The organism is Flavobacterium esculini (genome assembly GCF_048284325.1).
Classification (GTDB): domain Bacteria; phylum Bacteroidota; class Bacteroidia; order Flavobacteriales; family Flavobacteriaceae; genus Flavobacterium.
Genome location: NZ_JBLVPI010000009.1, coordinates 115,344 through 173,014, shown reverse-complemented (window position 1 = coordinate 173,014; position 57,671 = coordinate 115,344). Strand labels below are relative to the sequence as shown.

The window sequence follows — 57,671 nt, the reverse complement described above, 5'->3', positions numbered from 1 at the left end:
TAACCGAACCGAAGAAAATCTGGGTTACGATACTGCTCCACAATTTTCTCCTACAGGAAATCTGGCTTGGCTACAGATGAAACGTGATGGTTACGAGGCCGATAAAAATGATATAATTGTTAGTTTTGAAGGAATGAACAGGAACCTGACAGCTAATTGGGATGGCACCGTAAATCATTTTATTTGGAGTAATGATGGACAAAAAATCTATTTTATTGCACCAATTGATGGGACAAAACAGTTATTTGAAGTTAATTTTCCCGGACTGACAAATCCCGAAGCTTCGGGAGCAATCAAGGTTAGCCAAATCACTACTGGCGATTTTGACGTCAATGATTTAATTGGTTTTTCAGGCAACGAGATCATCATTACCAGAACCGACATGAATCATGCATCAGAAATTTTTTCTTTTGATTTAAATGAAAACATCTGGAAACAACTATCAAACGTAAATACTGCTGTCTATAATTCCTTGTCGTTAAGCAAAACCGAGAGAAGATACATTACCACCACCGATGACAAAAAAATGTTGGTTTGGCTAATACTCCCTCCTAATTTTGATGCATCAAAAAAATATCCAACTCTTTTATTTTGTCAAGGAGGACCACAAGCTCCATTGACACAAGGCTATTCCTTCCGTTGGAATTTCCAGTTAATGGCTGCTAACGGTTATATTGTAGTGGCGCCAAACCGTCGTGGAATGCAGGGTCATGGAGTGGAATGGAATGAGCAGATCAGTAAAGACTGGGGAGGACAAGTAATGGACGATTATCTTTCGGCTATTGACGATATAACGAAAGAAGAATATGTTGACGCAGCACGTTTGGGATGCGTGGGTGCCAGTTATGGTGGTTATTCTGTATTTTATTTAGCAGGAATTCACCACAACCGATTTAAAACATTTATTGCTCATGACGGTGTTTTTAATACCCAGAGTATGTTCGGAACTACTGAGGAAGTTTTCTTTTGTAATTGGGACTTTGATGGTCCTTATTGGGAAAAAGAAAATACAATAGCACAAAAAGCCTATACTACATTCAACCCAATAAATAGGGTCGAGAAGTGGAATAAACCTATTTTAATTATTCAAGGTGGTAAAGATTTTCGTGTACCAATTGGTCAAGGACAGGAAGCTTTTCAAGCAGCTCAATTGCGAGGTATAAAAAGTAGATTCTTATATTTTCCGGAAGAAAATCATTGGGTTTTAAAACCGCAGAACGCTCAGGTTTGGCAAGGGGAGTTTTTCAAATGGCTGAAAGAAACTCTTTAATTTGAATTACGTTTATAAAACAAAAACCTCACTTTCGTGAGGTTTTATATTTTGAATTGAATATTCTAAATTATTCTGGATCGTTCATTTTGAAAGTATCCATGAAAGCAGTTGTATAATCTCCTGCAATGTATCTTGGATCATCCATTAATTGTCTGTGAAATGGAATGGTAGTTTTTATACCTTCAATCACAAATTCATCTAATGCTCTTCTCATTTTGCTAATCGCTTCTTCGCGTGACTGTGCAGTTGTAATCAACTTTGCAATCATGGAATCATAATTTGGCGGAATAGTATAACCCGAATAAACATGCGTGTCTAAACGAACACCGTGTCCTCCTGGCATGTGAAGTGTTGTGATTTTTCCTGGAGACGGACGGAAATCATTATAAGGATCTTCCGCATTTATTCTACATTCGATGGCATGCAATTGTGGCAAATAGTTTTTTCCTGAAATAGGTATTCCAGCAGCAACCATAATTTGCTCACGGATCAAGTCATAATCAATAACTTGTTCTGTAATAGGATGCTCTACCTGAATACGGGTATTCATTTCCATAAAGTAGAAATTACGGTGTTTGTCAACCAAAAATTCTACTGTACCGGCACCTTCGTATTTAATGTATTCTGCTGCTTTTACAGCTGCTTCACCCATTTTAGCACGAAGTTCATCTGTCATAAATGGAGATGGAGTTTCTTCAGTCAATTTTTGATGACGTCTTTGAACGGAACAATCTCTTTCAGAAAGATGACAAGCTTTTCCGTAAGCATCACCTACTACTTGGATCTCAATATGACGAGGTTCTTCGATTAATTTTTCCAGATACATTCCATCATTCCCAAAAGCGGCTGCAGATTCCTGACGGGCACCTTCCCAAGCTTTAAGCAATTCCTCTTCTTTCCAAACAGCTCGCATTCCTTTTCCACCACCGCCAGCAGTTGCTTTAAGCATTACTGGATAACCAAAATCTCTCGATAATTGCAAGGCTTGTTCATATGATTCTAAAATTCCTACTGAACCTGGAACACATGGAACACCAGCTTCAATCATAGTTGCTTTTGCAGAAGCTTTGTCACCCATTCTATCAATCATTTCAGGAGATGCTCCAATGAATTTGATACCATGCTCTTGACAAATTTTAGAAAATTTTGAATTTTCAGAAAGGAATCCATAACCTGGATGTATTGCATCTGCGTTCGTAATTTCGGCAGCGGCAATAATATTTGACATTTTCAAATAGGATAAGTTACTTGGAGGTGGCCCTATACAAACCGCTTCGTCAGCAAACTTTACATGCAAACTTTCAGCATCAGCAGTAGAATAAACAGCTACTGTTTTTATACCCATTTCCTTACATGTTCTAATTACGCGAAGCGCAATTTCTCCCCTATTTGCAATTAGTATTTTTTTAAACATCTTCTTGAAATTTTAAATTATAAATTATAAATTTTAAATTATTTGAATGATCGAAAAACAATTTCTCATTCAAAATTCATCATTCAAAATTTCTTATGATGGATCTACTAAGAATAATGGCTGGTCAAATTCTACCGGAGACATATCGTCAACCAATATTTTTACAATTTTACCAGAAACTTCAGATTCAATTTCATTAAATAATTTCATTGCTTCAATAACACAAAGCACATCTCCTTTAGAAATAGTCTTCCCTACTTCAACAAACATAGGTTTATCCGGTGATGGTTTTCTATAGAAAGTTCCAATAATTGGAGATTTTATAGTAATATAATGAGAATTTTCTACTACTGGAGCTTCAGCAACAGCTACGACAGGAGCAATTTGTTGTGGAGCTGCTTGTGGAAGTGTGTTTTGAGCCGGCATCTGCTGAACATATGTGGTCTCCGTTACATTCCCTTCTAAAGTTGTTCTAATGGTGATTTTAACATCATCCATCTCTAATTTAACCTCTGCAACACCTGAATTTGCTACAAACTTGATTAGATTTTGAATTTCTTTTAAATCCATAATTATTTATTTTAGTTTAAATTTATTTTTTATCGTATGCCCATTTTAAGTAAATAGAGCCCCAAGTAAATCCTCCTCCGAAAGCTGCAAAAATAATAGTATCCCCTTTTTTAAATAAAGATTCAAAATCGTAAAGTACTAAAGGCAATGTTGCTGAAGTGGTATTCCCGTATTTTTCTATGTTCATTAAAACTTTTGAATCTTCTAAATTCATTCGGCTCGCAGTAGCGTCAATGATTCGTTTATTTGCTTGATGCGGAACTAACCAATCTACATCATCATTGGTCAAGTTATTTCTTTTCAAAATGTGTTCACTGGCATCAGCCATATTGGTTACAGCATATTTAAAAACAGTTTTACCATCTTGGATGATATTGTGTCTGTTGTCTTTTACAGTTTCGAAAGTTGTAGGAACTAGAGAACCTCCAGCGGGAATTTTTAAAAAATCACGACCAACACCATCACTACGCAAATATTCATCTTGTAATCCCAAACCTTCATAATTAGGTTCGAATAAAACTGCTCCGGCGCCATCACCAAAAATAATACAGGTTGATCTATCGGTATAATCAACGATAGAGGACATTTTATCTGCCCCAATCAAAAGTACTTTTTTATATCTACCCGATTGAATATAAGCTGCCGCTGTTGACATTCCATATAAAAAACTGGAACATGCGGCTTGCAAATCGTAAGAGAAAGCATTTATAGCTCCTATTTCGGTAGCCACATACACACCTGTAGATGCTACTGGCATGTCCGGGGTAGCGGTTGCCATTATTAATAAATCTATTTCTAAAGGGTCAATGTTTGCCTTAGCCAATAAATCTTTTGCTGCCATAATGGCTAAGTAGGAAGTTCCTTTATCTTCATCTTTAAGGATTCTTCTTTCTTTTATTCCTGTACGAGAGGTAATCCACTCGTCATTTGTGTCAACCATTGTTTCCAACACTTTGTTTGAAAGCACAAAGTCTGGCACATAGCCTCCAACAGCGGTAATTGCGGCTGTAATTGTATTCATTTTATTCGATTATTTCTTATCAAATGCTGCCATTTGAAAAATTCTTAAAAGACTTGAAAATTACAAAAAAAATACCAAAACGTATTGATTTAGAACTTCTTATTTAATGAAAATTATAAACAACAAAAAAACTCTCACGATGTGAGAGTTCGAATATCATTTACAAAAACGTATTAAGCAACAGCTACAGATTTATCTATAACAACTTGCCCTCTGTAATACATTTTTCCTTCATGCCAGTAGGCTCTGTGGTATAAATGTGCTTCCCCAGTGATTGGGCAAGTAGCGATTTGTGCTACAGTAGCTTTGTAATGTGTTCTTCTTTTATCTCTTCTTGTTTTGGAGATTTTTCTCTTAGGATGCGCCATTTTACTATATTATTTATCCGTTAATAGTTGCTTTAATTTGTCCCAACGCGGGTCAATATTTTCTTCTTTTTGTTCTTGTTTATGCTCTTTTTTTTGTTCTTTTATTGTTAGTTCTTTCAGTTTTGTCAAGGCTTCGGTATTTAAACTTCCGTCTTTTATTCCTGGATGAACTCGTCTTAGAGGTACGGACAATACTATCATTTCATAGATATATTGTGCAATATCTACTTCAAACTCTCCGTGTGGCAAAATCAACAATTCTTCATTGTCACTATTATACATTTCTCCAAAACGAACAATCAATTTCATTTTACCTTTAACAGGCAAATCAAAATCTTCACTGGTAAGATCGCAAGGAACATTTACAGTTCCTTTATGCTTTAAACTTAACTCCAGCATTGTACTTTTTTTCTCTAAAACTACATTTACTTTGATGTCTGAATTTTGAAATTCATTATAATCAAAGATTTCAAAGAACGCATTACTTATTTGATATTCAAATTGATGTTTCCCTAGCTTTAATCCTACGAAAGGAATTAAATATTCTTTTGTCTTGTTCATTTCAACAACAATTTACCCTAAACTTCGGGAGTGCAAAGATATAAAATTATTACAAATCTAATAATGTTATTCACCTTTTTTTGTTCACAACTGTTTTTCTTTTGTTTTCAAAGGTTTTTGACTAATTTCTTTGTATTGATTTCTCGAATGAAACATATCGATCGCAAGATAAACCGCTTCCTTAAATGAGTTGTAATCTGCAACCCCTTTTCCAGCAATATCATAGGCAGTACCATGATCTGGTGAGGTTCTGATTTTATTTAAACCTGCCGTATAATTCACTCCTTTTCCAAAAGATAATGTTTTGAAAGGGATTAATCCCTGATCGTGATAGGTCGCAACTACAGCATCATATTTCTCATACTGATTGCTTCCAAAAAAACCATCCGCCGCAAAAGGACCAAAAACCAATGTTCCTTTATCAAAAATCTTTTTTAGCGTTGGCTTTATTATCAAATCGTCTTCTGTACCGATTACTCCACCATCGCCACAATGCGGATTCAATCCTAAAACAGCTATTTTAGGCTTATTGATACTAAAATCCTGAATTAGCGATTGCTTTATAGTTTCTATTTTTTGCTTAATCAACTCTTCTGTCAAATGTGACGCGACTTCATTCAAAGGAATATGATCCGTCAACAAACCAACCCTTAAATTATCTTGAACCATCAACATTAACGCATTTCCTTCTAACTCTTGATTTAGATAATCAGTATGACCGGGAAATTTAAACGTTTCTGACTGTATATTGTATTTATTAATTGGAGCCGTTACTAACACATCAATCAATCCTTCTTTCAAAGCTTTGGTTGCGGCAACAAAAGATTTTATAGCATATTCACCTACCTTCTCATCATTTGTGCCTGGATTTAAATCAACACCCTCTTTCCAAAGATTCAAAACATTAATCTTTCCCAGAACAACTTGATCCAACCTATCAATCCCATGAAGCATTGACGTAGATTCAAAACTCTTTTTTACAAATGACATTATTTTAACATTGGCAAAAATAACTGGCGTACAAAGTTCCAGCATCCGAGAATCCTCAAATGTTTTCAGTACCACTTCGCTTCCAATACCGTTCAAATCCCCTATAGAAATCCCTACGATTATATTTTCTGCTTTTTTCATCATGACCTCACGTTATTTATTGCTAATTTTGAAGTGCAAATTTAGTAAAATAAAATAAGAAATGTTTACAGGAATCATAGAAACCCTTGGTGTAATCCAAGAAATAAAAAAAGAGAAAGACAACATTCATATCACAATGAATTCATCAATCACCAGCGAATTACAAATAGACCAAAGCGTAGCTCACAATGGAATCTGTTTGACGGTAGTTGCTTTAAATGACACTTTATATACCGTAACTGCCATTGATGAAACCATAAAAAAAACAAATTTAGGGTATTGGAAAGAAGGCGACAGCGTAAATCTTGAAAGAGCAATGAAACTAGGAGACAGACTCGATGGCCACATCGTACAGGGGCATATCGATCAAATAGGAACTTGCATCGTCGCCGAAGAAACTAACGGAAGTTGGCTTTATACATTTGAATATGACGAAGCTCTAAATAACATTACCATTGAAAAAGGTTCAATTACAGTAAACGGAGTAAGCTTAACAGTGGTAAACTCAAAGAAAAATGAGTTTAGTGTAGCTATTATCCCTTACACACACGAACACACTAATTTCAATTCTTTTAAAGTAGGCACAAAAATCAATCTTGAGTTTGACGTGATAGGCAAATACGTTTCTAAATTATACTCCAACAAATAGAAACCCACAAAAACCCTATAAAAACAAAAACTCCAATTTAAATTGGAGTTTTTGTTTTTAGTTTAAAGCTACAAATGATATAAATACCAAATAGAACTGCAATTATCATTAAAATAAAAATATTTTCATCAATAGGTAAACCCGGAGGCGGAGGCGGTTTTCTCCCCGTTGGAGATGGCGCAGGAGGACCGTCAGCCAAAACATTAAAAATGCCAAGGATAAATAAGGTTATAGTAAAAAAAACTTTTTCAATAAGTCTCATAAATTAGAAAAATAAAAGATAAACTATTCTTACAAGAGTTTTTCCATCATATTAATTCTTTGTGTAAAAGAAACCCATCGTTATAACAAAAACAATAGTATCCGTGACAAAAGTATGATTTTTTTGCGTCAAATTCGGCTTTATATTGTTATAAAAAAAGCCCTTCAATTACTTGAAAGGCTTTTCGAAGTGGTCCCACCTGGGCTCGAACCAGGGACCACCTGATTATGAGTCAGGTGCTCTAACCAACTGAGCTATAGGACCGGTTAAGAGTTTGCAATATTACTACTATTTTTCATTTGCTCCAAATATTTTTGACTTAGATTTTAAGATAGTTTCACTATTAAGAACTTTCAAATCGAAACCATCTGAATATTAGAATTCTACCTTTGCATCTAATCAAAAAATTATTTGGTTATCTGATTTCCTGGCATAGCTCAATCAAAACACCATTAGTGCTTTTTGGATGTAAAAAAGCAACTAGCTTATTATCTGCGCCTTTCTTCGGGATTTCATTCAGCACAACAAACCCTTCTTCCTTTAAACGTGCTATTTCCAGAACAATATCATCTACATCAAAAGCAATATGATGTATTCCTTCTCCTTTCTTGGCAATAAATTTCGCGATAGGGCTATCCGGGTTAGTAGCTGCTAATAGTTCAATTTTATTAGGACCAACATTAAAAAAAGAAGTCGTTACTCCTTCACTTTTCACTTCTTCAAATTTATATGCTGGAACACCAAATAACTTTTCAAAAACTAGATTCGAAGTTTCTAAATCAGTAACTGCAATCCCAATATGTTCTATTTTTCTCATTATTTAACTATTCGAATAAAATTAATTTATAAAATTTAAAGGCAGAAAAATTTTATCTTTTCAAAATTAACCAACCTTAAAATCCACGTAAATTTAAACATTAAAATCATAAAAAAACAAGAAGAATTACAAAAGCATGTCTAGTTAAATCCCTCATAATAATTCGATAAAAAGTTTCAATTACATTAATTATAATTGTTATTTTGTAAATTCTAATTTTGATTTGATATGTTGAAAAACAATTTAAAATATATTTCTATATTTCTGCTTTTACTAATGATTGGTTGTGCAAAAAGAGGTAGCATTACCGGAGGTCTGAAAGACACTATTGCACCTGTTTTAAAAATGAGTTTCCCTAAAAATTTTAATACTAATTTCACAGGAAATGAAATCAAATTAGTTTTTGACGAAAATATCAAATTAAAGGATCTAACCAAACAGTTGATTATTTCTCCACCTATGAAACAGGAGCCACTAATCCTTCCAACAACTGTAAGTAAATTTATTACAATCAAAATAAATGATACGTTACAACCCAACACAACTTATAATTTCAACTTTGGTCAGAGTATAGAAGATAATAACGAAGGAAATCCATTCAACCAATTCAAATATGTATTTTCAACTGGAAACTATATCGATTCTCTATCCCTTAGCGGAACTGTAAAAGATGCCCATGAAAAAGAAGCAGAATCATTCGTTTCTGTAATGCTCTATGAAGTAAATGACACTTTCAAAGATTCAATTGTGTATAATAAAAGTCCAAGATACATAACTAACACATTAGATAGTCTAAAAACATTTCGTTTAGAGAATCTTAAAGCAGGAAAATACCTTCTTGTAGCAATGAAAGACTACAATAACAATAATAAGTTCAATCCAAAAAAAGATAAAATTGGATTTAGCAAACAATTCATTACTGTTCCAAACGATACCCTTTATGAATTATCTTTATTCAGACAAGTTCTCCCATTCAAGGCTTACAAACCTAGTCAAGCGTCTGGAAATCGATTACTGATGGGCTACGAAGGAAAAGTAGATCAAGTTAATTCAAGGCCAAAAATAACCTTGAAAAAAAACAATGAAATCATTCCTGCCATTGTTACTCAATTACCTAAAAAAGATTCCCTACAAATATGGTATAAACCCATGAAAGCGGACTCGTTAGCCTTGGCTGTAGCCAAAGACAAATACAACGTAAATTTCTCCTTTAAAATTAAAGATCAGAAAAAAGACACTCTAAATATTACGGCTATACAAAACATTGGATTAAATCCTAAAGAAAGGTTCACTCTAGAAACTGCCACGCCATTAGTGAATTTTGATAATTCAAAAATAAAATTAGTAAATAAAGCAGACCTCCCTGTTCCTTTTACAACAGAATATGACGAATTTAACCAAAAACTGTATTTAGATTTTAAGAAAGAACCCTTAGAAAAGTACACCATTTCGATTCTCCCAGGTGCGTTGACTGATTTTTTTGAAAAATCAAATGATTCACTAAATTATAAAATAAACACAAAAAGCACTGATGATTACGGAAATCTCAGCGTGTCTTTACAAAACGTAAAACATTTTCCTGTAATTGTTGAATTGATAGACACAAAAGGAGAGGTTGTCTCCTCAGAATATAGCGAGAATAACACAAAAATTGCATTTGATCTGTTAGAACCTGCCGTGTTTACGCTTCGGCTTATTTATGATGATAACAAAAATAAAATTTGGGACTCCGGAAATTATTTAGAAAAACGTCAACCAGAAGAAGTTATTTATTTTTCTAAAGAAATAGACATACGGGCCAACTGGGATGTAAACCAAGTTTTTGACTTGACTATGCCTTACATTCCCGAACCTAAAAAGAAAACAGATAAAAAGCAAGGATTTTAGAATGATGATTAGCGATTTTTGATTTCAGATCTTGTATAAATCAAAAATCGCTAATCATAAATCACAAATATTTTATTTTTTCATTTCAAAAGCATCTCTATCATTTAAAAACCCCAGTTTTTGTCTGGTTTGTAGCATCTTTTCCTTACTTAATTCAGCGTAGAAAATACTTTCAGATTCTACCGGTTCGACACTATAATTTCCAAGAAAATCTACCACTTGCGAATGTCCGGTATATTGATAGCCATTGTCATCCTGTCCTATTCTATTAACCCCAATCGAATAGCACATGTTTTCTATGGCACGGGCTTTAAGCAATGCGTCCCAGGCATTTATCCTTATTTTAGGCCAACTCGCGACATAAATAAGCAAATCATAATCCTCAGAATTTCTGGAGAACACCGGAAATCTCAAATCATAACATACTTGCAGGCAAATTTTCCAATCTAAATAATCCACAATAATTTTTTGGGTTCCGCTTGTGTACACTTTGTCTTCACCGGCAAGAGTAAATAAGTGTTTTTTGTCATAGAATTGAATTTCCCCTGATGGAAAAACGAATAGCATCCTGTTGAAAAAATTACTATTTTCCTTTACAACTAAACTTCCCGTGATGGCCGTTTTTTTGGCTTTTGCCAATACTTTTAGCCACTTTACGGTTTCACCTTGCATTGTTTCTGCAACATTAACGGGAGTCATGGTAAATCCGGAGGTAAACATTTCCGGAAGTACAATCAAATCAACATCCCCATCAATTGCTTTGATTTTTTCTTCGAAATAGTTTCGATTGGATTTTGGATTTTCCCAATATAAAGAGGATTGTATAAGTGCCGTTTTCATTAGAAATCATTTTTATAAAGATAAAAAAAACGCATTCAACTTTTACATTGAATGCGTTTTATAAATTTCAGCTTATAGGTTTTATCCTTTTAAACTCGCTGACATATATTCTCTATTCATTCGAGCAATGTTTTCAAGAGAAATTCCTTTTGGACATTCTACTTCACAAGCTCCAGTATTCGTACAGTTACCAAAACCTTCAGCATCCATTTGGCTAACCATATTTAAAACTCTGTCAGTAGCTTCAATTCTTCCTTGTGGCAACAAAGCATATTGAGATACTTTTGCAGCAACAAATAACATAGCCGATGAGTTTTTACAACTCGCAACACAAGCGCCACAACCGATACAAGCAGCTGAATCAAAAGCAGTATCAGCATCTTTCTTGTTAATTGGAATTGTGTTTGCATCAATTGTATTACCAGATGTATTTACAGATATAAATCCACCAGCATGTTGAATTCGGTCAAAAGAACTTCTGTCAACAACTAAATCTTTAATTACTGGAAACGCTTTTGCTCTAAATGGCTCAATAAAAATGGTATCGCCATCCTTGAACATTCTCATGTGCAATTGACATGTTGTAACACCTCTGTCTGGCCCGTGAGCTTCCCCATTGATATACAAAGAACACATTCCGCAAATTCCTTCGCGACAATCGTGATCAAATGCTACAGGCTCATCTCCTTTCATGATTAATTCATCATTCAAAATGTCAAGCATTTCAAGGAATGACATATCCGGTTCAATATGATCTATAGGATATTCAACTATTTTTCCTTCTGTAGCGGCATTTTTCTGACGCCATATTTTTAATGTAAGTTTCATCTTTTTTTAAGTATTAAGTATTAAGAGTAATCTTCAAGATTTTTCTCGAAATACTATTTGTAACTTCTTTGAACTAATTTCACGTTATCAAATACCAATGGCTCTTTATGCAAAACAGCTTCACTTGGCTTTCCAGTGTATTCCCATGCCGCTACGTAAGCAAAATTCTCATCGTCACGTTGCGCTTCACCTTCTTCTGTTTGGTATTCTTCACGGAAATGTCCTCCACAAGATTCATTACGATGTAAGGCATCTTTAGCGAATAATTCTCCCAATTCAAGGAAATCAGCAACACGAGTGGCTTTTTCCAATTCCTGATTGAATCCTTTATCCGTTCCTGGAACTTTTACTTCTTTGTAAAATTCTTCACGTAAAGCAGCAATTTCTACAATTGCTTCATTAAGTCCTTTAGCATTGCGTGCCATCCCAACTTTGTCCCACATAATTTTCCCTAATTTCTTGTGGAAATAGTCAACAGAATGGGTTCCGTTATTGTTGATGAATTTATCAATCTGGTCTTTAACCGCTTTCTCAGCAGCTACAAACTCAGGTAAATCGGTAGAAATTGTTCCCATTTTAATATCTGGAGCTAAATAATCACCTATTGTATAAGGCAATACAAAATAGCCATCAGCTAAACCTTGCATCAAAGCCGAAGCTCCTAAACGGTTGGCTCCGTGATCTGAGAAGTTTGATTCCCCGATAGAGAAACAACCCGGAATTGTAGTTTGCAAGTTATAATCAACCCAAGTACCACCCATGGTATAATGTACCGCAGGGTAAATCATCATTGGAGAAGTATAAGGATCCTCATCTACAATTTTATAATACATCTGGAATAAGTTCCCGTATTTACTTTTTACAAGCTCAGTCCCTAATTTAGTCACTAATTTAGTATCCTTAGTATCCAAACCTTTTACATACGCTTGCTCATTTCCGTACCGTTGAATCGCTGCCGCAAAATCCAAATAAACTGCTTCACCTGTTTTGTTTACTCCAAAACCAGCATCACATCTTTCTTTCGCAGCACGTGAAGCTACATCACGAGGCACTAAGTTACCAAAAGCAGGATACCTTCTTTCCAAGAAATAATCTCTTTCTTCTTCCGATAAATCAGTTGCTTTTTTCTTTCCTTCACGAATCGCTTGCGCATCTTCTAGTTTTGCAGGAACCCAAATACGACCGTCATTACGCAATGATTCTGACATTAATGTCAGTTTCGATTGGTGGTCTCCAGAAACCGGAATACACGTTGGGTGAATTTGTGTGTAACAAGGATTTGCGAAATACGCTCCTTTTTTGTGGATTTTCCAAGCTGCAGTAGCATTAGAGCCCATCGCATTGGTAGACAAGAAGAAAACGTTTCCGTAACCTCCAGAAGCAATAACAACAGCATGTGCCGAGTGTCTTTCTATTTCACCGGTAACTAAGTTACGCGCGATAATTCCTCTTGCTTTTCCGTTTACGACTACTAAATCCAGCATTTCGTGACGGTTGTACATTTTTACTTTCCCACGACCAATTTGACGGTTCATTGCTGAGTAAGCACCCAAAAGCAATTGTTGACCTGTTTGTCCTTGTGCATAAAAAGTACGAGAAACCAAAGTTCCTCCAAAAGAACGGTTATCTAATAATCCGCCATATTCACGAGCCAATGGAACACCTTGTGCCACACATTGGTCTATAATATTAGACGAAACTTCAGCCAAACGGTGTACGTTAGCCTCACGAGCACGGTAATCTCCACCTTTTACAGTATCGTAAAACAATCTGTGAACAGAGTCTCCGTCTCCTTTATAATTTTTTGCAGCGTTGATTCCCCCTTGTGCAGCAATTGAGTGCGCACGACGTGGTGAATCTTGAAAGCAAAATGCTTTTACGTTATATCCTAATTCTGCCAATGTTGCAGCAGCAGAACCTCCAGCTAAACCTGTACCAACAATGATAATATCTAAATTACGTTTGTTAGCAGGATTTACTAAATTAATATGATCTTTATAATTTGTCCATTTGTCCGAAATTGGACCACTAGGAATTTTTGAATCTAATGCCATTATAATTGAATATTAATGATTGAAATGATGAAAAAGTGCAATAAAAACAAATCCGGCAGGAACTACATAAGCAAATCCTAATCCGAAATTTTTCAATCCTTTAGAATATTTATTATTGAATCCTACAGATTGAAAGGAAGAACTAAATCCGTGTTGTAAGTGTAATGCTAACAATACAAAAGATAAGCTATATAATATTGTACGAACCGGGCTTTCAAATTTTGCTACTAGTTCATGAAAATACCTTGTTTCATCTAACGGATTACATTCGACATACTTATACAGCATTTCCGGAAACCAGAAATCATAAAAGTGCAATCCTAAAAATGCTAAAATTACTGAACCCGAAATAATCATATTTCTTGAAGCCCAAGAAGAATTCGCAGCTCCATTATCCTTTGCGTAAGCAATTGGTCTCGCGCTTCTGTTTTTAAAATCTAAAACAAAACCCATAATAAAATGAAAAACAACACCAACAATTAAGATAGGTTGAATTACAAATTGAACTAATGGATTATTTCCCATAAAATGGGATATTGAATTAAAAGTATCGGCACTAAATACCGATGTCATATTGATAAAAAAATGCTGTGCTAGAAACAACATCAAAAAAAGTCCTGAAAGCGCCATAGCTACTTTTTTTGCTATTGACGATTTCAATAATGCAGATTTTGCCATAAGATTTATATAATTTGTTTAAAAAAATTCTACAAAAATAAAGCAATTACACAGGAACTACAACCTTTTCGCTCTTATTTATAATGATTTTAAAGTGTTCCGGCCGAATTATTAAAAAAACCTTAAATACTACCCCTTAAAGTACTAATTAACTGTATTTTAGACAATAAAAAAAGAAGAAAACGTCAAATAAGCAATACCAAAATTAATTATTTATTACTATTCAAACGTCTTAAAAATAGCAATTCAATAATTTTTAATATTATTTATTTTCAAATTAATAAAAACACAAAAAATCACCATTTTGTGTGTATAAAAGAATTGCAAATAAAGAGCGTAATTTTAACTTTACATGTTAAAAATTGAATAATGAAAACAGGAATTGATTCCATCTCTTTTGATGTTGCTAAAATACATTTACCTATTAAAACTTTGGCGAAGGCCCGAAATATTGAACCTGAAAAATTAGAAAAAGGTTTGGGTTTAATCAAAATGACACTACCTGATTCACATCAAGATACAGTAGTTTTTGCTGCAAACGCTTTGACTAAACTGATCCAAGAAAACAATCTGAATCTAAATGAAATTGCAAGAATATATGTTGGAACCGAAAGCGCTATTGATAGTTCAAAACCAATAAGTTCTTTTTTAATCGCCTTAATGGAGCAAAAATTCGGAGAAAACACTTTATCCGAATGTGATGTAGTTGATTTTACATTTGCTTGTATTGGTGGTGTGGATGCGTTGCAAAACTGTATTGATTTCGTAAAATTAAATCCAGCCAAAAAAGCAATTGTTGTCACTACGGATTTTGCAAAATACGATTTAAATTCAACCGGAGAATATACCCAAGGCGCTGGAGCTTTAGCAATGTTAATCACCTCAAAACCAAGGATTATTGCATTCGACAATAATTGGGCGACAAGCACAAAAGGTGTTTTTGACTTTTTTAAGCCGCTTAGAACACTTTCAAAAGAAGAAATCACGGGAAACAAAAACAACGAATCATGGTTTGACAATTTGGAAGCGGAAATAGAAATTCACAAAGACCAACCGGTTTTCGACGGACAATATTCCAATCAATGCTATATGGATCGCACTAGAAACGCTTATTTTTCATTCAAAAAATTAAAAAATACAAGCGAAACAATCTATAATTCGTGGGAAAGCATCATCATGCATTTGCCCTATGCTTTTCAAGGGCGTCGTATGTTATCCGAAATCTACGCATTAGATGCTTCAAATAAAATTATATCTGACAATGAAGATGCTTCGGAATACCAAAATAAATTGAAAGGAATCAGTAAATCCGAAGAATATCAAAATTTTGTAAATGAAAAATTAATGCCGGCTGAATTAGCTTCTTCATTAATTGGTAATTTATACACAGGCTCCATTTTTATGGGATTACTTTCGACTTTGGCACATTTTTATGATACCAAAAAAGAACTTTCAAATTCAAAATTTGGCTTTTTAGCTTACGGAAGTGGTTCTAAATCCAAAGTTTTCGAAGGGGAAATTCAGCCAGATTGGAAAACTGCAATAGCTGATATTAACCTTTTTGAAACCTTAGAAGAAAGCTTTGAAATTGATTTTGAAACCTATGAAAATCTCCACAAAAAAGAACAGAAACAAAGTATCCAACTTCCTAAAAACGAATGGATTTTAGAAAGAATAGAAAAAGAAATTCCAAATCTATTAGGAGCTCGCTATTACAAATGGGTTGATTAAATCATTTAAAACCTATTTTATACAAACACAAAATACGATAGACTTCTGTTTGTTTTATTTTGTGTTTTTTTTATTTAAAATTTGCCGAATTCATAACAAAAACCGATTTAAACTTAGTATTTTTGAGTAATTAAAAATTTAAACCCTATTGCTATGAAATACCATCAAATTGACCGGGATTTATTTATAAAAAATCGCACCAAATTCATGGCTCAAATGAAGCCAAAAAGTATTGCTATCTTCAACTCTAATGATATTTATCCAATAAGTGCCGATAGCACCATGCCTTTTGCACAACACCGCGATATTTTTTATTTAAGCGGAGTGGACCAAGAAGAAAGTATTTTATTGCTTTTTCCTGATGCGCCATACGAACATCAAAGAGAGATGATTTTCTTAAAAGAAACCAGCGAACACATTGCAATTTGGGAAGGGGAAAAACTGACCAAAGAACGCGCTTTTGAAGTTACAGGAATCAAAACCGTGCATTGGCTACAGGATTTCGAGAAAATTTTATTCGAAATGATGACACATTCAGATACGATTTACATCAATACCAATGAACATTATCGCGCCACCGTAGAAACCGAAACCCGTGAAGCTCGTTTTGTAAAATGGTGGAAAGAGAAATATCCAGCACATGCTGTTGCAAAAAGCAATCCGATATTGCAACGCCTTCGTTCTGTAAAAGAAAGCGAAGAATTGGATTTAATCCAAAACGCCTGTAACATCACTGAAAAAGGATACAGAAGATTATTGTCATTTGTAAAACCAAATGTAACCGAATACGAAATCGAAGCCGAACTGATTCACGAGTTCATTCGCAATCGCTCCAAAGGTTTTGCTTACACGCCAATTATCGCTTCCGGAAATAATGCGAATGTGTTGCATTACATCGAAAACAACCAACAATGCCACGCAGGTGATTTGATTTTATTGGATGTGGCTGCAGAATACGCGAATTATTCCAGCGACATGACGAGAATGATTCCTGTTTCAGGAAAATTCACCGGCCGACAAAAACAGGTGTACGAAGCCGTTTTACGAGTAAAGAATGAAGCGACTAAAATGCTTACTCCAGGAACACTTTGGAAACAATACCATCTTGAAGTGGGAAAAATCATGACTTCAGAATTGCTTGGTTTAGGATTGCTGGACAAAGCCGATGTCCAAAACGAAAACCCGGAATGGCCCGCTTACAAAAAATACTTCATGCACGGAACTTCCCACCACATGGGATTGGACACGCACGATTATGGAATCCTGACTGAACCAATGCAAGCCAATATGGTTTTCACCGTGGAACCGGGAATTTACATTCCTGCCGAAGGTTTCGGAATCCGTTTGGAGGACAATGTAATCGTTCAGGAAACGGGCGAACCATTTAATTTGATGCGCAACATTCCTATTGAAGTCGACGAAATTGAAACGTTGATGAACTGTTAATCTTCTTTCAAATAGTTATAACCAGAACGGCTTACAGCAATGTAGGCCGTTTTTTATTGGGGCGCAACCCAGCCTCCGTAAACTCCGGCTGTGTCGGGCTATCCGCTACAAGTCCTCGCACCGCAAAAAAATGCGTCGCTGTGGGCTTTTCGCTATTATCCCTTGCGCACTTCAACTAGAAAATCTAGAACTCCACAACATCAATTCCAAAACCCATCTTAAAACTGTAACTTTATATTCCAACTTCCGACTTATTTAAAAAACTTAAATAACAAAAATCATGCAAGCACACGAAATAGACTACCACATATATGGCGAGGAAATGCAATATGTGGAAATAGAACTGGACCCACAGGAAATTGTAATTGCCGAAGCAGGAAGTTTTATGATGATGGACAATAATATCCAAATGGAAACCATTTTTGGAGACGGTTCCGGACAACAAACCGGATTATTTGGCAAACTTTTAAGCGCAGGAAAAAGAGTGCTTACAGGCGAAAGTCTCTTCATGACAGCGTTCATCAATCAAAATAATACCAAGAGTAAGGTTTCATTCGCATCGCCTTATCCAGGGAAAATAATCCCAATTGACTTAACGCAATTTGGCGGAAAATTCATTTGCCAAAAAGACTCCTTTCTCTGCGCTGCCAAAGGCGTCTCTGTTGGAATCGAATTCTCTAAAAAACTGGGACGCGGACTTTTTGGAGGTGAAGGCTTCATCATGCAAAAAATAGAAGGCGACGGGCTGGCGTTTGTGCATACCGGAGGAACATTAGCCAAAAAAGAATTAGCTGCAGGCGAAATCCTAAAAGTCGACACGGGTTGTATCGTTGGTTTCACTAAAGATGTTGATTATGATATTGAATTTATTGGAGGCATCAAAAATTCTATTTTTGGCGGCGAAGGTTTGTTTTACGCCACACTTCGCGGTCCGGGAACGGTTTATGTGCAATCTTTGCCTTTCAGCCGACTCGCCGACAGAATAATCGCATCCGCACCAAAAGCTGGCGGAAACAGTCGCGACGAAGGCAGTTTATTAGGAGGATTAGGAAGTCTTCTTGATGGAGATAGACGATTTTAAATTTTAGAAACGGCTTTCAGAAATGGGAGCCATTTTTTTTATAAACAGAAAACGGAATCTCCACTAATAAAAATTTCACGATTCAATTCACGATTAATATTTTCATTATTTAATTCAACAAAACAAAGTCTATTCTCTTTATTCATATTTACAATAAGATTTGTGTTTATTATATTTAATAAATTTTTTAATTTATGCTCCTTATCTTGAGTATTATAATAAAAAACTATTATTTTTGATTTCAGAGTAAGGTCAAAATCTAAAAACTTAAATAGATCACAAATATATTCTTTATCAGATTCGTCTAAAGAGTGACCAATTATATAAAAAATTGTCTCATCAAGTTTACTTGTTTCTTGTTTTGGTATTTCTATAAATTTTTTATTGCAGTTTTTATTTACTTTTTGATAATATTTAGCAAAATCATACATTTTACCTATCTTAAATCCTTGAGGGATTTCATTAATTCCCAATACTAAATTTTGATTTTTATCATTACCAATTTCACCATGTAAAAAAACAATTCTAGATTTTTCAACGTTATAAATTTTTTCAATAGTTGGAGTGTAATTAAATGTATAAATTTCATTTATCAAATTAAATTGAATTAACTTTTTCTGTTTAATTTCTTTATAAAAAACACCAACAATATCAATTAGATACCTGTTGAAAATAACAATAAATTGTTCTAATGAAATCGCTAATCCATTATGTATTGCTTTTTCATTGACTTTCTTCTTATTAAAATCCAAATACTCTTTTCTAATAACTACATCGTAAGATTCATCATTATCTATAAATCCTAAGATTTTTAAGTCAGTATAAATATTTAATGCCTCCTTATTATAATAATGAAATTTAACATGATTTATCCTCAAATCATTAAAAATAGTAGATATATCATTCAGTACTTTTTCAAATTCTGTTTCAAAATCAATCCATGTTTCTAATTCGAGTATAGGTTTAAAATAATTATACCAGTTATTATTATTTATCAATTCTTTTAATTCCTTAATTTTTTGACTGCTGAATTTAATATTCTCGACTTTATAATTATCAATAATTAATTCATAATCATTAATAAATCTTTCTTTAAAAACATTCCCAAATAATTCATCAAAAGAAATTTCTTTATCACATTGAGTTTTTTCAATAGTCTTCATTATCGACATAAAATGTCCATACTTTGTTGGCAAATGATGAAATAAATCAAATCCGTTTCCTGTAATTAAAATCTTAGCCATATTTATAAAATGCTTTTCTCAAATATACTATTTTTAATACAAGCGTATTCATGAATTGCTTATATCAGCTATATTTCTTAAATGGTTAAAAAATAAAAGTGTTATTTTTGTAGACTAAATTTCCATTTTGAAACAAATTCTCTTTAAAAACACCTCTATCTCCTATTCCGATACCGGGAAAGGAACCGCTATTGTCTTGCTTCATGGTTTCCTAGAAAACAAAGGCATGTGGGATTTTTATATTCCGGAGTTTGCTAAAAAGAACCGCGTCATTACCATTGATTTATTGGGACATGGCGAAACGGAATGTTTGAGTTACGTGCAAACGATGGAAGATAATGCTGATGCAGTTCACGCTGTTTTATCGGAATTGCGAATTAGGAAAGCTATTTTTGTCGGGCATTCTATGGGCGGTTATGTGGCTTTGGCTTTCGCCGAATTATATCCTGAGACTGTAAAAGGACTGGTTTTATTAAATTCAACAACAAGAGCCGATAGCGAGGAGCGAAAAATAAATCGGGATCGAGCTATCAAAGCGGTAAAACAATCTTTTATGAATTTTGTTTCACTGTCTATCGCTAATTTGTTCAGCGAATCCAATCGAGAAAGACTTTCGTCAGAAATTGAAAGAGTAAAAAAAGAAGCCTTAAAAACGCCACTTCAAGGAATCGTTGCCTCACTCGAAGGAATGAAAATAAGAAAAGACCGGGAAGTTTTATTACACCTCACACCCTATCCAAAGCTATTAATTCTAGGCGAAAAAGATCCTGTTCTAAATTACGAAGAGACTAAAGAACAATTAGAAAACACTACTGTACAATTCGTAAATTTTCCAGACGGACACATGAGTCATATTGAGAATCAACAGGAATTATTGAAAGTATTGTTGGCTTTTTTTAAAAGTATCTAAATTATTTTCTCTTCAAAAGGAATATTCTCATCTAAAATTTCACTCAACAAAACGACAATCTGTTCGAGATAATTACTCAAAACTTCTTCATTTATAATTGAATTAACCTCTTTGTCTTCTTTAAAATTAAACGGAAGAAAACCTGCTTTCAAATTTTTAAAAGAAATAATTCCCGCTTCAATTGACTTTCCTTTAGCTTCATGCTCATACATAAACGCATAAGCCAGAACCTGAATGATTTTGTCGCTTTTAATATCTTCCGTTAATCCTTTCCAAGATTTCAAAGTGACACTTGCCTTTTCAACTTTACCCGTTTTGTAATCGATAATTCTAATGATTCCATTGCGCTCTTCAATTCTATCTACGTTTCCTTTTATCAATACTGGAAAAGGCAAATTAGGATGATTTAAAGTACGTCCGAATGTTTGTTCCAAAGCGATGATTTTGATTGCATCACCATTCTTAATACTTTCCAGTTCCACTTTCAGGAAATTTGAAACGTTCCGTTTCGCCACTTCAAAAGCCAACAAATTTCTTCCTTTTTTAATTTCACCTTCTTTATAAACCAATTTGAATTGTTGGAGAACCTCAGCATCAATTTGTTTGAAACAATTTAAAATATTACTTTCCGAAATGAATTTTCCAATGAACGGTTCGTAAAGTACTTTCAAAGTTTCGTGAATAATGGTTCCCAACGTGTTTAGTGCAATATTTTCCTCAACCTCTTCGACTTCGCTGATGCGTAAAATCTTCTGGAAATAAAACTGAATCGGATTCCGAATATAACTCGTCAATGCGGACGGAGAAAAACCTTTTTCGGCTATTTCTTTCAATCGCACCATAACACTCTCCGATTTTGGAATTACCATTGGCTGATATGCCGTTTCAGGTAAAACAGCATTATAAATTTCATGCGTAAGCGTATGATTATCTTGTTTTTCGACTTCTAACTGGGTAATGAATCGGCTTTTTTCACCTGCATCCAAACCTTCACTTTCGGTATTATACAGCAAGTAAACGTTTTTGGCGCGTTGCAACAAATGATAAAAATGATAGGTATAAATAGCATCTTTTTCTTTGAATGTAGGCAAACCCAATTCGCGTTTCACATCATACGGAATAAAAGAATTCTGCGATTTCCCAGCCGGAAATTTACCTTCATTCATCGAAGTAACAATTACAGTGTCAAAATCCAAAACACGACTTTCTAAAACCCCCATAATCTGCAAACCATTCAAAGGCTCTCCTTCAAAAGAAACTTCGGCTAAATCAATAACTTGTTTGTAAATCGCATAGAGTGTTTCTATTTTATCAATATGTTCGTGCTTGGAATAGTAATTAATCAGTTTATTGATGACTTTGAAAATGGCAAAGACAAAAGCTTTGGTGATTTTTTCTTCCTCGTTATCATTACTTAAATTTTCTTTTATGATTTGCAATAATTTAGAAATTGTCCCTAATACCGGAATCGAACCATGTTCCCATTTTTGGAATAATAGAAGAAACAATTCGCTTGGAATTACATTCAATTCCGTCAATTTATGATGGGTGATAAATGTGTAATTGTTTTGATTAATCACCTTAACTAATACATTCGTATTTGCATACGGTTCCACCAAAGGATGCGTCAAAATATCCAATACATCTTTGTAATACAACACATAGCTTTTGGCATTTCTGGACAAAGCATTCGTGTGCATTTTAAACAGTTTGGCAATCAAAATCTGAGCTGGATTGTTCTTACTCGAATAACCCATCGTAATATTTAAAGCACCAACGCTTGACGGTAACGAATATAAAAGTGGCACCAAAAGATTTTCCTCGCCAAGTACCACCGCTACTTTATCAAGCTTGCCGTCTGTCCCGAGACTTCGGGATTCATTGATGACATTTTCAATAATACTTCCGGCTATTTTGGCTTGACCAATCGTTTTTGGTGTTCCAATAACTCGAATATTTTTAGTCTGCGAAAAATCATTTACAATCCATTCAAAAGGATGTAGCTTATAATGTTTCCAACTTTCTTTGAAACGGCGCACAAACAGTCCTGCATCGTGATACGGATCGTTTAGAAAGGTTTGATCAACATCCCAATATATTTTGGCTTGATCAGAAGCAATAAGGTGTTGGATTATTTTTTCTTCGGCAGCATTCAGTGCATTAAAACCCGCAAACAGGAATTGCTTATTTTGTACTGAATTTGAAAAATGGTTTAAGTTGTTTACCGCTTCACGATAAATCAAACCTTGATAACCGATTCCTTTATTCAATAAATGACTATAAAGTGATTGATAATAATTGGGCAGTAGTTTCCAAAAATCAATGTATTTTTCTAATAAGGTAGTTTTATTTTCGACTTCAATTCCCCATTTTTTGATATCTTCAATATCCTTCAGATACGAAAGGACATGGGATGGCTCCAATAAATACCGGTCAATTTCATTAAAATCCTGTAATAGTGTTTTGGCCCAATTAGCAAACAATTCGAATGATTGTTGGCTTGCTTTATCAGTAACAAATAGGTAGACTTCATAAAATTCAAATAATAGCTCAATCGGATCAATAGTACGAATGCTTGCTATGTCTTGAACAAAGTCTTCAATACTTATAATTTCAGGAGAAAGTATGTTTGTGGTTACCTGATTTTTCAGTGCTTCAATTAAGAATATTTTTGCTCTTTTGTTTGGTAAAACAACAATCGTATTGGATAGATTATTTGAATATTTTTCAATTAAAACGGCGGCTATTTTATCTAAAAAAGAAGTATTTGTCATTCTATAAAAATAAAAAAAACGCCCCGATAAATCGAGGCGTTTTATAAATATTTTAGAAAGAAATTATTCTTTAATCAAAGATATTTCAACTCTTCTGTTCATCGCTTTACCTTTTGCAGTTTTGTTAGTTGCAATTGGTTTAGTTTCTCCAAAACCTGTAGATCTAAGTCTATCAGCAGCAATTCCGTTTTCAATTAAATAATTTTTAACTGCAGCAGCTCTGTTTTCAGATAACGTTTGGTTAAGTTCATTACTACCATCACTATCACAATGTCCTTCGATCATGAATCTTGAATAAGGATATTCTTTTAAGATAGAAGTGATTGATTGTAAGACTGTGTAAGTTCCTTTTTGGAAAGTAGATTTACCAGAATCAAACAAGATTATTTTACCATAGTTATTTAAAGTTTTCATAACTTCTTCTGAAACTTCTGGACAACCTTGATTAGCAACAGTTCCTCTTACATCTGGACATTTATCATCTTTGTCTAAAACACCATCTCCATCAGTATCTGGCCAAGGACAACCTGCGTTTTCTTTAGGACCTGCAACTGTTGGACATTTGTCATCTTTATCAGCTACTCCATCTCCATCAGAATCTGGACAACCTTTTAATGCAGCTAAACCAGCAACTTCTGGACAAGCATCATCTTTATCAGCAATTCCATCTCCATCAGTATCAGGACATCCGTTCAATGCAGCTAAACCAGCAACTTCAGGACAAGCATCAGCACTATCTTGAATTCCATCTCCGTCTGTATCAGGACAACCGTTGAATTCTTTTAAACCAGCAACTTCTGGACAAGCATCATCTTTATCATATATTCCATCACCGTCAGTATCTTTACCTCCAAATTTGAAGATAAGACCTGCAGTATGTTGGAAATAAGAAGGAGCATCAAGTCCATTAACACCTTCTCTATCTCCAAAAGATTTTTTGTAAGTTGTTGTTAATGAAAGCCCTATGTTTTCAGTAAACCAGATATTCAATCCAGCACCTGGATTAACAGTTCCATAACTCTCTTTTCCTAGGAAAGTATAACCTCCACCAACAGCTAAAGACGGATCAATTACTTTAGATTTAATCAAGCTCATGAAACTATATCTAACTGTACCATCAATACCATAATACATTAAATCTCCAGGATTAGTTACTATGTAACCACGAGAATCATGACCAACGGCAGTTGGACGAAAATAAACTGCTTTTGTGATTTTATTTACCGACCCAGAAAGTCCAAAAGTAAAATTGTCTCCTATGTATCTAGACACACTCAAATAAGATACAGAAGGAAGAATATTCCAGTTGTCTTTAACAGCGAATGGCTGAGAAAAATGTTGGTCTAACCAATTATGTCCACCACCAGCACTAGCTTTGGTGTCAATAGCATTAACTCCAAAAGAGATTGCCCATGGATTGTTACTGTCTTGTGCGTGAGAGCTTAAACCCATCACCATCATTACGGCAACTAAAAGTTTGTTAAGATGTTTCATACTTAATTTTTTTAATTACAATTTAGTTAATTACAAACAAAAGTAGCTCGTAAATTTTTAACTACAAAACGAAATGTTAAAAAAAAACAAAAAAACAGATGCAAAGTGGAAATTATACAACATTGAACAAAAATTATACAACTTTCAACATAGTCCCAACTTCAATGAAAGCACTTATTGCCTTATCCAAATGCGCTGTTGTATGTGCTGCAGACAACTGCACTCTAATTCTTGCTTTATCCTTAGGGACCACCGGAAAAAAGAAGCCAATGACATAAATTCCTCTTTTCAAAAGCTCATTTGCCATAGTTTGGGACAATTTAGCATCATAAAGCATCACAGGAACAATTGCCGAATCTCCGCCAATGATATCAAAACCAGCTTTTTTCATTCCTTCTTTGAAATAATTTGTATTCCATTCTAATTTATCCCGCAACACAGTATCTCGCTCTAATATTTCAAAAACTTTTACGGAGGCCCCAACAATGGCCGGCGCCAAAGAATTAGAAAACAAATACGGTCTGGAACGTTGACGCAATATTTCAATAATCTCTTTTTTAGCTGTTGTATAACCTCCCATAGCACCACCTAAAGCTTTTCCTAAAGTTCCCGTAATGATATCTACTCTTCCCATTACACCTTTTGCCTCGAGCGTTCCTTTTCCGGTAGCACCAATGAATCCGGCGGCATGGCATTCATCCACCATTACCATCGCATCATATTTATCTGCTAAATCACAGATTTTATCCAAAGGGGCCACAACTCCGTCCATAGAAAAAACGCCATCGGTAACAATTAATTTGAAACGAGTTCCAGCCTCAGTAGCTTTGATTAATTGTTGCTCCAAATCTTCCATATTGCTATTTTCATAACGATAGCGAGCCGCTTTACACAAACGAACACCATCTATGATAGAAGCATGATTTAAACTATCTGAAATTATTGCATCATTTTCTCCTAGCAACGGCTCAAAAACACCACCGTTAGCATCAAAAGCGGCGGCATAAAGAATAGTATCTTCTGTCCCATAAAATTCAGAAATCTTTTTTTCCAATATTTTATGGATATCTTGAGTCCCACAAATAAACCGAACTGATGACATTCCGAAACCGTGTGTATCCAAAGCATCTTTAGCAGCCTGAATTACTTCAGGGTGCGATGACAATCCAAGATAATTATTGGCACAAAAATTCAAAACTTTCTCACCTGTCGAAATAGTGATTTCTGCTCCTTGTGGTGAAGTGATAATTCTTTCTTTTTTGAAAATCCCATTATCTTCAATAGTTTGCAATTCTGACCGTAAGTGTTCTTTGATTTGTCCGTACATTTTATCTATTTATTAAAGCCGTTATTTATTCATTTCAATAGTAGTTTACAAATTTACTACATCGATTTCTTTCCCAATGTATATCAATGCCTTTTTAACTACTTTGTATCCCATTTTCTCAATAGCATCCTCATAATTCTCTAATTGTTGTTGGTATTTAACATTATGTATTCCAGTTTTGTAATCCAGCAACAATACTTCTTTGTTTTTTGTTAAAACCATTCGGTCCGGCTTGACTGTTTTTCCCTCTTTTTGAATAATCGTTTGTTCATTTAAAATTTCATTTCCTTCGGCAAAATAAATAGAAAGTTCTACATGACTGACAATTTCATGGATCGTCTTATAGACCAATTCTTTTTGATTTAGTGTTATTAATCCATTTTCAATAGATTTTGTAATCGCCAAATCAATATCGTTTTTAGTTCTTACAAAAGATAGAATTTCATGAATAACATTTCCATACTCTATGGCTTCTTGCTGTAGCGTTCCCCACATTAAAGCTTCTCGTTGTGCGATTTTTATATTCTTTGGATTCAGAATTTCTGAAACTAAAGGAATTGTTTTTGAAGTATCGACGTGTTGTTTTGCTGAAGATAATTTCGTTGCATTTCCAAATTCATATTCCAATTTATTTTCATCGAATTGGCCTTTGTTACCCAAATAATTAATGAAAAAGCTACACATATTATTTTTTGGAATTTCGCCTTTACTGGATAAATTCATGTTGGAAATCACATACAACTGCTCCTCAGCCCTTGTTAAAGCAACGTATAAAACATTGATATTGTCCAATAATTCTTCCTGCTTTTTTTGATTGTAAACGAATGATGCCTCCTCTCCAAAACCTTCCACCGCACTGCTATTATCGATTAAAACTTTAGGCAAACCAAAATCCTGTTCCTCAGCATTAAGCCATAATTTATCTTTTGGTTTTCGATTATAATCTTCTTCAGCGAAAGGAAAAATCACAACCGGAAATTCTAATCCTTTAGATTTATGGATTGTCATTACCCGAACCGCATTCGTCCCTTCGGGAGACGGAATACTGAATTTCTCCGCATTTTTATCCCAGAAATTCAAGAAATCTGAAATTCCTGCTTGATTGCGAATGTCGCGTTCTAAAACAATGTCCAAGAAATATTGAACGTAAGCATTACTAATCTTTGGGTTTAGGAATTTACTTATTATAGTTTCCACTGCTTCATACAATGATTTTTTTCTAATGTTTTGAAACGAAAGTGAAACATCGAAACTCATCAACCAATTTTCGAAATCAGTTTCCTGAAATAACGCCATTCCTTGGGCAATAAAATCATGAATTGGCAATTTATCCTGACTGTTTTGAGCTAAATATTGAAGAAAATTTGCTTTGGATTCCAAATCAGAAGTGTTTTTCAAGTATTTCAATAAATGAATAATCAATCGAACTTCGGTGGCATTTTGAATCATCAAGGTTTCCGAAGACAAAAGTGGAATACCTTGCTCCGTCAAATAGTTCGCAATCGCAATTCCCTGACTTCTTTTTCGGGTAAGAATAACAATATCTTTGTATTCAAATCCTTGTTTTAGTGATTTTTGAATGACATTTAATGTTGCCAAAACATACAAATCTGTTTTATCCAACGTTTCTTCTCCCGAAGTATCGGGATCATCCGAAGTTTCCACTTTTGGAATGAAAGAAATATTTACGTTGCCACCAGTTTTATCATTATTTTTTTGGTGGCTGTGATTTTCATACAAATCTTTATAATCCAAATGTTCGAATTCATTCGATAATAATTGAAAAAAATCATTATTGAATTCGACTATCTGCGAATAACTTCTATAATTTTTATCTAAATGCTCCAGAACTTTCTCCGGATTATTGAATGGATTCTGGTCTTTGCTCAATTCAATAAACTGCTCGGCTTTTCCACCACGCCATCTGTAAATGGATTGTTTTGGGTCACCCACTATCATCAAAGTGCCTTTTTCACCGTCAATTTCACTAGAAGTCGCATTATCAATCAGCGGAATTAAATTCTGCCATTGCATTTCAGAAGTATCCTGAAATTCATCAATAAAAAAATGACGGTAACGCTCTCCCAATCGTTCATATATAAAAGGAGCTGGCTGATTTTGGATTTCTCGATGAATAATCGCATTAAATTCTGAAATAGAAAGTACATTTTGCTCTTCCTGAATTTTGGCTAATTCATTACTTACGGTATTTAGTAATGATAATGGCGTAATGTTTTTCAGGAACGCTTTATAGAAATTTATCTTTTCGAAAGCCGTGTAAACTTTAGTAAGAATTAGCAAAAATTCAGGAATAAGGTTTTCAATAATCGCTCGATCTTTTGCCGTTTTATTGATTGCAATATCATCAAACTCATGAAAAGTTTTATTCTTGGGATTGAATTTTCCTTGCTGAATACTATTGATATGATTTGGAAAAGTCCCTCTGGAAAAAGATTTTACATCAATTCCGTTTTTATCCATTAACGTTAGCGCTTCTTCTGCAAAAATAATAGTTTGCTTTTCTAAGTCTTTACAGGCTTCGGATAGTTTATTTTTTATTTCGACAAATTCAGCGATGGATTTATCTTGAAAATGAGTGATTTCATTTCTATTATTTTCGTTTAAAACCAACCGGCCGGTTTCGAGAATTTCACGAGAAATATCCCAAGATTTGTCATCGTCAGTTTTTTCCATCGTGAAATCGATGAGAAGTTTGGTTAATATTTCATCTTCTCCAGCTTGAGCGATGATTGCATCGACGGCTTCTATTAATAAATTTTCGGTATCCAAGGTGACTTCAAAGGTCATGGGTAAATTCAAATCGTGTGCAAAGGCACGAATCACTTTATGCGTGAATTTATCGATGGTCGAAATATCAAAAGCAGCATAATTATGAATAATATGCTTGATGATTTGCTGTGATTTGGTTTTTATTTCAATGATAGAAAGTTCGATATCTATAGCCAAATCTTGCATTAAATCCTGCGCTTTTGGACTTGGTTCGTCTTTGGCAAATTCGGATAAGCTTCCTACGATACGGCTTTTCATTTCGTGAACCGCTTTATTGGTAAACGTAATGGCGAGAATGTTGCGATAAGCATCATTTTTTTTGGCAACAAGAATGATTTTCAGGTATTCTTTGACAAGCGCGTAGGTTTTTCCGGAACCTGCCGATGCGTCGTATATGGAGAAGGAAGGTCTTTGCATTAAGATTTTAGATTTCTGATTAACGATTTTAGATTTCTGATTTAGAATTAGCGTTCTAATTTCCCAAATTCCCTAGCCCTGATAGAAGCGACATCCTTATGTACCGGTGTTCGGCACATAAGATATAGCGAATAGCAGGAAATAGCTTCTAAAAACACAACTATTTTTAGGCTACTTTTAAAATTTGTCCCGAAACTTCGGGATAAAACTTAAAAGTAGTATTTTTGCAGCATGGAAACAAATAGACAGAAAAAAATAGGTGGGGTTATCCAAAAAGATTTGGTTGACATTCTGCAAGGTGAAGTGAGAAAAAACGGAGTTACAAATTTGATAATTTCGGTATCCAAGGTTGTTGTAACTTCAGATTTATCTGTAGCTACAGTACATTTAAGCGTTTTTCCTCAGGATAAAGCAAAAGAGATTTTAGAGGCGGTTAAGTCTAATTCTAAAACAATAAAACATGATTTATCACAACGTGTTCGTTTACAATTAAGAAAAGTTCCCAATTTGGTTTTCTTTATCGACGACTCTTTGGACTATATCGAAAAAATTGACAATGCCTTAGCCAACAAAGATAATCCTATAGAAAACAGAGATCTTTTGGACAAACGCAGATTTCAATAAAATTTGAATTTCCCCCTTTACATAGCCAAACGCTATATTCGTAGCAATAGTAAAAACAATGCGATCAATATCATCAATCGGATTGCCAGCATGGGAATTATTGTTGGCGCAATGGCTTTGTTTGTGGTTTTATCTGTTTTTAGCGGGTTGAAAGTTTTTAGTCTTTCGTTTACCAATGACATTGATCCCGATTTAAAAATAAGTAGTACTTTAGGAAAATCCTTTCTTATTTCTCCAAATCAGGAGAGCAAAATCAATAAAATCGAAGGTTTGGCTTCGTATACTAAAATTATTGAAGAGCGTGTTTTATTTACTTTTGACGGAAAACAGGAAGTTACGTACTTAAAAGGAGTTGATTCCAACTTTAGTAAAGTAAATGCTATTGAAAAGAAACTTTTCAACGGGCAATGGCTCAAACCGAATACCTATCAAGTAGTGGTTGGTTACGGAATTGCCCAGAAATTCTCGATGGGACTGTTTGATTTTAATCATCAGTTGGAAGTTTTAGTTCCAAAACCTGGGAAAGGAGCTATCGAAAATCCAGAACAAGCTTTTAATAAAACGGAGATTATTCCTGTTGGGATTTATGCCATCAGCGAAGACCTTGATTCGAAATATGTTTTTGCCGATTTAGGTTTAGCACAAGAATTATTGGAATATAAAACCAATCAAGTTTCAGGGATTGAAATCAAAGAAAAAGCGGGTGCTGATGAAAACGCCATCATCGACCAACTTCAAACTATTTTTAATAATACCATTACTATAAAAAACAGGGCTCAACTCAACGAATCCTTGTATAAAATGTTGAATACCGAGAACATTGCGGTGTATTTAATTTTTACTTTGGTAATTGTTGTAGCCCTTTTCAATTTGATAGGCGCATTGATTATGATGATTTTGGATAAAAAAGGAAACTTAAAAACCCTTTTTAATTTAGGAACTGAAATCAAAGATTTGCGAAAAATATTCCTGCTTCAAGGCACTTTGTTAAGTGTTTTTGGCGGAATTATTGGACTGGTTTTAGGAATTATAATTGTGTTGCTGCAACAACATTTTCAACTGGTTATGATTACACCTACACTGGCGTATCCCGTAGTTTTCTCTCTCGAAAATGTACTGATTGTTATGGGAACAATTGTTACGCTAGGTTTTATTGCTTCGCTGATTGCAAGCAGTCGCGTGAGTAAAAAGTTGTTGGAATAAGATTTTTGATCAAAAAATAAAACAAAAATTCCACTAATTTACACGAAATAACTTGTGCAAATTAGTGGAATTTTTGTTTGAAATATTTAGTTAAACAACCTCATAACCCGCATACGCTTCTTCGATTTCATTCAAAGCGGCGAACAACTCTTCCGGTCTATCTAAGGTTACTAATTGTTGTTTGTGGGGTTTAAAAGAATGAATCCCTTTGAAATAATTGGTGTAATGAGGACGCGTTTCAACAATTCCCAATCTCTCCCCTTTCCATTCCATTGCCCAAGTGAGGTGGTTTCTCACAGCTTCGACTCTGTCTACAACAGTGGGTTTTGCTAAATGTTCTCCCGTTTTGAAGTAATGTTTGATTTCGTCAAAAATCCAAGGATAACCAATGGCAGCTCGACCAATCATGATACCATCGATGCCGTATTCGTTTTTGTACTGCAATGCTTTTTCGGGTGAATCAATGTCGCCGTTTCCAAAAATAGGCATCGTAATTCTGGGATTATTTTTTACTCGGGCAATGTGGGACCAGTCAGAATGGCCTTTGTACATTTGGGCACGAGTTCTGGCGTGGATGCTCAAAGCGGCTACGCCAATGTCTTGCAAACGCTCTGCAACTTCATCAATATTAATGGAATTATCATCCCAACCCAAACGAGTTTTTACAGTTACAGGCAAATGCGTGCTGTCGATAACAGCTTTCGTTAAACGAATCATCAAATCTACATCTTTTAAAACACCGGCTCCAGCGCCTTTACAAACGACTTTTTTGACAGGGCACCCAAAATTGATATCTATTAAATCTGGGTTTACAGCTGAAACAATTTTGGAGGACATCGCCATGGCTTCTTCATCTCCGCCAAAAATCTGGATTCCGACAGGGCGTTCGTAATCGAAAATGTCTAATTTCATTCGGCTTTTGATGGCGTCCCGAATTAATCCTTCGGAAGAAATAAATTCCGAATACATCATATCGGCACCATGGGCTTTACACAACCTGCGAAAAGGCGGATCGCTCACATCTTCCATAGGCGCGAGAAGTAAAGGGAATTCGGGTAATATTATGTTGCCAATCTTGACCATCTTCATGTATTTTGGTGCAAAATTACGATTTTTAGATGAAAGGATAAAAGAAGAAAGAAGAAAGACTTAGTATTAAACCGATTAGTTTGCGAATTCGGGACTTTGAAACTGTTGAATTTAGCTTATATTTGCAGATTAATTGTCACTGTTTGGCGATTGCGTGAGGGATTGTAGCAAAAATCCTTTTCCTTTTTTCTTTAAAAAGGAAAAGATTGTAGCGGAAAGCCCGACCCTTGTGGTCACGCCCTGAAACAATTCAGGGTAAACCAAAATAAATTTGATACCAACGGAAAATGAAACATATACGGAATTTTTGCATTATTGCACATATTGATCACGGGAAAAGTACGCTTGCTGACCGATTACTTGGCGCAACACAAACGGTAACCGCTCGTGAAGAAAAAGCGCAATTGCTTGACAACATGGACCTAGAACGCGAACGTGGTATTACGATTAAGAGTCACGCGATTCAGATGGAATATACCTATAAAGGACAAGAATACATCCTGAATTTGATTGATACTCCGGGACACGTGGATTTTTCGTATGAAGTTTCCCGATCGATTGCAGCTTGCGAAGGTGCGCTTTTGATTGTAGATGCAGCGCAAAGTATCCAGGCACAAACGATTTCGAATTTATATTTGGCTTTAGAAAACGACTTGGAAATTATTCCCGTTTTGAACAAAGTGGATTTACCAAGTGCCAATCCAGAAGAAGTAAGTGACGATATTATTGATTTACTGGGATGTAAATTGGAAGATATTATTCACGCTTCGGGTAAAACTGGTTTTGGTGTAGAAAATATATTGGCAGCAATTATCGAAAAAATTCCGCCTCCATCAGGAAGTGTTGACGAACCGCTACAAGCGTTGATTTTTGACTCGCATTACAATCCGTTTCGTGGAATCGAGGTTATTTTCCGTGTGAAAAACGGACAGATTAAAAAAGGCCAGAAAATTAAATTTATGGCTACCGGAAATGAGTATTTTGCAGATGAAATTGGTACTTTGAAACTGAATCAAGTTCCGAAACAAGTCATTTCAGCGGGTGATGTTGGGTATTTGATTTCTGGAATTAAAGAAGCAAAAGAAGTAAAAGTAGGAGATACACTGACGGATGCAAAAACGCCAACAACGAATATAATTAAAGGTTTTGAAGATGTGAAACCAATGGTTTTTGCGGGGATTTATCCTGTGGATACTGAAGATTACGAGGAGTTGAGAAACTCTATGGAAAAGTTGCAGTTGAATGATGCTTCGTTGGTATTTTTACCGGAAAGTTCGGCAGCTTTGGGATTTGGTTTCCGTTGCGGATTCTTGGGAATGTTGCACATGGAAATTATCCAGGAGCGTTTGGAGAGAGAATTTAACATGACTGTTATTACTACCGTTCCCAACGTTTCGTATTTGGCTTACACCAAAAAAGATCCTACAACACCGCTTATCGTAAATAATCCTTCGGACTTGCCGGAGCCTTCTCGTTTAGACCATGTGGAGGAACCCTTTATTAAGGCAACTATCATTACCAAATCCGATTATGTGGGGAATGTAATGAGTTTGTGTATCGAAAAACGTGGGTTGATTACGAATCAAACGTATTTGACTACAGAACGCGTAGAGTTGACTTTTGACATGCCGTTGGCAGAGATTGTATTTGATTTTTACGACCGTTTAAAAACAGTTTCTAAAGGATATGCTTCGTTTGATTATACGCCAATAGGGATGCGAACTTCTAATTTGGTTAAAGTAGATATCTTGTTGAACGCTACCATTGTGGATGCTTTGTCATCTTTGATGCATGCCGACAATGCCTACTCTATTGGTAAAAAAATGTGTGAGAAGTTGAAAGAATTGATTCCACGTCAGCAATTTGATATTCCTGTTCAAGCGGCTATTGGAGTAAAAGTTATCTCTCGTGAAACGATAAAAGCATTGCGTAAAGACGTTACCGCCAAATGTTATGGTGGAGATATTTCCCGTAAACGTAAATTGTTGGAAAAACAGAAAAAAGGTAAAAAACGTATGAGACTGGTTGGAAATGTTGAAATTCCACAAGAAGCATTTATGGCAGTTTTGAAGTTGAATGATTAAAAATTATTCTAAATTCTGACCCGAGCGAAGCGAACTGGCGAAGCAATTTTAAATTATAAATGAAACCTGACGATGTGAAAATTGTCAGGTTTTTTAGTTTCTATTTATTCTTTAACCATTGAAACAATCGTTTGGCATCTTCGAATTTAAACAATTGGGTTCCTTCATTCATCGTTGCTGCCGATCCGCAAGCAACTCCCCAACGGATGACTTCTTTCAGGCCTTTATTTTCCGAAAGCGCCCAAACCATTCCACCCACCATACTGTCACCGGCACCCACAGTACTTTTTTTGGCAACATTAGGAGCAGGGACAAATTCATAGGAATCTTTGGTAACTAAAACTGCGCCTTGCGGACCAAGGGAAACCACTACAATTTCGGCACCGCCTTTTGCAATGATTTGTTTGGCGGCTTCGTTTACTTCTTCCAGTTCCAATCGCTCCACGCCTATTAATTTTGCCAGTTCTCCAACATTGGGCTTGATCATATAAACGCCAATTTCTAACGCTTTTTTTAATGATTCACCAGAGGTATCCACAATTAATTTAGCATTTGTTTTTTTTGCGATTTCTGCTATTTTTTGATAAAAATCTATTGACAAACCTTCATTCAAACTACCACTGGCTACCAAAAATTTTGGTTTAAAACTAGCTATGGTTTCTAATATTCTATTGCTTTCTTCGGTAGTAATTTGTCCTCCTGTAAATCCAAATCGGTATTGTGAATTGGTGTTGTCATCTACCGCGACAAAACTTTCTCTTGTCCAGGTTTGGACTTCGATTGCTTTAAATTCAACGGCTTCTTTACTCACCAATTCCTCCAGCATTTTACCCATTGGTCCACCAGAAGTAAACACCGCTAGAGACGTTCCTCCCAGACGAGAGATCGCCTTAGAAACATTGACTCCACCACCTCCCGCATCATAACGAGGCTCATCACATCTTATTTTTTGTTCCGGGACTAAGCCTTTAAAATGTGTGCTTTTATCTAAAGCAGGATTAACTGTAAGCGTAACTATATCAAATGCCTTCATTTTTTACAAATTTAATACTCTAAAGGTCGGATAAAATTGATACAATTTGATACAAATCAAGGCGAATATTTCTTTGTATATTTGCAACCTCAAAACAATGAAAAAAAATGATTGAAGATAAAACCCCACAACGTACAAGTATTGCTCAATTAGGAGAATTTGGATTGATAGACCATTTGACAAAAAACTTTGAAATAAATCAACCTTCTACATTAAAGGGAATTGGAGATGACGCTGCTGTTTTGGATTTCAAAGACAAAAAAGTAGTCATTTCAACTGATTTATTAATTGAAGGCGTGCATTTCGATTTGGCTTATATGCCCTTAAAGCATTTGGGTTATAAAGCTGTCGTAGTCAATGTTTCTGACATTTGTGCGATGAATGCAAAGCCAACGCAAATCACGGTTTCCATTGCGGTATCTAACCGTTTTCCTTTGGAAGCATTAGATGAATTATTTGCAGGAATAACGCATGCAGCACGTGAATATAATGTAGATGTTATAGGTGGCGACACCACTTCTTCCCAAAAAGGATTAATCATCAGTATAACAGCTCTTGGCGAAGCTGATGAAGAAGAAATCGTTTATAGAAACGGTGCCAAAGAAACTGATTTATTAGTGGTTACAGGCGATATTGGAGCTGCTTATATGGGGTTGCAAGTTTTGGAAAGAGAAAAGCAAGTTTTTCAGGTTAATCCAAATTCACAACCGGATTTAGATGCGTATACCTACCTAATAGAACGTCAATTAAAGCCAGAAGCGCGTAAAGATGTTCGTACTTTATTGCACGCTTTAGAAATAAAACCAACATCAATGATTGATATTTCTGATGGACTCTCATCGGAGATTATGCATTTGTGCAAGCAGTCTAAAGTGGGTTGTAATTTATATGAGGACAAATTACCAATCGATCCACAATTTATTAATGTTTGTGAAGAATTCAACATCGACAGTACAACTGTTGCAATTAATGGGGGAGAAGATTACGAATTGCTTTTCACCATTGCTATGGAAGACTTTGAAAAAATAAAAGGCAATCCAAATTTCACGATTATTGGTCACATGACACAAGAAAGTGAAGGCATTCATTTAGTTACTCGTGCCAATACAAAAATTGCTTTAAAAGCGCGTGGTTGGGATGCTTTGAGCGAATAGAAATCTCTAAATTAAACAAGGAACGACACCTGAAAAGTGTCGTTTTTGGCTTAAAGTACATTCTAGCTAAAAAAGCAATCCTTGATTTTTTGCCTCGCGAATTAAATCAATATCGCTCCCATCTACAATTTTTAGTAATTCTTTTAGGTTTAATTTTCTTCTTTCTATTGCGCCCAAAGATATTGGAATGTATTGCGGAATCTCATTCAGCTTCGTACCTTTTGACAAATGAAATAAAATTTGTTTATCAAATTGATCAATCTCTATTGTATCCTTTTCTGCCAAGTCTAACATTTTTTGAACAGATTGACTGTAATAGATTTTATTATTTATGACTTTATCAAAAGCAAAAAGTAATTCATCAAATGTCAAATCATTTTTTATTACTAATCCATTTGGGTTTATAGTACTTATAATCGTTTTTATCTTTAACAATTCAGTATACATAGTCAGCAAAATGATTTTGCAAGTAGGCATGGTTTCATTAATCAACTTAGCCAAATCCTCTCCAGTATAAATACCTTTTTCTTCATAAGGCGGCATGCTAATATCCAAAAAAGCGATGTCAAAAGCTAAAGTATCAGGATTTGTAATCAAATCATATGCTGATTTACAGTCTTTAGCCTGACTAATAAAAAAATCAAATTCCTTAGGATTATATCTTGTTATCGCATTTTTATACCCTTCAATAATAAAAGGGTGATCATCAACGATTAATATATTATTTTGAATCATTGTCTTTTCAGTTGAGGCAATTGTCATTTCTCTGTAAGTATTTGTTTCTGTTCTATTGGGACTGTAATTGTAATGGTTGTCCCTTCTCCTATATTTGATTTGATTTCTACCGTTCCATCACATTCTTTTGTTCGGGATTGTATGTTCTGTATACCAATACCTCTTTTAGCCTTGTTTACATTAAACCCAATTCCATCATCTTTTATTGACAAAAATAAATCATCTCCTCTTTTCTTAAGATCGACTTTAATAGTATTGGCATTCGCATACTTATTAATATTTTGTAGTGACTCCTGAATAATTCGGTATAAATTTATTTTGACTGCATTACTTAACGACTCCCATTTTATAGCTGGATCAATAATCGTAACTAATTTTGGTTCAAATGTCTTTTTTTGTTCTTCAAATAAATTATTTACAATCGCAACGAAGTTATTAATTAATTCTGATTTTTCTCTATTCAAATCATGTGAAATTTCACGAATATCCTGCTCTATATTTTTTAACTCTGATAAATAACTATTTCTTTGATTAACGGCCATTTCATCGTTGAATTTATTTAAACCATCTAAGTTCATTCGCACTCCAAACATTCTTCCCAATACCCCATCATGCAACTCTTGCGCAACTCTTTTTTTCTCTACAACCCTATTCGTTTCTATAGTGCTTTGCTGGGAAATCATTAAATTATAGATTTCTTCATTGACTTTTTGTTGCTCTTGTTTGAACAACAACTCTCTATTCTTCGTTTTTTGAGCTTTAATAATATATAAAAAAAGACCCAACATAGTAAAAGCGCTAAACCCAAATAACAAATTCCTGTTTTTGGTTTCCAAGCTTGTATTCTCTCCTTTTATCTGATCCGTTTCATATTCTATTCGGGAGAATTTATCGCCCATTTTACGCTCTGCTTTTTGTAAATTTTCATTGATGTGAATGTATTCCTTTGAATAAACAGATGCCTTTTCAGGCTCAATAATACCCAATTGTTTTAATGCCACTAAAATATCACGAGGATTATTGGTCGTTCGGGATAACAAAAGTGCTTCTTTAGAATATTGCAATGACTTTACTACATCCTTTTTAGAAGCGAAATATTCGGACAAATGGATTTTATTAATAAAAATCCCTGTCGTCAATTGAAGGCTATCCCTTAATTTTAACGATTGATAAAATAATTCTGGGAGATTATCTGAATCTTTCAATTTAAATTTTGAATAGGCCAAGTTATCTAACAACATGGTATAAACGTATGGCTTTTGGATTTTTAAGTTTTTTTGTTCCAATCCTTTTTGAAAATAGCTTTTTGCAAGCAAGTAGTCTCTAGAATTTAAATACAGAAACCCGATATTATTATAAGTCGTAGCTTTTGACTGAAATACCTTAGGTATTATTTCATCATCACTGATTATTAATGCCTTATTATGATAGGTAATTGCATTTTCAAATTCCCCTAGCTCTCCATATATTATTCCCAGAAGATTATAAGCATCATATAAAATATTATTTATTTGCTTTTCTCCTTTAATTATTCGTAACACATTGAAAACTGATTTTTCACTCCCCAAAAAATCACCTGCCTTATATTGTAAATTAGCTTTGCTTATCAGTATTTTACCTAAATTAAAATTGTCTCCCTGTTTCACATACATTTTTTCTGCTTGATAATAAAATAGAAAAGCGCTGTCTAAAACTGCTTGAGAATCATAGTAATCTCCTAAATATGTGTAAGCCTTAATTATGTTTAAAGTATCCTTCGCACTTTCCGACTTCTCTAAAACAATATGAACCGTTTTATTAAAATCTTTCCAACTGTTTATGTTATAATACCGATTTGCAACTTTAAATAGATTAACACGGTTCAGCGAATCGTTCTCCTGATTCATGACGATATCAAAAGCTTTATAATTATATTCTTGTCTTTTTTGTCGAGGCAAATTGAAATCATTTGCTAATGAGAAATAAGATGAAAGACTGTCTTGAGAAGAAATTACAGAAATGTTTTCAGCATTTTTTTTGGAACAACCAAAAAAACCGAATAAAAGAAACAATAGTATATATATGAAGTATTTATTTTTCAATAGTTTTTAAAGAATTTTACCAAAAATAGTAAAATAAATCTATTGACATAAAAAAGGCTACCAAATAATTGATAGCCTAAATAATATTTTAAAATAAAATTAAAGTATTAGTCCACTTTTACATTTCCTCCTGTTGCCGTACCTCCAACAATATCTACTTTTACATTTCCTCCTGTTGCTGTGCCTCCAACTATATCTACTTTTACATTTCCTCCTGTTGCTGTGCCTCCAACTATATCTACTTTTACATTTCCTCCTGTTGCTGTGCCTCCAACTATATTAAGAGTAGTATCAGATTTTACAGTGTTATTATTTGTTTCTGGTGTCGTGAATGATGTTAAAATCATTACTAAAGAGAATAAACCGATTGTTAAGATTGCTTTTTTCATAATTTGGGGATTTTTATGTTGTTATGTTTTTTACTTTTTTACTTCCCTTTGCAGGAAATTCTTTGGTAAAACTACATAAGCATTCTTAAAATTTCCTACAAAAAAAGGCGTTTATGGTAGAATACAGCCGTTTGGTAGTGAATGATACTCAAATTATGGTAAATGACTATTTTTTAGATTTCCAAGTAATTACCGTTAGAGAAATCGGAAATAATAAGGTCAATATTTGCCTTATACGATTTGGAGAAAGGAAGTTTTGTAGTGGTATTTTTAATGTAACATATCGTATTTCCTGTATGAATTCTAGAAATATAATTTCGGTTTACAATATAGCTGTTGTGAATTCTGATAAAAGGAAAAGACAAAACCCCTTCGAAATGCTTCAATGTTTTGAAAGCAGTAATCATTTCACCATTATTTAGGTGTATGTCAGTAGAATTATTATCCGCTTGGAAATAGCAAATATCTTTAGCATCAATATACCTGTAATCACCATAGGATTTTATACACAGAATAAGAGGCTGCTCCTGATTTGGCGTTTCTTGCCTAACTGAAACTATAGGTTTTTCATCAAGAGTTAGGGATTGTTCCGAAAGGACTTCTTCTGTGATATTCGATTTGTTCAATTTTAAAATTGATTTTACAATATCAATACGTGCTAATGGTTTTAATAAATAATCCGCCACTTCATATTGAATAGCTTCAAAAGCCAAATCTTTCTTAGTCGTAGTAACAATAATCTTCGGGACTACTTTCAGATACCGATACAACTCATTAATGAGTATTAACGATAAATTACTTTCTTTATTAGTAGGGTCAATTTCAAGAAAAACTAATTGAGGAGTGTGTTCTAAAATAAGGTTTAAGCCATCCTTATAATTATTTGCTGATGCCACAAAAGTAAGCTCCGAAAAACTATCAGCAATGGCTTTCGTTTTCGAAACACTTTCTTGATCATCGTCAATAATAATGTACGAGTAATTCATCAATGGCTTTTCCTGGAATTATTAGGCATGACATCAGATTTCCAAAGTAAAATGCACTTCAAATTATTAAGTAATATTGGTAGTTTTGGGAAACTAATTAAACAAAAGCATAAAATATCGCATAAAAACCCTTATTTAACAGTCTAAAAATAAGCATTTAACCATTTTTTAATAGATCTTGTTAATATGTTTTTAACAAATGTTGATACATTAAGATGAAGCGCAAATAAATCCGACAAAGCGCATAAATTCTTGCTACAAAAGGAATTAATAACTATTTTCTTTCTATTTAATTGTGCTTTAAAAAAATTACGATCCTATGCAAAATAAAAAAGCTCTCCGTTTAGGAAAGCTTTTCTTATTTAAACAAAAAAATAATTACATTTTCATCAACCAATTTTTCATCGAAACTTCATTCTCAATAATCGATTTCAAATCTGTGATTTTTACACGATCTTGTTTCATTGTATCTCTATGACGAATCGTTACAGTTTGATCCTCGATAGTTTGATGATCTACGGTAATACAAAAAGGAGTTCCCAATGCATCCTGTCTTCTATAACGTCTTCCCACAGCATCCTTTTCATCGTATGCTACATTGAAATCCCATTTTAAATCATCTATGATTTTTTTGGAAATTTCCGGTAATCCATCTCTTTTGATTAACGGTAAAACTGCCGCTTTTGTAGGCGCTAAAACTGCTGGCAATTTTAGAACTGTTCTAGTAGAACCATCTTCTAATGTTTCTTCTTTTAATGAAGTTGCAAAAACAGCTAAGAACATTCTATCTAATCCTACAGAAGTTTCCACTACATAAGGAACATAATTCTGATTCAATTCAGCATCAAAATACTGTAATTTTCTACCTGAAAACTGTTCGTGCGCTTTCAAATCAAAATCAGTACGAGAGTGAATTCCTTCTAATTCTTTGAATCCAAAAGGAAAGTTAAATTCAATATCAGCTGCTGCATTCGCATAATGTGCTAATTTCTCATGATCGTGAAAACGATAATTCTCTCTTCCTAAACCAAGCGATAAATGCCAGTTTAGTCTTGCGGTTTTCCAATGTTCGTACCATTTCATTTCATCGCCTGGACGCACAAAAAATTGCATTTCCATTTGTTCAAACTCACGCATACGGAAAATAAATTGTCTTGCTACAATCTCATTTCTAAAAGCTTTTCCTGTTTGTGCAATTCCAAAAGGAACTTTCATTCTTCCTGATTTTTGCACATTTAAAAAGTTCACAAAAATACCTTGAGCCGTTTCCGGACGTAAATACAAATCCATTGCCGTATCAGCTGAGGCTCCTAATTTTGTTCCGAACATCAAGTTAAATTGACGTACTTCCGTCCAATTTCTTGAACCTGATTCCGGACAGGCAATTTCCAATTCTTCAATTAAAGCTTTTACATCTTCCAAATCTTCGTTACCAAGCGAACCCGCCATTCTTTCCAGAATTTCTCTCTCTTTGGCTTTGTACTCCATAACACGGGCATTTGTAGTCACAAATTCCTGTTCGTTGAAAGCATCACCAAAACGAGCACGCGCTTTTTCGATTTCCTTGATTGCTTTTTGATTTAGCTTTTCGGCATAATCTTCAATCAAAACATCGGCTCTATATCTTCTTTTTGAATCTTTGTTGTCAATCAATGGATCATTGAAGGCATCTACGTGGCCGGATGCTTTCCAGGTCGTTGGATGCATTAATATTGCCGCGTCAAGACCAACAATGTTATCGTTCATTTGAACCATTGCCTTCCACCAATATTCGCGTATGTTCTTTTTTAACTCTACTCCGTTTTGTGCATAATCATAGACTGCACTTAAACCATCGTAAATTTCGCTTGACGGAAAAATAAATCCGTATTCTTTTGCGTGCGAAATTACATTCTTAAATAAATCTTCTTGTTTTGCCATAATAGTGCAAAAATATAAAAAGTGAACTTAAAAAAAAGAAAATTGTTAAAGATTGAAGCACTGATTTGTCTATTTTTATAAATAAATCCTTGATTACATGTTTGAAAGCATTCTAAATCTATTTTTTCCAAAAGTCTGTTCCGGTTGCAGTTCCTTTTTAGCAGTAAATGAAAATGTGATTTGTACCGTTTGCAGACACGATATTCCATTGACAAATCATCATTTGAATCCAGAGAATGATGCATTCAAAAAGTTTTACGGAAGAATTCCTGTAATTCACACTTCTGCGTTATTTTATTTTCATAAAAAAGGAATCGTCCAAGAACTCATCCATAATTTAAAATATAAAGGACACGAAGAAATAGGAACAATTTTAGGTGAATGGTATGCTGAAGATTTGAAAACAATCGAATTATTACAATCTGTAGATGAAATTATTCCAGTTCCTTTGCATCCAAGAAAATTAAAAGAAAGAGGGTATAATCAAGTAACCGCTTTTGGAAAAGCACTTTCTTCCAGTTTAAATTTAGATTATAATGATTCGCTATTGTTTCGGAATGTGTATTCAAAAACGCAATCCAAGAAAAATTTATTGGGAAGAACGGAAGGAATTGAAACTATTTTTGATGTTTCTTTTACCGAAAAAGACCATCACAAACATTTTCTTTTAATTGATGACGTTATCACAACCGGAGCCACATTAGAAGTCTGTTCCCGTGCTTTATTGAAAATTCCTGGCGCTAAAATTAGTATCATTTGTATGGCAATGGCACAATCGTAATGTGGAAATTTAGGTCCTAAAACTTATTTTAAAACAGAACGGCAATTTTCAATCACAGTCGTTTTTAGCCCTAATTACTTCACTTAACTTTTGTTTTTATAGGGGTTCAATGAACTGCGTTTGAAATGGAATTTTTTTATTTGCCCTTTCGACAAATAAAAATATTGAAGCGGAAAGCAGGAAATAGCTACTGAAAATAAGATTATTACAATTCCAAAGAACGCACTATCAATTAATTTAATGAAATTATAACAAAATAGAGTTTCCGTTTCCAAAGTTAAATGTCTAAATTTGATAAAATTTTTTATAAATCACTTAACAATCATAATTATGGCTTTTGAATTACCTCAATTACCTTATGCGTATGACGCATTAGAACCTTATATTGATGCGCGTACAATGGAAATTCACCATTCTAAACATCACAATGCTTACACTACCAATCTTAATGCCGCTATTGTTGGGACGGACATGGAAGGTAAGACAATTGAAAATATTTTGATTAATCTTGATATGAAAAATGCAGCTGTTCGTAACAATGGTGGTGGTTTTTACAACCACAGCTTGTTTTGGACTGTAATGACTCCAAACGGTGGCGGACTTCCAACTGGAGATTTATTGGCTGCTATCGAAGCTGCTTTTGGAACTTTTGAAGAATTTAAAGCATCGTTCAGCAAAGCTGGAGCTACTCAATTTGGTTCTGGATGGGCTTGGCTTTGTGTTCATAAAGGTGGAAAAGTGGATGTTTGCGGAACTCCAAACCAAGATAATCCTTTGATGCCAGGTATTGGTTGTGGTGGAACTCCAATTTTAGGAATGGATGTTTGGGAACATGCCTACTATTTGCATTATCAAAACAGAAGACCGGATTATATCGAAGCTTTTTTCAATGTAATTAACTGGACAGAAGTATCCAGAAGATACGCTTTAGAGAAATAGTCCTAAAGATAACTGACTTTTTTATACTATAGACGAATAGACTTTTTGAAAGTTTGTTCGTCTATTTTTTTGTATTATCTAAAAAAACCTTGACTTTATTCCATAAAAAAGGTGGAATTTCTTCCACCTTTTTTGCCCCAAATCTACCATAAACTTAACCTACTAATGTTATGGTGATTCAAATTTATACTAGTTCTTGGTTGCCACCAAATAAATTAGACGAACAACCTATAAAACCGATTAATAACTAGATTACACCTATTACTAGTATGCTCTCGCATCTTTTCCTTCATAAAAATTCATAAATGCTCGATTTACCACTCGATTTCCTCCAGGTGTAGGGTAATCTCCAGTGAAATACCAATCCCCTAAGTGTTTAGGGCAAGCAATATGTAAATCATCTACGGTTTGAAATATTATTTTCACTTCAGCATTGATTTCAGGAGAGCTTAACATTTCAGCAATTTTGTTTGAAACTTCTTCTGGTTGAAATGGCTCATAGATTGCCGTTACATAATTTACAACATCACTGTCAATGTAATTTTCCTGTACTTTACATTTCAAATATACTTCATCAACAATGTGATATAAGTTCCTCTCTTTCAGTAATTCTAAAGCTGCCCTAAATGCGACCAAACCTTCCAGTTTAGCCATATCAATTCCATAACAGTCAGGATATCTAATTTGAGGCGCAGATGAAACGATTACAATACGTTTTGGATTCAAACGGTCCATCATTTTGATAATACTCATTTTCAACGTAGTTCCACGCACGATACTGTCATCAATAATTACCAGATTGTCTGTTGGTTTGATAACACCATAAGTAACATCATAAACGTGAGCTACCAAGTCATCACGGCTGCTGTCCTCCGTAATAAATGTTCTTAGTTTCGCATCTTTAATCGCTACTTTTTCCGTACGGATTTTTACAGAAAGTAATTCTTGTAAAGAATCCTTAGTTAAAGTATTTCTGTTTTCAAGAATGTAATTGTTCTTTCTTTGATTCAGGAAATCTTGGGCTGCTTCAACTAATCCGTAGAAGGATGTTTCAGCAGTATTTGGAATATAAGAGAAAACCGTATTATCCGTATCTTCATCAATAGCTTCCAAAACAGCAGGCAAAATCAATTTTCCTAATTTTTTTCTTTCCTGATAAATTTCAGCATCGCTTCCTCTGGAGAAATAAATACGTTCAAAAGAACATGCTTTTTTAACTGTTGGAGGAAGGATTTCTTCCATTGAAACAGTTCCGTTTTTCTTAATTATCAATGCATTTCCAGGCTCTATTTCTTGTACTTTTTCGAAAGGTACATTGAAAACAGTTTGAATAACCGGTCTTTCAGAAGCAACAACAACTACTTCATCATCTTGATAAAAATAAGCTGGACGTATTCCTGCAGGATCTCTAAATACAAATGAATCTCCGTGTCCTAAAAGTCCCGCCATAGCGTAACCTCCATCTAAATTCTTAGAAGAGCGTCTCAAAATTTTAGCAATATCTAAACGTTCCGCAATAACAGGAGATGCTTCTCTTTTAGACAAACCTTCTTCTTTACAATCTTGATACAATTGCATCACTTCTTTGTCTAGAAAATGTCCAATTTTTTCCATAACCGTAACCGTATCCGCCATTTCTTTTGGATGCTGACCCAGTTCCACTAAATTTTGAAAAAGTTCTTTTACATTGGTCATATTGAAATTTCCGGCCAATATCAGATTTCGATGCATCCAATTGCTTTGACGCAAAAACGGATGAACACTTTCGATACTGTTTTTTCCAAAAGTTCCGTAACGTACATGTCCCAAAAACAACTCCCCTATGTAAGGAATATTTTCTTTTTGAAGCGCAACATCATCCGCATATTCAGGATGAGCTGCCATCTCCTCATTTATTCTTTCATTTATTTGTTTAAATACATCTTGAATGGGCTGTGAATGATTGGATCGCACGCGACTTATATATCGCTCCCCAGGTTCAACATCCATTTTAATACTTGCAAAACCAGCTCCGTCTTGCCCTCGATTGTGTTGCTTTTCCATAAGGAGATACATTTTTTGTATTCCGTAAAAAGCAGTTCCGTATTTTTCTTTGTAAAATTCAAGCGGTTTGAGAAGTCTAACTAGTGCTATTCCACATTCGTGTTGTAAAGCGTCGCTCATTGTGTTGTTGTTTGTTGTTGTGTTATTCTGAAAAATAGATTTTACCGGTTGCCATTATTATACAATAATCAAACCAGATGTTAATCCCTTATGTTTTTTTAACAAAAAACCCCGTTTCCGAGGTTTCCATGCATTATAATTCTATATCAAACTGTGTCAATGATTTGAATTGTTTTAATCTGGACAATACTTCTTTTTTATCTAAACCAATCATTCTCTCCGTTCCAAATTTCTCCACACTAAATGAAGCCAAATTGGAACCATGAATTATTGCGTTTTTCATATTCTCGAAAGAGATATTTTCACTTTGTGTTAAATATCCTGCAAAACCTCCCGCAAAAGTATCTCCTGCTCCTGTTGGATCAAAAACTTCTTCTAATGGTAGAGCTGGCGCAAAGAAAACTTCTTTATCATGAAACAAAAGTGCTCCATGCTCCCCTTTTTTAATTACTACGTATTTAGGGCCCATATTCTGAATCTTAGCGGCCGCTTTCACTAGAGAATATTCTCCCGAAAGTTGTCTTGCTTCTTCGTCATTAATGGTAATTACATCAACACGCTTCATCACTTCCAGCAATTCTGGCAAAGCACAATCCATCCAAAAATTCATAGTGTCAAGCACTACCAACTTTGGTTTCATTTCCATTTGGTCAATTACACTACTTTGTACTAATGGATGCAAATTTCCCAACATCACTATGTCCGCATTTTTAAAATTTTCAGGCACAATGGGTTGAAAATCACCTAAAACATTCAACTCAGTTACCAAAGTATCTCTTGAATTTAAATCGTTGCGATAGCGACCGCTCCAAAAGAACGTTTTTCCGCCTTCGACTACTTTAATTCCAGAAATGTCAATATTTCTTTCCGTCAATAAATCTAAATATTCTTGTGGAAAATCATCACCCACTATAGAAACTATTGCTGATTGTAAATTAAAAAAAGAAGCCGAAATTCCTATATACGGTGCCGCTCCACCTAAAATTTTATCAGTTTTGCCAAAAGGCGTTTCTATGGCATCAAAAGCAACGCTTCCAACAATTAATAATTTATTCATTTTATGAGTTTCGAATTAAGGCGCAAAGATAGTTTATAAGTTGTAAAATTGCAACGGGTCTCAATTGTAAAGTTTTGCTAATTTAAACAGCTAGCTTTTTAATAATTTATATCTTAAATAATAAAAAATTTCATTATTTGCACGCTACATATCTAATCAAAATGTCTTTACTTTAACAAGGAAATAGTAGCCTCATTTTCTTGGTTCACTGCATAGTCCAATGCCGTTTTTCCAAAAATATCCTTTTGATGCGTATTAATTTTATATTTCAACAAAATTTCCACACATTTTACCTGTGCAAAAGTTGCAGCAAAAAATAAAGCATTGGCATTATTATAATTTATCAAATCTGGACTCGCTTTGTGCACCAACAACAATTCTGCTAATCCAGAATACCCTTTGAAACAAGCGCCCATCAAAGCTGAATTACCCGAAGAATCCTGAATATCTAAATTCGCTTTTTGCGAAATCAAATATGCTGCAACCTCATAACTATTATTATAAACGGACAAAATAAGCAAACTACAACCCGAGGGATTTAATGTATTTATATCTTTTCCTTCCTTTACAAAGTTTTCAATCGTTTTTAAATCATTCGTTCTTGCCGCTTCAAAAATAGCTGTGTTTTGCGCATTCAAAAGCCCCGAAATCAAAATCAATAAGGTGAAAATTATTTTTTTCATATTTTTAAATTATAAATACAGGAGCGTTAAAAAAACGCTCCTGTATTAAGTTTTGCTATTGCAACATTAAAGATTCTATTTTTTTACGATCCATTTTAAGCTCTTTAGCTAAACGCGTTCCGTATTCACTATCCGCTTGATAAAAATGAGCAATCATTTTAGCAACAATCACTTTATTTTTAACTTGTTTCAGAGCACCAGATAAATTAAAGATTAACGCATCTTGATCTTTTTTGGAAAAAGAACGGTATAAATCTCCCGCTTGAGCAAAATCATTTGTTTTCGAAATTTTTGCCTGTGCAGTTGTTACGTTTGTAAATTGTGATTTTGAATATTTGAATTTCGCATCATCATTTACTTCTGGTTTATTTGTAGAAGGCTGATAATTTACATCCCCAATTTGAGGGCGCATCGACATATATCCGTTTTGATTATAAGTAGTCACAGCGTTTTTAGGCATGTTTACAGGAATTTGTTGAAAATTCCCTCCTAAACGATGGCGTTGTGTATCCGAATACGAGAACAGTCTCCCTTGTAATAATTTATCTTCCGAAGGCTCAATTCCCGGAACCAAAATTGCTGGCGAAAAAGCCGCTTGCTCTATTTGCTGAAAATAATCAGTAGGATTTTGATTCAATGTCATCGTCCCTACTTTGATCAGTTTAGCAATTTTTTCAGGCCAAATTTTAGTGGGATCAACGGCATTGAAATCCAAAGCCATAAAATCTTCTTTTTTCAGCATTTGAACATACAAGTCCCATTTTGGAAAATTCCCTTTTTCAATTTCATTACGCAAATCCAAAGTCGCATGTTCAATTTGTGTAGCTTGAATTGCATTTGCTTCTGCTTGCGATAAATTACGCACTTCTTGTTGCGGCACCCATTTGTATTTTACGTAGGTAACTTCGCCTTTTGCATTTACCCATTTGTACGCATGTACTCCATTACCTTCCATTTGGCGAAAATTTGCAGGGATTCCATAATCAGAAAATAGCCAAGTTAGTGTATGCGTTGATTCTGGTATATTAGAAAAGAAATCGAATACTCGATTCGGATCTGATGCGCCATTTGTTATTGGGGACGGTTTAAAGGCATGAACCATATCCGGAAACTTCATTGCGTCACGAATAAAGAAAACAGGCAAATTGTTTCCTACTAAATCATAATTCCCTTGTTCAGTATAAAATTTAACAGCAAAACCTCGAGGATCACGGTACGTTTCTGGAGAACCCGCTTGGTGTGTTACAGTTGAAAAACGAACCAGTAAAGGTGTTTTTTTACCCGCTTTACTTAAAAAATCTGCCATAGTAACATCTGAAAAATCAGAAACCGCAACAAATTCTCCAAAAGCACCAGCTCCTCGAGCATGAACCACTCTTTCCGGGATACGTTCCCGATCAAACGCTGCTAATTTTTCAATCAAATGAATATCTTCTAACAAGACTTGTCCGTCTTGCCCTATTGTTTTTGAATTTTGATTGTCACCTACTGGAGCTCCAGAATTTGTAGTCAAGGTTTGACCAAATGTTAGCTGAGTTATGACTATCGCTAATGATAACACGAGTGCTTTTTGTTTCATAAGATTATTTTTTATCTATTTTTTGAGGCAAAAATATCGACAAAAACTATATTGACATAACTGAAATTTTATATATTTGCCATAGACAACATCTATATATATGAATATCCAACAATTAGAATACATAATTGCCGTAGATCGATTAAAAAATTTCACAAAAGCTGCTGAATATTGCAATGTTACACAAGCAACATTAAGCACAATGATCAAAAAACTAGAGGAAGAGCTTGAAATAATTATTTTTGATCGAAAGAAAAACCCAACTGCGACTACCGAAATTGGAATGGAAACTGTTGAAAATGCAAAAAAAGTAGTGCTTCACAGCCAGCTTTTGAAAGATAATGCCAAGAAGATTAATGGAAAAATTGGAGGAAAAATTAGAATCGGAATCATCCCGACAATTGCAAACTCTTTACTGCCAAAAATCATAAAACCTATTTTAGAAAAATATCCGGATTTAAAACTGGAAATATCAGAATTAACGACTAGTTCCATTACAAAACAGCTGAAAGAAGGGCAACTCGATATGGGAATTGTTGCAACGCCTTTAAATGATACCGAAATTGAGGACATTGTTTTATTTTATGAAACTTTGATGGTTTATGGCGATATTGATCCGACGCAAAACTACATTTTACCCGATGAAATTAGAAATCATAAAATCTGGCTTTTGGAAGAAGGTCATTGCCTTAGAGAACAATTCATTAAATTATGCTCTTTAAAGAAAAAAGATAAAATGGTTGAAAATTTAAAATTGGAAGCGAGTTCTTTTGACACTTTACTGAATATGATCGACGAATTTGGCGGATTAACTTTAATTCCGGAATTGTATTACAACACCCTTTCCTCCGAAAGAAAAAAACAAGTCAGTTTTTTTAACGCGCCCATTCCGGTTCGCGAAATGAGCATTATTTACCATCGCCCCTATGCAAAAATCCGAACAATTGAAGCGCTAGTCAAAATTATCCAAAGCATAATAAACAAAGATTTAATTTCGAATAAATACAAAAAAAGTGAATTAGCAATTACTCAAATATAATACTTACTCACTTGTACTTTCATAAAAAGCATCCACTGAAAGCTGCTTTTGCATAGAAGCCATAACTGCCAACTCGTCACATCTTTCGTTTTGAACATGATTATTATGCCCTTTGATCCATTTGAAATCAACTTTATGTTTTCTATAGGCTACTAAAAAACGTTTCCATAAGTCGGAATTTTTCCTATCAATAAACCCTTTTTTCTCCCAACCTAAAACCCATTTTTTTTCAACTGAATCCACCACATACTTAGAATCGGAAACTACTAAAACTCTCGTATTGGGATTTTTTAGTTTTTCGAGTCCGACAATAACCCCTAGCAATTCCATTCTATTATTAGTCGTTCGACGAAAACCTTCATAGAATTCTTTCTTATACGGTTTGCCTACCCATTCCATAACCACTCCGTAACCGCCAGGACCGGGGTTACCTTTTGCAGCGCCATCCGTATATATATGTACGTCGTGAATATTCAAAATTATAAATTATGATTTAACAGCTTTTCAATCACTTTCGGAAAATATTTTTGCTCCAATTCATGAATTTTTTCAGCAACTTCTTCTGGAGTTTCGTCTCCTGATAAAACTACATTTTTTTGAAAAAGAATATTTCCTTCGTCATAATTTTCATTTACAAAATGAATAGTAATACCCGTTTCTCTTTCTTTATTCCCAACAATTGCTCTATGTATGTGCATCCCATACATCCCTTTTCCGCCATACTTTGGCAACAAGGCCGGATGAATATTTATTATTTTATTAGGATAGGCTTCGATGATATTCTCAGGAAATTTTAACAAGAAACCAGCCAGAACAATCAAATCTGGTTTTATATTATTAATTTTTTGTAGTATTTTACTTTCTAATAATTCTATTCTAGAGAAAACTTCCGTTGGAATCTCATATTTCTTTGCTCTTTCAATCACCTTAGCATTTGGGTTATTTGTAAACACCGCTTCAACACTTCCAATTTTTGTTGCAGCAAAATACTTGATGATGTTTTCAGCATTAGTCCCCGATCCAGAAGCGAAAATCACTATTTTTTTCATAATTAAACCCTTTTATATTATGCAAAAAAAGGCATAAAAAATGAAATTAAATAACATTGCGAAGGCTTTGTCAAATATATTTTATAAATTAGTTGTCACATTTATTAACTAAATAGTTGTTTTAAAATAAAGTTTTTTATTTTTGCCAACAAATTAAATTCTAAAATTAAAGATTATGTCAGACATTGCATCAAGAGTAAAAGCGATTATCGTAGACAAATTAGGTGTTGACGAAAACGAAGTTGTAACAGAAGCAAGCTTCACTAATGATTTAGGAGCTGACTCATTAGACACTGTTGAGCTTATTATGGAATTCGAAAAAGAATTTGACATTCAAATTCCAGATGATCAAGCAGAAAACATCGCTACTGTAGGTCAAGCAATCTCTTACATCGAGGAAGCTAAAAAATAATAAATTACACACCCGTTTGCAATCCTGTAAACGGGTGTTATTATTTTTTTTTAAAATTAAATTCGAGATTGAAATTCAATCAAAAGATATTTATTGTATTACCCATCGCTATTTGTACTATATAATACAGTAACAGCATGGGTTTTATTTGTTTAAAGATAACAAAATAAAGAATTTATGGAATTAAGACGAGTTGTTGTAACAGGTTTAGGCGCTCTTACTCCTATTGGAAATAACATTGAAGCGTATTGGAATGGCCTTATTAACGGCGTTAGTGGAGCTGCACCAATTACTTATTTTGATGCTTCAAAATTTAAAACTCAATTTGCATGCGAATTGAAAAATTTTAATGCTGAAGATTTTTTAGACAGAAAAGAAGCGAGAAAAATGGACCGTTACGCTCAATATGCTATGGTTTCATCTGATGAAGCTGTACTCGATGCTGGTTTCAATTTTGAAAAATTAGATAAAGACAGAGTGGGTGTAATATGGGGATCTGGAATTGGAGGATTAGAAACTTTTCAAATAGAAGTTCTTAATTTTGCTGCTGGTGACGGCACCCCAAAATTCAATCCTTTCTTCATCCCTAAAATGATTGCCGATATAGCTGGTGGTCATATTTCAATAAAATATGGCTTTAGAGGGCCAAATTTCACAACTGTTTCAGCTTGTGCTTCTTCTACAAATGCTATAATTGATGCTTTCAATTATATCCGATTAGGTCATGCAGATGCTATGGTTACAGGTGGTTCTGAAGCTGCGGTAACTATCGCAGGAATGGGTGGATTTAATGCCATGCATGCTTTATCTACAAGAAACGACGATCCAAAAACAGCCTCAAGACCAATGGATAAAGACAGAGATGGATTTATTCTAGGCGAAGGAGCTGGTGCTCTTGTCCTTGAAGAATATGAACATGCTATAGCTCGTGGTGCAAAAATTTATTGTGAAATTGGCGGTGGCGGAATGTCAGCAGATGCACATCATATTACTGCTCCACATCCTGAAGGATTAGGTGCTAAAAATGTAATGTTGAATTGCTTGAGAGACGCAGGGTTACAGGCAAGTGATGTTGATGGTGTAAACATGCACGGAACATCTACTCCTCTTGGAGACATGGCAGAATCTAAAGCTATATTACATGTTTTTGGCGAACATGCTTATACCATGAATCTGAATTCAACAAAATCAATGACAGGTCATTTACTTGGTGCTGCCGGAGCAATTGAAACTATTTCTTCGATTCTTTCTATGAAACACGGAATAGTACCACCTACGATAAATCATTTTACTAATGATGAAAGCATTGATTCTAAACTAAACTTTACTTTTAATGTTCCTCAAAAAAGAGAAATGAATGTTGTTATGAGTAATACTTTTGGTTTTGGAGGACACAATGCTTGTGTATTAGTAAAAAAATTAGATATCTAAATTATATGCGTATAATTAGAAAAATATTTTCGAAATCCCGTTCTCTAGAAGACGGGATTTTTTTTGATTCTATTCAAAAAATTTTGGGCTTCGCTCCAATCAATTTAGATTATTATAAAAAAGCCTTCACACACCGCTCCTCTAACCGACTTGATGTTCTAGGAAACCCTATCAACTACGAACGATTAGAATTTTTAGGTGATGCCATGTTAAGCTCTGTAATTGCAGCTCATTTATTCAGCAAAGCACCAGCCGGTGACGAAGGTTATCTGACTAAAATGCGTTCAAAAATTGTAAGTAGAGAACACTTGAACGAATTAGGAAAGGATTTAAATCTGGTTCAATATATAGAAAGCAAAGTGCCGTTACAACATTTTGGCGAAAACATACACGGTAATATCTTTGAATCACTAGTCGGAGCAATCTATTTAGACAGAGGATATGTGTATTGCGAGAAATTCATTCAAAAAAGAGTTATCGTTCCCTATGTAGATATTGCCAGATTGGAAGGAAAAGTAATTAGTTATAAAAGCTTAATTATAGAATGGTGTCAAAAAGAGAAAAAAATATTTCATTATGATATTTTTGAGGACAATGCAATAGATGGACAACGCTTGTTTGGGGTTAAACTCAGCATCGATGATAAAGTAATTGCAAAAGCAAGAGCGACTTCAAAAAAGAAGGCAGAAGAGAAAGCGTCCCAACGTGCTTATTTTGCATTTCAAGAAAAAATGGAGAGAAAATAACATCATTTCCTTAAACCTATAACGTTTTCGTTGACAATTTAACAAAAACATCTTATTTAGATAGGTTAGAACGTCGATAGAAATACTATATTTACAACTTATTTTTTCATGAAATGGCTATTCACAAACTGGATCTTGGAGAATTTGACGAAATAGATTACTATTTAATTGCTATTCATACTTCATTAGAAGACTACAGATTGGCCTTTTTTATTAATCAATTATTGCCAATAAATCTAAGTAAAAGTAAGAATGAAATTCAGATTAATATAGAAGAAGGGGAAACAAATTTTTCAAGATTTTATTATTATGATAATGAAAAAGCAATCACTTGGAATTTGATTCAAAATAAAAATGAGGTTATTCAATATAAAAAAGGAATTAACCAAAATTTATTTTCAAATGTTACAATGGAAGTGGCAACAAAAGTCTTTTTACTTCCTGAGTTTAAAAAAGTAGATTATTTCTTAAAAATAGAGAATATTGAAGATACAACGAGCGTATCAACAATACAGACTATATTAAACAAAATCGATAGCATATCTGCACTTTATACCGTAGATACAAATCAAATCAAATCAAAAAACAATTTAATTTTTTAATACCAATGCTTACAAACAAAAAAACCAAAATTGTAGCCACACTTGGGCCTGCATGTAGTACAAGAGAAATCATTAAAGACATGATTGATGCAGGTGTAAATGTGTTTAGAGTGAATTTTTCACATGCTGACTACGAAGATGTAAAAGAAAAAATAAATCTGATACGAGGCCTAAACGAAGAATTTGGCTACACTACTGCAATCCTAGGAGATTTACAAGGACCTAAGCTTCGTGTAGGAGTTATGGAAGAAGGAGTTGTTGTACATGATGGAGACTTAATTACATTTACTACAGCCGAAGATATCCTTGGGACTGCAAAAAAGGTATTCATGAAATACCAAAACTTTCCAAATGATGTAAATCCAGGAGAAAGAATTTTGCTTGATGATGGAAAACTTATTTTCGAAATCGTTGAGACTGATAAAAAATCAGAAGTTATAGCAAGAGTAATTCAAGGTGGTGAATTGAAATCTAAAAAAGGAGTAAATCTACCAAACACAAAAATATCTCTTCCTGCAATGACAGAGAAAGATATTGCTGATGCTATTTTTGCAATTGGGCAAAATGTGGATTGGATTGCTTTATCATTTGTAAAAACACCGAGAGATTTACAAGACTTACAGGAATTAATTGCAGAACATTCAGAATATAAAATTCCAATTATTGCCAAAATAGAAATGCCGGAAGCATTAGAAAATATTGACAAAATTGTTGCATATTGCGATGCCTTGATGGTTGCTCGTGGAGATTTAGGAGTTGAACTTCCTGCACATGAGGTGCCTTTAGTTCAAAAAGAATTAATTCGCAGAGCTAAAACAGCTCGTATCCCAGTTATCGTTGCTACACAAATGATGGAAACAATGATCACTAGCCTTACGCCAACACGTGCAGAGGTGAATGATGTTGCAAACTCAGTTATGGATGGTGCAGATGCTGTAATGCTTTCTGGAGAAACTGCCACTGGAAATTATCCAGTTCAAGTAATCCAAAAAATGACTCAAATCATTGAAGCAGTTGAGGATTCTCCGCTGATTCAAGTACCACAAAATACACCACAGATAAAAACAAAACGTTTTATTACAAAAACGATCTGTCATCACGCTGCAACTATGGCTAATGTTATCAAAGCAAAAGCAATTTGTACCTTGACTAATAGTGGTTATACTGCTTTCCAAATTTCAGCTTGGAGACCAAATTCACATATTTTAGTTTTTACATCTAATAAAAGAATCCTTACACAACTGAATTTATTATGGGGTGTGAAATCTTTTTTCTATGAAAAAACAGTAAGTACTGATGATACGGTAACTGACATTAACGAAATCGTAAAACAAAAAGGTTTTGTACAAAAAGGAGATTTTCTTATCAATTTAGCAGCAATGCCTATAAAAGATAAAGGAATGGTAAACACCTTGAGAGTTTCTGAAATAGAATAATTTCAATTATTTGAATATATTAAATCCGTCCTGTTATCAAACTGGACGGATTTTTTTTGATTAATTTTTCAAAAACAACCAAAAACATATCTATTTTTCATTCGAAAAAAATTAAGAACAATTAAACATTCTTCTGTAAAATAAAATTTATATTTGAGGAACAAAAAAATCGTACTAATTATGAGTTTCAATTCGAAAAATCCATTTTTAAATAATAAATCTTTTTCGTCAGCGGTATCCAGAAAAGACGAAGTACACCAAGCAACTCTAATTGATTACAATCAAGAAATGACTTTGTCAGGGACAATCAACAAGAGTCTAATTCTATTTTTACTTCTTACGGCTTCAGCCATGGTAATTTGGTGGTTGGCTTTTAATGGTATGAATCCAATGGTTCCGGCAATTGGCGGTGCAATTGTAGGACTTATTCTTGTCGTGATTTCAGCTTTCAAACCACAATATTCTCCGTATCTAGCTCCTGGATATGCCTTATTCGAAGGATTATTCATAGGTGGAATTTCGGCAATATTTGAAGCCATGTATCCCGGGATTGTGATTCAGGCCGTTGGGGCAACTTTTGTAACGTTCATGGTTTGCTTAGGATTGTATAAATATAAAATCGTAAAAGTAACAGAACAGTTCAAATCCGTTGTTGTGGCAGCTACACTTGCCATTGCGACCTATTATCTGATATCTTGGTTATTTTCTATGTTTACCAGCTTTGTACCTGTTCATTATGGCAACTCGATGATGAGCATCGGAATCAGTGTTTTTGTGATAGTTATTGCTGCTTTAAATCTATTTTTGGATTTTGACCGAATAGAAAAAGGAGTGGAACAAAAAATGCCAAAATATATGGAATGGTATGGCGCCATGGGATTAATGATTA

Annotated in this window: 50 protein-coding genes and 1 tRNA gene (2 of these 51 cut by a window edge); 20 read left to right on the top strand and 31 right to left on the bottom strand. The window is 34.3% G+C overall.

Annotated features, from left to right (window positions below; genetic code table 11):
• On the top strand, positions 1 to 1,270 hold the 3' portion of the coding sequence (locus tag ACNQGG_RS10030) for a S9 family peptidase (RefSeq protein WP_417963568.1). 596 nt of this gene lie to the left of the window's left edge; only the last 1,270 of its 1,866 coding nucleotides appear in the window; the start codon falls outside the window, past its left edge; its stop codon occupies positions 1,268 to 1,270.
• A gap of 70 nt (positions 1,271 to 1,340) precedes the next feature.
• On the opposite strand, the gene accC is transcribed toward ACNQGG_RS10030, so the two are convergent.
• From accC to pdxA, 6 genes are all read right to left on the bottom strand, one after another.
• On the bottom strand, positions 1,341 to 2,687 hold the full coding sequence (gene accC / locus ACNQGG_RS10025; protein ID WP_416848332.1) for an acetyl-CoA carboxylase biotin carboxylase subunit: 1,347 nt from the start codon (positions 2,685 to 2,687) through the stop codon (positions 1,341 to 1,343).
• 93 nt (positions 2,688 to 2,780) lie between these two features.
• Positions 2,781 to 3,257 carry an acetyl-CoA carboxylase biotin carboxyl carrier protein gene (gene accB, locus ACNQGG_RS10020; RefSeq protein WP_417963566.1) on the bottom strand — a complete coding sequence of 159 codons (477 nt, stop codon included), beginning with the start codon at positions 3,255 to 3,257 and terminating at the stop codon, positions 2,781 to 2,783.
• 22 nt (positions 3,258 to 3,279) lie between these two features.
• Positions 3,280 to 4,278 carry a beta-ketoacyl-ACP synthase III gene (locus ACNQGG_RS10015; protein ID WP_417963564.1) on the bottom strand — a complete coding sequence of 333 codons (999 nt, stop codon included), beginning with the start codon at positions 4,276 to 4,278 and terminating at the stop codon, positions 3,280 to 3,282.
• A gap of 173 nt (positions 4,279 to 4,451) precedes the next feature.
• Positions 4,452 to 4,646 carry a 50S ribosomal protein L32 gene (gene rpmF, locus ACNQGG_RS10010; RefSeq protein ID WP_007137315.1) on the bottom strand — a complete coding sequence of 65 codons (195 nt, stop codon included), beginning with the start codon at positions 4,644 to 4,646 and terminating at the stop codon, positions 4,452 to 4,454.
• A 9-nt stretch (positions 4,647 to 4,655) separates the two neighbouring features.
• A complete protein-coding gene (locus tag ACNQGG_RS10005) occupies positions 4,656 to 5,207 on the bottom strand; it encodes a YceD family protein (protein WP_417963562.1) in 552 nt (183 codons plus the stop codon).
• 84 nt (positions 5,208 to 5,291) lie between these two features.
• Entirely contained in the window at positions 5,292 to 6,341 is a 1,050-nt protein-coding gene (gene pdxA / locus ACNQGG_RS10000; RefSeq protein ID WP_417963560.1) for a 4-hydroxythreonine-4-phosphate dehydrogenase PdxA, read from the bottom strand.
• A gap of 58 nt (positions 6,342 to 6,399) precedes the next feature.
• Here pdxA and ACNQGG_RS09995 point away from each other — a divergent pair, with 58 nt between their 5' ends.
• A complete protein-coding gene (locus ACNQGG_RS09995) occupies positions 6,400 to 6,987 on the top strand; it encodes a riboflavin synthase (RefSeq protein ID WP_417963558.1) in 588 nt (195 codons plus the stop codon).
• A 37-nt stretch (positions 6,988 to 7,024) separates the two neighbouring features.
• Here the strand turns inward: ACNQGG_RS09995 and ACNQGG_RS09990 are convergent, their stop codons facing one another.
• From ACNQGG_RS09990 to mce, 3 genes are all read right to left on the bottom strand, one after another.
• Positions 7,025 to 7,249, bottom strand: a complete 225-nt coding sequence (locus tag ACNQGG_RS09990; protein WP_417963556.1) for a hypothetical protein — start codon at positions 7,247 to 7,249, stop codon at positions 7,025 to 7,027.
• Between the two features lie 190 nt (positions 7,250 to 7,439).
• Positions 7,440 to 7,513, bottom strand: a tRNA-Ile gene (locus ACNQGG_RS09985).
• 151 nt (positions 7,514 to 7,664) lie between these two features.
• Positions 7,665 to 8,066 carry a methylmalonyl-CoA epimerase gene (mce, locus tag ACNQGG_RS09980; RefSeq protein ID WP_417963554.1) on the bottom strand — a complete coding sequence of 134 codons (402 nt, stop codon included), beginning with the start codon at positions 8,064 to 8,066 and terminating at the stop codon, positions 7,665 to 7,667.
• Positions 8,067 to 8,294: 228 nt separating this feature from the next.
• Between mce and ACNQGG_RS09975 the strand changes: the two genes are divergently transcribed.
• Positions 8,295 to 9,953, top strand: a complete 1,659-nt coding sequence (locus ACNQGG_RS09975; protein WP_417963552.1) for an Ig-like domain-containing domain — start codon at positions 8,295 to 8,297, stop codon at positions 9,951 to 9,953.
• A gap of 72 nt (positions 9,954 to 10,025) precedes the next feature.
• Here the strand turns inward: ACNQGG_RS09975 and ACNQGG_RS09970 are convergent, their stop codons facing one another.
• The 4 genes from ACNQGG_RS09970 to ACNQGG_RS09955 form a co-directional block, all read right to left on the bottom strand.
• Positions 10,026 to 10,793: a nitrilase family protein gene (locus ACNQGG_RS09970; protein ID WP_417963550.1), complete on the bottom strand. Its 768-nt coding sequence runs from the start codon at positions 10,791 to 10,793 to the stop codon at positions 10,026 to 10,028.
• Between the two features lie 81 nt (positions 10,794 to 10,874).
• Positions 10,875 to 11,621 (bottom strand): succinate dehydrogenase/fumarate reductase iron-sulfur subunit, encoded by a 747-nt coding sequence (locus ACNQGG_RS09965; protein ID WP_039108559.1) that lies wholly within the window; start codon positions 11,619 to 11,621, stop codon positions 10,875 to 10,877.
• Positions 11,622 to 11,674: 53 nt separating this feature from the next.
• Positions 11,675 to 13,675 (bottom strand): fumarate reductase/succinate dehydrogenase flavoprotein subunit, encoded by a 2,001-nt coding sequence (locus ACNQGG_RS09960; protein WP_417963548.1) that lies wholly within the window; start codon positions 13,673 to 13,675, stop codon positions 11,675 to 11,677.
• Between the two features lie 12 nt (positions 13,676 to 13,687).
• Positions 13,688 to 14,353 (bottom strand): succinate dehydrogenase cytochrome b subunit, encoded by a 666-nt coding sequence (locus ACNQGG_RS09955; RefSeq protein ID WP_417963546.1) that lies wholly within the window; start codon positions 14,351 to 14,353, stop codon positions 13,688 to 13,690.
• Between the two features lie 369 nt (positions 14,354 to 14,722).
• On the opposite strand from ACNQGG_RS09955, the gene ACNQGG_RS09950 reads away from it, so the two are divergent.
• The 3 genes from ACNQGG_RS09950 to ACNQGG_RS09940 all read left to right on the top strand — a co-directional run bounded on the left by ACNQGG_RS09950 (position 14,723) and on the right by ACNQGG_RS09940 (position 18,611).
• Positions 14,723 to 16,084 carry a hydroxymethylglutaryl-CoA synthase family protein gene (locus ACNQGG_RS09950; protein WP_417963544.1) on the top strand — a complete coding sequence of 454 codons (1,362 nt, stop codon included), beginning with the start codon at positions 14,723 to 14,725 and terminating at the stop codon, positions 16,082 to 16,084.
• Between the two features lie 153 nt (positions 16,085 to 16,237).
• Positions 16,238 to 17,530 carry an aminopeptidase P family protein gene (locus ACNQGG_RS09945; RefSeq protein ID WP_417963542.1) on the top strand — a complete coding sequence of 431 codons (1,293 nt, stop codon included), beginning with the start codon at positions 16,238 to 16,240 and terminating at the stop codon, positions 17,528 to 17,530.
• Between the two features lie 280 nt (positions 17,531 to 17,810).
• Complete coding sequence (locus tag ACNQGG_RS09940; RefSeq protein WP_417963540.1) at positions 17,811 to 18,611, top strand: TIGR00266 family protein; 801 nt, start codon at positions 17,811 to 17,813, stop codon at positions 18,609 to 18,611.
• 38 nt (positions 18,612 to 18,649) lie between these two features.
• Here the strand turns inward: ACNQGG_RS09940 and ACNQGG_RS09935 are convergent, their stop codons facing one another.
• Positions 18,650 to 19,855 (bottom strand): AbiH family protein, encoded by a 1,206-nt coding sequence (locus tag ACNQGG_RS09935; protein ID WP_417963538.1) that lies wholly within the window; start codon positions 19,853 to 19,855, stop codon positions 18,650 to 18,652.
• A 127-nt stretch (positions 19,856 to 19,982) separates the two neighbouring features.
• Here ACNQGG_RS09935 and ACNQGG_RS09930 point away from each other — a divergent pair, with 127 nt between their 5' ends.
• Entirely contained in the window at positions 19,983 to 20,765 is a 783-nt protein-coding gene (locus tag ACNQGG_RS09930; protein WP_417963536.1) for an alpha/beta fold hydrolase, read from the top strand.
• Here ACNQGG_RS09930 and ACNQGG_RS09925 read toward each other — a convergent pair.
• From ACNQGG_RS09925 to ACNQGG_RS09910, 4 genes are all read right to left on the bottom strand, one after another.
• Positions 20,762 to 23,539 carry a PD-(D/E)XK nuclease family protein gene (locus ACNQGG_RS09925; protein ID WP_417963534.1) on the bottom strand — a complete coding sequence of 926 codons (2,778 nt, stop codon included), beginning with the start codon at positions 23,537 to 23,539 and terminating at the stop codon, positions 20,762 to 20,764. The two genes, ACNQGG_RS09930 and ACNQGG_RS09925, sit on opposite strands and share 4 nt — an antisense overlap.
• Positions 23,540 to 23,602: 63 nt before the next feature.
• Positions 23,603 to 25,033, bottom strand: coding sequence for an OmpA family protein (locus ACNQGG_RS09920; protein WP_417963532.1), 1,431 nt, complete (start codon positions 25,031 to 25,033; stop codon positions 23,603 to 23,605).
• Positions 25,034 to 25,166: 133 nt separating this feature from the next.
• Positions 25,167 to 26,360 (bottom strand): glycine C-acetyltransferase, encoded by a 1,194-nt coding sequence (gene kbl / locus ACNQGG_RS09915; RefSeq protein WP_417963530.1) that lies wholly within the window; start codon positions 26,358 to 26,360, stop codon positions 25,167 to 25,169.
• A 45-nt stretch (positions 26,361 to 26,405) separates the two neighbouring features.
• On the bottom strand, positions 26,406 to 29,567 hold the full coding sequence (locus ACNQGG_RS09910; RefSeq protein ID WP_417963528.1) for a UvrD-helicase domain-containing protein: 3,162 nt from the start codon (positions 29,565 to 29,567) through the stop codon (positions 26,406 to 26,408).
• A 231-nt stretch (positions 29,568 to 29,798) separates the two neighbouring features.
• Between ACNQGG_RS09910 and rbfA the strand changes: the two genes are divergently transcribed.
• Both rbfA and ACNQGG_RS09900 read left to right on the top strand, forming a co-directional pair.
• Positions 29,799 to 30,191 carry a 30S ribosome-binding factor RbfA gene (gene rbfA, locus ACNQGG_RS09905; protein WP_416848374.1) on the top strand — a complete coding sequence of 131 codons (393 nt, stop codon included), beginning with the start codon at positions 29,799 to 29,801 and terminating at the stop codon, positions 30,189 to 30,191.
• Between the two features lie 3 nt (positions 30,192 to 30,194).
• Entirely contained in the window at positions 30,195 to 31,394 is a 1,200-nt protein-coding gene (locus tag ACNQGG_RS09900; RefSeq protein ID WP_417963526.1) for an ABC transporter permease, read from the top strand.
• Positions 31,395 to 31,484: 90 nt separating this feature from the next.
• On the opposite strand, the gene dusB is transcribed toward ACNQGG_RS09900, so the two are convergent.
• Positions 31,485 to 32,477: a tRNA dihydrouridine synthase DusB gene (gene dusB / locus ACNQGG_RS09895; protein ID WP_417963524.1), complete on the bottom strand. Its 993-nt coding sequence runs from the start codon at positions 32,475 to 32,477 to the stop codon at positions 31,485 to 31,487.
• A gap of 293 nt (positions 32,478 to 32,770) precedes the next feature.
• On the opposite strand from dusB, the gene lepA reads away from it, so the two are divergent.
• Positions 32,771 to 34,567, top strand: a complete 1,797-nt coding sequence (lepA, locus tag ACNQGG_RS09890; RefSeq protein WP_417963522.1) for a translation elongation factor 4 — start codon at positions 32,771 to 32,773, stop codon at positions 34,565 to 34,567.
• A gap of 100 nt (positions 34,568 to 34,667) precedes the next feature.
• On the opposite strand, the gene ACNQGG_RS09885 is transcribed toward lepA, so the two are convergent.
• Positions 34,668 to 35,600: a 1-phosphofructokinase family hexose kinase gene (locus ACNQGG_RS09885; RefSeq protein ID WP_417963520.1), complete on the bottom strand. Its 933-nt coding sequence runs from the start codon at positions 35,598 to 35,600 to the stop codon at positions 34,668 to 34,670.
• Between the two features lie 107 nt (positions 35,601 to 35,707).
• Between ACNQGG_RS09885 and thiL the strand changes: the two genes are divergently transcribed.
• On the top strand, positions 35,708 to 36,754 hold the full coding sequence (gene thiL / locus ACNQGG_RS09880; protein ID WP_417963518.1) for a thiamine-phosphate kinase: 1,047 nt from the start codon (positions 35,708 to 35,710) through the stop codon (positions 36,752 to 36,754).
• Between the two features lie 66 nt (positions 36,755 to 36,820).
• Here thiL and ACNQGG_RS09875 read toward each other — a convergent pair whose 3' ends face one another.
• The 5 genes from ACNQGG_RS09875 to ACNQGG_RS09855 form a co-directional block, all read right to left on the bottom strand.
• Positions 36,821 to 37,516 (bottom strand): response regulator, encoded by a 696-nt coding sequence (locus ACNQGG_RS09875; RefSeq protein ID WP_417963516.1) that lies wholly within the window; start codon positions 37,514 to 37,516, stop codon positions 36,821 to 36,823.
• Positions 37,513 to 39,570: a tetratricopeptide repeat-containing sensor histidine kinase gene (locus ACNQGG_RS09870; RefSeq protein ID WP_417963514.1), complete on the bottom strand. Its 2,058-nt coding sequence runs from the start codon at positions 39,568 to 39,570 to the stop codon at positions 37,513 to 37,515. The genes ACNQGG_RS09875 and ACNQGG_RS09870 overlap by 4 nt, the downstream gene beginning before the upstream one ends.
• A 107-nt stretch (positions 39,571 to 39,677) precedes the next feature.
• Positions 39,678 to 39,959 (bottom strand): 3-oxoacyl-ACP reductase, encoded by a 282-nt coding sequence (locus tag ACNQGG_RS09865; RefSeq protein ID WP_417963512.1) that lies wholly within the window; start codon positions 39,957 to 39,959, stop codon positions 39,678 to 39,680.
• Positions 39,960 to 40,132: 173 nt separating this feature from the next.
• Positions 40,133 to 40,945 (bottom strand): LytR/AlgR family response regulator transcription factor, encoded by an 813-nt coding sequence (locus ACNQGG_RS09860; RefSeq protein WP_417963510.1) that lies wholly within the window; start codon positions 40,943 to 40,945, stop codon positions 40,133 to 40,135.
• Positions 40,946 to 41,323: 378 nt separating this feature from the next.
• Positions 41,324 to 42,865 carry a glycine--tRNA ligase gene (locus ACNQGG_RS09855; RefSeq protein ID WP_417963508.1) on the bottom strand — a complete coding sequence of 514 codons (1,542 nt, stop codon included), beginning with the start codon at positions 42,863 to 42,865 and terminating at the stop codon, positions 41,324 to 41,326.
• 97 nt (positions 42,866 to 42,962) lie between these two features.
• On the opposite strand from ACNQGG_RS09855, the gene ACNQGG_RS09850 reads away from it, so the two are divergent.
• Together ACNQGG_RS09850 and ACNQGG_RS09845 are read left to right on the top strand one after the other, a co-directional pair.
• Positions 42,963 to 43,646 (top strand): ComF family protein, encoded by a 684-nt coding sequence (locus ACNQGG_RS09850; protein ID WP_417963506.1) that lies wholly within the window; start codon positions 42,963 to 42,965, stop codon positions 43,644 to 43,646.
• A 330-nt stretch (positions 43,647 to 43,976) separates the two neighbouring features.
• Positions 43,977 to 44,585 carry a superoxide dismutase gene (locus ACNQGG_RS09845; protein ID WP_417963504.1) on the top strand — a complete coding sequence of 203 codons (609 nt, stop codon included), beginning with the start codon at positions 43,977 to 43,979 and terminating at the stop codon, positions 44,583 to 44,585.
• 264 nt (positions 44,586 to 44,849) lie between these two features.
• Here ACNQGG_RS09845 and ACNQGG_RS09840 read toward each other — a convergent pair whose 3' ends face one another.
• The 4 genes from ACNQGG_RS09840 to ACNQGG_RS09825 all read right to left on the bottom strand — a co-directional run bounded on the left by ACNQGG_RS09840 (position 44,850) and on the right by ACNQGG_RS09825 (position 50,067).
• Positions 44,850 to 46,748, bottom strand: coding sequence for an amidophosphoribosyltransferase (locus ACNQGG_RS09840; protein WP_417963502.1), 1,899 nt, complete (start codon positions 46,746 to 46,748; stop codon positions 44,850 to 44,852).
• Positions 46,749 to 46,881: 133 nt separating this feature from the next.
• On the bottom strand, positions 46,882 to 47,805 hold the full coding sequence (locus ACNQGG_RS09835; RefSeq protein WP_417963500.1) for a PfkB family carbohydrate kinase: 924 nt from the start codon (positions 47,803 to 47,805) through the stop codon (positions 46,882 to 46,884).
• Positions 47,806 to 47,972: 167 nt separating this feature from the next.
• Complete coding sequence (locus ACNQGG_RS09830) at positions 47,973 to 48,488, bottom strand: ankyrin repeat domain-containing protein (protein ID WP_417963498.1); 516 nt, start codon at positions 48,486 to 48,488, stop codon at positions 47,973 to 47,975.
• Between the two features lie 55 nt (positions 48,489 to 48,543).
• Positions 48,544 to 50,067 carry a catalase gene (locus tag ACNQGG_RS09825; RefSeq protein ID WP_417963496.1) on the bottom strand — a complete coding sequence of 508 codons (1,524 nt, stop codon included), beginning with the start codon at positions 50,065 to 50,067 and terminating at the stop codon, positions 48,544 to 48,546.
• 100 nt (positions 50,068 to 50,167) lie between these two features.
• On the opposite strand from ACNQGG_RS09825, the gene ACNQGG_RS09820 reads away from it, so the two are divergent.
• Entirely contained in the window at positions 50,168 to 51,106 is a 939-nt protein-coding gene (locus ACNQGG_RS09820) for a hydrogen peroxide-inducible genes activator (protein ID WP_417963494.1), read from the top strand.
• Positions 51,107 to 51,109: 3 nt separating this feature from the next.
• On the opposite strand, the gene rnhA is transcribed toward ACNQGG_RS09820, so the two are convergent.
• Together rnhA and purN are read right to left on the bottom strand one after the other, a co-directional pair.
• Positions 51,110 to 51,583 (bottom strand): ribonuclease HI, encoded by a 474-nt coding sequence (gene rnhA, locus ACNQGG_RS09815; RefSeq protein WP_417963492.1) that lies wholly within the window; start codon positions 51,581 to 51,583, stop codon positions 51,110 to 51,112.
• A gap of 2 nt (positions 51,584 to 51,585) precedes the next feature.
• Complete coding sequence (gene purN / locus ACNQGG_RS09810) at positions 51,586 to 52,155, bottom strand: phosphoribosylglycinamide formyltransferase (protein ID WP_417963489.1); 570 nt, start codon at positions 52,153 to 52,155, stop codon at positions 51,586 to 51,588.
• Between the two features lie 175 nt (positions 52,156 to 52,330).
• On the opposite strand from purN, the gene ACNQGG_RS09805 reads away from it, so the two are divergent.
• From ACNQGG_RS09805 to ACNQGG_RS09780, 6 genes are all read left to right on the top strand, one after another.
• On the top strand, positions 52,331 to 52,567 hold the full coding sequence (locus tag ACNQGG_RS09805; protein WP_007137004.1) for an acyl carrier protein: 237 nt from the start codon (positions 52,331 to 52,333) through the stop codon (positions 52,565 to 52,567).
• 177 nt (positions 52,568 to 52,744) lie between these two features.
• Complete coding sequence (fabF, locus tag ACNQGG_RS09800) at positions 52,745 to 53,998, top strand: beta-ketoacyl-ACP synthase II (RefSeq protein WP_417963486.1); 1,254 nt, start codon at positions 52,745 to 52,747, stop codon at positions 53,996 to 53,998.
• Between the two features lie 5 nt (positions 53,999 to 54,003).
• On the top strand, positions 54,004 to 54,744 hold the full coding sequence (locus ACNQGG_RS09795; RefSeq protein WP_417963484.1) for a ribonuclease III family protein: 741 nt from the start codon (positions 54,004 to 54,006) through the stop codon (positions 54,742 to 54,744).
• A 113-nt stretch (positions 54,745 to 54,857) separates the two neighbouring features.
• Positions 54,858 to 55,346 carry an IPExxxVDY family protein gene (locus ACNQGG_RS09790; protein ID WP_417963482.1) on the top strand — a complete coding sequence of 163 codons (489 nt, stop codon included), beginning with the start codon at positions 54,858 to 54,860 and terminating at the stop codon, positions 55,344 to 55,346.
• A gap of 5 nt (positions 55,347 to 55,351) precedes the next feature.
• Positions 55,352 to 56,782, top strand: coding sequence for a pyruvate kinase (gene pyk, locus ACNQGG_RS09785; RefSeq protein ID WP_417963479.1), 1,431 nt, complete (start codon positions 55,352 to 55,354; stop codon positions 56,780 to 56,782).
• A gap of 180 nt (positions 56,783 to 56,962) precedes the next feature.
• On the top strand, positions 56,963 to 57,671 hold the 5' portion of the coding sequence (locus ACNQGG_RS09780; RefSeq protein ID WP_417963477.1) for a Bax inhibitor-1/YccA family protein. Its footprint extends 62 nt past the window's final position; 709 of the gene's 771 nt are visible here — the first part of the coding sequence; the start codon lies at positions 56,963 to 56,965; its stop codon lies beyond the right edge, outside the window.

Excerpts from the sequence above, each read along its gene's own strand:
- ACNQGG_RS09990 (WP_417963556.1), bottom strand. The coding sequence starts at position 7,249 with ATGAGACTTATTGAAAAAGTTTTTTTTACTATAACCTTATTTATCCTT.
- ACNQGG_RS09885 (WP_417963520.1), bottom strand. The coding sequence starts at position 35,600 with ATGAAGGCATTTGATATAGTTACGCTTACAGTTAATCCTGCTTTAGAT.
- ACNQGG_RS09820 (WP_417963494.1), top strand. The coding sequence starts at position 50,168 with ATGAATATCCAACAATTAGAATACATAATTGCCGTAGATCGATTAAAA.
- ACNQGG_RS09925 (WP_417963534.1), bottom strand. The coding sequence starts at position 23,539 with ATGACAAATACTTCTTTTTTAGATAAAATAGCCGCCGTTTTAATTGAA.
- pyk (WP_417963479.1), top strand. The coding sequence starts at position 55,352 with ATGCTTACAAACAAAAAAACCAAAATTGTAGCCACACTTGGGCCTGCA.
- ACNQGG_RS09860 (WP_417963510.1), bottom strand. The coding sequence starts at position 40,945 with ATGAATTACTCGTACATTATTATTGACGATGATCAAGAAAGTGTTTCG.
- ACNQGG_RS09965 (WP_039108559.1), bottom strand. The coding sequence starts at position 11,621 with ATGAAACTTACATTAAAAATATGGCGTCAGAAAAATGCCGCTACAGAA.
- ACNQGG_RS09955 (WP_417963546.1), bottom strand. The coding sequence starts at position 14,353 with ATGGCAAAATCTGCATTATTGAAATCGTCAATAGCAAAAAAAGTAGCT.
- ACNQGG_RS09805 (WP_007137004.1), top strand. The coding sequence starts at position 52,331 with ATGTCAGACATTGCATCAAGAGTAAAAGCGATTATCGTAGACAAATTA.
- ACNQGG_RS09790 (WP_417963482.1), top strand. The coding sequence starts at position 54,858 with ATGGCTATTCACAAACTGGATCTTGGAGAATTTGACGAAATAGATTAC.
- lepA (WP_417963522.1), top strand. The coding sequence starts at position 32,771 with ATGAAACATATACGGAATTTTTGCATTATTGCACATATTGATCACGGG.
- accB (WP_417963566.1), bottom strand. The coding sequence starts at position 3,257 with ATGGATTTAAAAGAAATTCAAAATCTAATCAAGTTTGTAGCAAATTCA.
- accC (WP_416848332.1), bottom strand. The coding sequence starts at position 2,687 with ATGTTTAAAAAAATACTAATTGCAAATAGGGGAGAAATTGCGCTTCGC.
- kbl (WP_417963530.1), bottom strand. The coding sequence starts at position 26,360 with ATGTACGGACAAATCAAAGAACACTTACGGTCAGAATTGCAAACTATT.
- ACNQGG_RS09940 (WP_417963540.1), top strand. The coding sequence starts at position 17,811 with ATGCAAGCACACGAAATAGACTACCACATATATGGCGAGGAAATGCAA.
- ACNQGG_RS09975 (WP_417963552.1), top strand. The coding sequence starts at position 8,295 with ATGTTGAAAAACAATTTAAAATATATTTCTATATTTCTGCTTTTACTA.
- ACNQGG_RS09850 (WP_417963506.1), top strand. The coding sequence starts at position 42,963 with ATGTTTGAAAGCATTCTAAATCTATTTTTTCCAAAAGTCTGTTCCGGT.
- mce (WP_417963554.1), bottom strand. The coding sequence starts at position 8,066 with ATGAGAAAAATAGAACATATTGGGATTGCAGTTACTGATTTAGAAACT.
- pdxA (WP_417963560.1), bottom strand. The coding sequence starts at position 6,341 with ATGATGAAAAAAGCAGAAAATATAATCGTAGGGATTTCTATAGGGGAT.
- ACNQGG_RS09910 (WP_417963528.1), bottom strand. The coding sequence starts at position 29,567 with ATGCAAAGACCTTCCTTCTCCATATACGACGCATCGGCAGGTTCCGGA.
- ACNQGG_RS09950 (WP_417963544.1), top strand. The coding sequence starts at position 14,723 with ATGAAAACAGGAATTGATTCCATCTCTTTTGATGTTGCTAAAATACAT.
- rbfA (WP_416848374.1), top strand. The coding sequence starts at position 29,799 with ATGGAAACAAATAGACAGAAAAAAATAGGTGGGGTTATCCAAAAAGAT.
- ACNQGG_RS09830 (WP_417963498.1), bottom strand. The coding sequence starts at position 48,488 with ATGAAAAAAATAATTTTCACCTTATTGATTTTGATTTCGGGGCTTTTG.
- fabF (WP_417963486.1), top strand. The coding sequence starts at position 52,745 with ATGGAATTAAGACGAGTTGTTGTAACAGGTTTAGGCGCTCTTACTCCT.
- ACNQGG_RS09835 (WP_417963500.1), bottom strand. The coding sequence starts at position 47,805 with ATGAATAAATTATTAATTGTTGGAAGCGTTGCTTTTGATGCCATAGAA.
- ACNQGG_RS09920 (WP_417963532.1), bottom strand. The coding sequence starts at position 25,033 with ATGAAACATCTTAACAAACTTTTAGTTGCCGTAATGATGGTGATGGGT.
- ACNQGG_RS09945 (WP_417963542.1), top strand. The coding sequence starts at position 16,238 with ATGAAATACCATCAAATTGACCGGGATTTATTTATAAAAAATCGCACC.
- ACNQGG_RS10005 (WP_417963562.1), bottom strand. The coding sequence starts at position 5,207 with ATGAACAAGACAAAAGAATATTTAATTCCTTTCGTAGGATTAAAGCTA.
- ACNQGG_RS09935 (WP_417963538.1), bottom strand. The coding sequence starts at position 19,855 with ATGGCTAAGATTTTAATTACAGGAAACGGATTTGATTTATTTCATCAT.
- ACNQGG_RS09855 (WP_417963508.1), bottom strand. The coding sequence starts at position 42,865 with ATGGCAAAACAAGAAGATTTATTTAAGAATGTAATTTCGCACGCAAAA.
- ACNQGG_RS09865 (WP_417963512.1), bottom strand. The coding sequence starts at position 39,959 with ATGAAAAAAGCAATCTTAACAATCGGTTTATTCTCTTTAGTAATGATT.
- thiL (WP_417963518.1), top strand. The coding sequence starts at position 35,708 with ATGATTGAAGATAAAACCCCACAACGTACAAGTATTGCTCAATTAGGA.
- purN (WP_417963489.1), bottom strand. The coding sequence starts at position 52,155 with ATGAAAAAAATAGTGATTTTCGCTTCTGGATCGGGGACTAATGCTGAA.
- ACNQGG_RS09845 (WP_417963504.1), top strand. The coding sequence starts at position 43,977 with ATGGCTTTTGAATTACCTCAATTACCTTATGCGTATGACGCATTAGAA.
- ACNQGG_RS09970 (WP_417963550.1), bottom strand. The coding sequence starts at position 10,793 with ATGAAAACGGCACTTATACAATCCTCTTTATATTGGGAAAATCCAAAA.
- rpmF (WP_007137315.1), bottom strand. The coding sequence starts at position 4,646 with ATGGCGCATCCTAAGAGAAAAATCTCCAAAACAAGAAGAGATAAAAGA.
- ACNQGG_RS09960 (WP_417963548.1), bottom strand. The coding sequence starts at position 13,675 with ATGGCATTAGATTCAAAAATTCCTAGTGGTCCAATTTCGGACAAATGG.
- ACNQGG_RS10015 (WP_417963564.1), bottom strand. The coding sequence starts at position 4,278 with ATGAATACAATTACAGCCGCAATTACCGCTGTTGGAGGCTATGTGCCA.
- ACNQGG_RS09875 (WP_417963516.1), bottom strand. The coding sequence starts at position 37,516 with ATGACAATTGCCTCAACTGAAAAGACAATGATTCAAAATAATATATTA.
- ACNQGG_RS09795 (WP_417963484.1), top strand. The coding sequence starts at position 54,004 with ATGCGTATAATTAGAAAAATATTTTCGAAATCCCGTTCTCTAGAAGAC.
- dusB (WP_417963524.1), bottom strand. The coding sequence starts at position 32,477 with ATGGTCAAGATTGGCAACATAATATTACCCGAATTCCCTTTACTTCTC.
- ACNQGG_RS09995 (WP_417963558.1), top strand. The coding sequence starts at position 6,400 with ATGTTTACAGGAATCATAGAAACCCTTGGTGTAATCCAAGAAATAAAA.
- ACNQGG_RS09840 (WP_417963502.1), bottom strand. The coding sequence starts at position 46,748 with ATGAGCGACGCTTTACAACACGAATGTGGAATAGCACTAGTTAGACTT.
- ACNQGG_RS09825 (WP_417963496.1), bottom strand. The coding sequence starts at position 50,067 with ATGAAACAAAAAGCACTCGTGTTATCATTAGCGATAGTCATAACTCAG.